We start from the raw sequence: 47,335 nt of genomic DNA on the forward strand, positions 1-47,335 counted from the left end.
GCGCGGTGCCACGCCCAAGGCCGCACAGAAGGTGTTCCGGCGCAGCCGGAGCGCCTGCGGGCGCGGGAGCTCACCGCCCGGATTTGCGGTGCGGGTTGCGGCAGATCCTGGGGGATTCTGTTCCCTCATCAACGGCACCGCAAAAGCTGCAGCGCCACCGTGCCTGAGCCCGCTCCTGACGCCACCGGCAATTGCGGGTCAGGTTCATGGCAAAGCGGCGCCACAGAAAGTAGCAGAAGACACCAATCGCGAGGACAAACAGCAGGACCATACGGCCTGTCTAATTCCGCGCGGTTCCTGTTTCAACAGGCCGCCCGGCAACGCTTCTTCGGATCATGCGGCCCGGTAATACGCGAACAACTCTTCCCGCTGCGTCATCAGCTGCAGGATTGCAGGCGGTTCCGGCTCAAAATAGGCAAAGGCCTGTTCCAGCGCCGCCAGCGCATCGCGGGCGGCTTTAGCCTTTTCATCCTGCCTGGGTTCCACGGGTTTCATCGGACTGCCTCCTGACTTCTGGCAATGCCCTCCCTTGCAGGCAGAGTAGTGCTGCGCCTGCTCCGCTGCACCGCATGAGTTTGCAGCCCCGCCATGCGGTGCCCGCAATCCGCCGCTCAGTACCGGTGTCAGCCTGTCAGAAGGTCGCCGGCCAGCCCCAGCGCAAAGCCCGCCACCGCGCCCAGCGCGGGCACGCTGCTGCGGCTGGAATGCGCCTTTGGTGCGATGTCCTGGAACAGCAGATAGAGGATCCCGCCCGCGGCAAAGATCATGATTGCCCCAAGCACCCCGCGGGCCTCTGCCAGCCAGAACAGCCCGGCCAGAGCGCACAGCGGCCCAAGAGCAGCCAGCCCGAGGAACGCCAGCAGCACATGCCAGGCAGGGCTGCTCCCGCGCCAGATCTCGCGGAAGGCGGCAAAGCCTTCCGGCAAGTTCTGCAGGAAGATCATCAGCGCCAGCAGCCGCGCCGTGGCGGCATCCGCCACCAGCATCGCCCCGAGTGCCATCGCTTCGGGCAGGAAATCGAGCAGCATCGCCAGCAGCAGGGCACCGCTGCCGCCGCGCTGTTGCAGCAGCAGATCGGCCAGAAAGAACACGCCGCCGCCTGCTGCAAACAGAAAGACAGCCAGCAAAGGCGGCAGGGCTTCTGCCGCCTCCGGCACCAGCACCAGCGCCACTGCCGAGGCCAGCGCACCGCCGCCAAAGGCCGCAACCGCATGCAGCACCTCATCCCGGAGCATCGGGTTGCGGATATGCTCGCACCAGGCAAGGACACCGCCCAGAGGCATGGCAAGGCCCGCAAGCCCTGCTAGAAGAATGGCAAATTCATGCGGTTGCATCCAGCCAGACTAGGACTGGCGCCGCCATAGCTCAACGGGTTTCACATCAGGCGTTGATACAGGAGGTTGCCTGGCTGGCTTGCGCCTCCGTCACGTTTGGTCCGGGCTGCACCGTCCGCAGAACCGTCGCCCCGGCGCCGTGGCCCAGGAATTCGGTGCTCACCCGGTACTGCCCGGAAATGCCCGCCGCCTCGATGCAGCTGGGAATGCGCGCGTCGGTGGCAGCCAGCTGCGCACCCAGCCTGTCATTGTCTGCTGCCGTCATACAGCCGGCCAAAGCAGCCAGCGCCGCAAGGGCCAGTGAAACACGTGCCATGAAAACTCCTGTGCCTGCTCCAGGAAAACAATACCCCCGGTTTCGCAGGAAACCGGGGGCAGTGCAATTTCAGCAGCCGCAGAGCGGCGGATCCTTGCGGATCAGGCGCGTCCTCAGACCGCGCGCTCGACCATCATCTTCTTGATATGCGCGATCGCCTTGGCCGGGTTCAGGCCCTTGGGGCAGGTCTTGGCGCAGTTCATGATGGTATGGCAGCGGTACAGCTTGAACGGGTCTTCCAGGTTGTCCAGACGCTCACCCGTCGCCTCATCCCGGCTGTCGATGATCCAGCGGTAGGCGTGCAGAAGCGCAGCCGGGCCAAGGTAGCGGTCGCCGTTCCACCAGTAGGAGGGGCAAGAAGTCGAGCAGGACGCGCACATCACGCATTCATACAGCCCGTCCAGCTTCTTGCGGTCCTCAATGGACTGCTTCCACTCTTTCGCCGGGCGGTTGGTCTTGGTCTCCAGCCACGGCATGATCGAGGCATGCTGCGCATAGAAATGCGTCAGGTCCGGGATCAGGTCCTTGACCACCGGCATATGCGGCAGCGGGTAGATCGCCACATCGCCCTTGATCTCATCCATGCCGTAGATGCAGGCCAACGTGTTGATGCCGTCGATATTCATCGCACACGACCCGCAGATCCCCTCGCGGCAGGAGCGGCGGAAGGTCAGCGTCGGGTCGATCTCGTTCTTGATCTTGATCAGCGCGTCCAGAACCATCGGGCCGCAGCTGTCCATATCGACGAAATAGGTGTCGACCTGCGGGTTCTTTCCGTCATCCGGGTTCCAGCGGTAGATCTTGAACTTGCGCACATTGCTGGCGCCTTCCGGCTTGGGCCAGGTCTTGCCGGTGGTGATCTTGGAGTTCTTGGGGAGGCTGAATTGAACCATGGTCTGTCTCCTTAGAACGTCCGCGCCTTGGGCGCGATTTTCTTGAGGCTGATGCCGCCTTCATCCTCGGTGGTCAGCGGATCCTGGATCACCGGGCGGTAGGACAGCTCAACCTTGTTCCCTTCCACGCGGGAGACGGTGTGGACCCGCCAGTTCTCGTCGTCGCGCGTGGTGAAGTCCTCATGCGCATGGGCGCCGCGGCTTTCCTTGCGCGCCTCGGCGCCAACGATGGTGGCCAGCGCGTTCGGCATCAGGTTGGTGAGCTCCAGCGTCTCCATCAGGTCGGAGTTCCAGACCAGCGAGCGGTCGGTGACAGCCAGATCGTCCATCTTGGCCGCAATTGCAGTCATCTTCCCGACGCCCTCGGCCATGGTCTCGGCGGTGCGGAACACCGCCGCGTCGGCCTGCATGCATTTCTGCATCTCCAGGCGCAGGTCCGCGGTCGGGATGCCGCCTTGGGCATTGCGCAGGGTGTCAAAGCGGTCAAACGCCTTGTCGACAGAAGCCTGGTTCAGCACCGGGTTCGCCGCATCTGCGTCCACAACCTTGCCCGCGCGGATGGCGGAGGCACGGCCAAAGACCACAAGGTCAATCAGCGAGTTGGAACCCAGACGGTTGGCGCCATGCACCGAGGCGCAGCCTGCTTCGCCCACGGCCATCAGGCCCGGCACAACGGCGGTCGGATCATCCGCGGTCGGATTCAGCACCTCCCCCCAATAGTTGGTCGGGATACCGCCCATATTGTAATGCACGGTCGGCAGAACCGGGATCGGCTCTTTGGTCACATCCACGCCGGCAAAGATCTTGGCGCTTTCCGAAATACCCGGCAGCCGTTCCGCCAGCGCCTCGGCCGGCAGGTGGCTGAGGTTCAGGTGGATATGGTCGCCCTCGGCGCCGACGCCGCGGCCTTCGCGGATTTCCATCGTCATGGAGCGGGAGACATAGTCGCGCGGCGCCAGGTCTTTGTACTGGGGCGCATAGCGCTCCATGAAGCGTTCGCCTTCGGAGTTGGTCAGATAGCCGCCCTCGCCCCGCGCGCCTTCGGTGATCAGGCAGCCGGAGCCATAGATGCCGGTCGGGTGGAACTGCACAAATTCCATGTCCTGCAGCGCCAGCCCGGCGCGGGCCACCATGCCGCCGCCGTCGCCGGTGCAGGTATGCGCCGAGGTAGCGGAGAAGTACGCACGGCCGTAGCCGCCGGTTGCCAGCACCACCATCTTGGCGTTGAAGACATGCATGGTGCCGTCATCCAGCTTCCAGCAGACAACGCCCTGGCACTGCCCGTCCTCGGACATGATCAGGTCGATGGCGAAATACTCGATGTAGAATTCCGCGTTGTTCTTCAGGCTCTGGCCATAGAGCGTATGCAGAATCGCATGGCCGGTCCGGTCAGCGGCGGCACAGGTGCGCTGCACCGCAGGGCCTTCGCCGAACTCGGTGGTGTGGCCGCCGAAGGGGCGCTGGTAGATCTTGCCTTCCTCGGTGCGCGAGAACGGCACGCCGTAATGCTCCAGCTCGTAGACCGCCTTGGGCGCCTCCCGGGCCAGATATTCCATTGCATCGGTGTCGCCCAGCCAGTCGGAGCCCTTGACGGTGTCATACATATGCCACTGCCAGCTGTCCGGCCCCATGTTGCCCAGGGATGCGGCGATGCCGCCCTGCGCCGCAACAGTGTGGGAGCGGGTCGGGAACACTTTGGTCACGCAAGCGGTGCGCAGGCCCTGTTCCGCCATGCCAAGGGTCGCGCGCAAACCCGCGCCGCCTGCACCAACAACCACGACATCATACTCGTGGGTTTCATATTCATACGCTGCTGTCATGTTATCTGTTCCTTACCGCGTATTTCAGAGGGCGAGCTTAACAAGCGCAAAAAGGCCCGCAGCGATCAGCGTGTAGGCAAAGGCCGACACCGCGACGAGCGCGAGTTTGCCAGCAGCGCCATGCACGTAATCCTCAATCGCTTCATGCGCCTCGCGCATGACATGCAGTGTGATCACGATCAGGCTCAGCCCCGTGGCAATCGCCGGGAACGGACGGCTGAAATAAGCCTGCACCTCTTCGTAAGAGCCGCCCAGGCCATTGCCGAAAATGATGATGAACAGCGGCACCAGCGGCACCAGCAGGATCGAGCTGACAAGCATTTGCCAATGGTGGTGTGTCCCGGTGCCGCCTGCACCCAGCCCCTGCGCCCGTTTACGGTCTGTCAGAAATCGCATGAGATCGCTCCTTACACCACGAGCACTGTGAGAATGGTCAGGACAGTGGCGCCGATGAACATGCCCTTGCCCAGTTTTTCAGAGACCGGGACATCCAGGCAGTAGCCGAAGTCCCAGATCACGTGCCGCAAACGGCCCAGCATATGATACCAAAGCGCCCAGGCGGCGCCGAACAGAACCAGATCGCCCAGCCAGCTGCGCAGCAGCCCGTCGATAAAGGCAAAGGCGGTCTCCGAAGTGGCGGCGGCCAGCAGCCACCAAACCACCAGCAGGGTCAGAACCAGCGTCGCAATTCCCGTAATGCGGACCATGATCGATGAGATGGAGGTCATCTGCGGACGGTAGTACGGCCCGATCATGAATGGCGAAAGCGGGCGGTTGCCCCGATTGACATCGGCCATGTTGGCTCCTTTCCGTTGGCTGACGACGTTTTAGCCGATTTTTACGTCGTGTCACCCGAAGGAAGGGTTAAAAACCATGTGAATTTGCTCTGTTGGCGCTAAAAGGTCACGCCTTGTGATCACACCAAATATTTAGTGATCACAAATTCGAAGTTTGGAAATTTTTTGCAGAATCATGAAGGCTTCTGCAAATCACTGCAAAGCTGCCGCCCTCCGGCCCGCGCCATGCTGCACTGCGGCAGTCTGCCGGGCAACCTCGCGCACCAGCTTCCTGCGGATCCGGGACGGATAGTCGGCAAAACTCGCCGCTGTGACCACAAAGGCGCCCTCGCCGCGGATCACATTCTCGAAAAAATAGGCCGTCAGATCCGGCTCGCTCTGCTCGATGGCAATCGCGTTCACTGTGACCCCCAGGGCAGACAGTGCACCATGCGCCTCGCGCGGCTCGACGCCCTCGTTGGAAAAGCCGTCGCCGGAAATGTCGATCACTTTGCGCTTGCACTGCGTCACAGCCGCAAACTGCTCCAGCGCCAGAAACAGCGCCTCGCCGACGGCGGTGGAATAATTACGCCAGGGCCGCGGTGCCTGTTCGATCCGCCGTGCCAGCGCCTCGACATCGGCAAAACTGCGCACTGAAGCCCAGGGCAGCGTCACCTCCTGCCGGGTCTCACCGGACCATTGCATCAGCATCACCTGTGCCCGTCCCTTGACGAGCGCTTCAGACACCACCCCATCGCGCAGCCCCGCGGCCAGCCCATCCATCTGGATCCGGTATTCGCTGGCATCCACAGAGCCGGAGACATCCACTGCCAGCACCAGCGCCAGATCGCAGGCCGCTGCCCGAAGCGGCCACAGGAAAAACAATGAAAAAACCATAAGCTGCATGACACGCATGGTTTCAGCCTAGGACGGAAATCCCGCTGCGGCTATCACATTTGCGCCATCCCGGACGCCGGCGGCTGAGAACAGCACTCCCGGGTGCTGTCAGTTCAGGAGCCTGATGCCATCCGGGCCGCGCTGACCTCCGCTGGTGTACAAGTTGCAGATACAGTTCAGCCCTTGCTGATCCAGCGGCTTGCAGAGGTACGCCTTGACCACTTCGAACTGCTCGGCCAGCGCAATGTCCCGGGGATTCAGAGACGAGCTCAGCATCACCACCAGCACCTTGACAAACCCCTCCCCCAGCTGTCCGGTTGCCGCTTCCAGAAACTCAAATCCGTTCATCCGCGGCATGTTGATGTCAAGCAGGATCAAATCCACCCGCGGGCACTCCCCAGCCGTCAAATAGTCCAACGCATCACTGGCATAGTCGAACATCACCAGCTCCCCGACCAATCCGGAGCGCTGAATGATCCGCCGGTAGAACAACTGGTCTGCACGATCGTCATCTATCAGCAGGACTCGGTCTATGATGGGATCAATGTCAGAGTGCAGCATCACAGGCTCCTCACCGGCAGTTTTGCGATGAACGTGGCGCCCCCGCCAGAGGTCGGCACGGTCCATATGCGGCCGCCGTGGTTAAAGACAATCCGGCGGCACAGGGACAAACCCAGCCCCGAGCCCGGGTATTCGTCATAGACATGCAGCCGCTTGAACATGCCGAAAATATTCTCTGCCTCGCCCTCTGGAATGCCGATACCGTTGTCGGCCACCTGCAGCAGGTTCCAGCCATCGGTGTCAGCCGGCGGCGCGCTGATCCGCACCTGCGGAAGCCGCCCGCTGGCCCGGTACTTGATCGCATTGCCCAGCAGATTCTGAACCAGCATCCGGATCTGCAGCGGATTGCCTGCAATTACCGGCAGGCTGTCAACGGTCACCTGTGCCCCGGCCGCTGCGATATCGGCCTGCATGTCGCCGCACACTTCCTGCACCAGCACGTTCATATCCAGCTCGCTCAACTGAACCCCGTCCTCTACCGCCTCGGTGAATCTCAGCAGCGAGTCCACCAGCACCCGCATCCGGGTAACCGTTTCCAGTCCAGCATCCAGCAACTGGCGGATTTCCCCGCCGGCCTGGCCACCCATACTTTCCGACAATTCCGTCAACAGCATCAGCACTGTATTGGCCGGCGCCTTCAGCTCATGCGAAAGCGCATAGGAAAAAGCCCGCAGCTCGTCATTGGCCCGCTCTGCCTCCGCCTTTCCGGCCCTTGCCGCCTCCTCGGCCTGCTTGACCGCGGTGAGATCGTTATGCGCCCCCAGCATGCGCCGCGGCCTGCCATCGGCATCTCGGATCGCCAAGCCCCGGCAGCGCACCCAGACGGTTGATCCGTCCGCATGGCGGTAGCGCACGATCTGGTCATAGGGGTGATCCGGATCAGCACAATGCGCCTGGAAGTTTTCCAGCGCCACCTGCAGGTCGTCCGGATGAATCAGGTCCTGCCATTCTGCCGGGTCATGCTGCTTGGTGGCCGGGTCCACCCCGAACAGGCGCCACATTTCCGGGCTCATCCATTCCTGGTCCGGGTGCTCCAGGTCCCAGTACCAGATCCCGTCCAGCGAGCTTTCCTGAACAAACTGCCAGATCGCCGGATCCGTTTGGATCAGCTGCGCCAGCTCTTCCTTCAGATAATGCGCTTGCGGCATGGCCCGCCTCATGGAAACCCAATTCCCGTATAGGCAGAAACAATCGCAATGACACGTTAAAGTTGTATGAACAAGCAATTAACGCTGCAAAAAACGAAGCGGGCGCCCCCTTTGCTATGGCAGCAGCCCGCTTCTTTCAGGTTCGGAGTACTCTAGGGGGCAGCGCCCCCTCCTCTTCACTTCGGCATCAAAGCCCAGTAGTCGAGATCCAGCAGCACATCGGGCAGGTACTTGCCGTCTTCGCCCTTCAGTTCAAACGGCGCACCGCCCTTGGTAGCCACCAGCCGCAGCCGGATCGCACCGACGCCCGGCGCATCTGTATCCGCCTTGTCCAGAACCTCGGACCAGGCCCGCACGGTCAGCCCCGACAGGCAGGGGTTGGCGTGGGCGCCGCCGTTCAGGCCGACGATCATCTGCGCGTTTGCCAACCCGTTGAACGACAGCGTCCGCGCCATTGAGATCACGTGGCCGCCATAGATCAGACGGGTTCCATCCGGGCGCGCCGTATTGTCGAAATGCACCTTGGCGGTGTTCTGCCACAGGCGGGTCGCCATCATGTGCTCGGCTTCCTCGATGGTGACGCCATCCACATGGTCGATGGTCTCGCCAACCTCGTAGTCGCCCCAGCGGTGCGGCTCGCCGGCCAGGGTGAAATCGTAATTGCTGAAATCCAGCCCGGCCGGGATTACCAGCTGCTCCGCCGGGATCACCTTGTTCAGTTCGGGGATCACGGTTTCGGGTGCCGGGGCCGAGATATCGCGTTTGCGCACCATCACCCAGCGCACGTATTCCATCACGCATTCATCGCGCTGGTTCAGGCCGCGGGTGCGGACATAGACCACGCCGGATTTGCCGTTGGAGTTCTGCTTGAGGCCGATCACCTCGGACTCCGAGCGCAGCGTGTCGCCGGGATAGACCGGCAGCAGCCAGCGCCCCTCGGCATAGCCAAGGTTCGCCAGCGCATTCAGCGAGATGTCCGGCACCGTCTTGCCGAACACCACGTGGAAGGCCGCCAGATCATCCAGCGGCGCCGAAGGCAGACCAGAGGCCCGGGCAAATTCATCCGAAGAATAGAGCGCATGGCGCGCCGGGTAGAGCGCATGATAGAGCGCCCGCTCGCCGCCCGATACCGTGCGCGGCACCGCATGGCGGATCACCTCGCCAACGGTGTAGTCTTCAAAAAAGCGGCCCGGATTGGTCTTGGCCATCAGTGTTCTCCCAGTTTGGTCTCAGGCGTGTAGGTTCCGTCCACCTCCTTCACCACCGCCTGGCCGCAGCGCATCACGCCGCGGGCCGCGTCAAAGGCGTAGACAGGCTCGCCCTGCAGCTCCCAGCCCTTGTTCAGCGCAGCCGTTACCTTGTGGCAAAAGGCGGAGGTGTCGTCTTCGGACAAAAATCGGTAGAGTTTCATGGCTTCCTATCCTGCTGAGGGCCTATCCCGGAAACGGCGACGGCCCGACCATGGAATGGACGTAGCCGATCACCCCCATCAGGACAATCGAAGCGGCAAAGAACATGCCATCCTTGGCAATCGAGCCCTTCGGCCCCGGCTGCCATTCCGGCTCGGAGCGGTTGATCACGATGACCTCAGCTACCGCCCAGGCCAAAAGCCCGCCGAACAGAATGATCGAAGCCAGATCGCCATTCACCAAAAGATGCGCCGTGGCCCAGAGCTTGAACCCCGCCAGCATCGGATGCCGCATGCCGCTCAGCAGCGCGCCTTTCTTCGGTGCCGGGCTCATCATGTAGATGGCAATCAGCACCAGCAGATTGTTGATATGCACCATGAAGGACGGCGGCGCCCAGACATGGATAAACTCCGTGCTGCGGTAACCCAGCACCATCAGCACAACACCCGCAACCAGCACCAGCGCCGCAACGCCGCGGCCGCCGTTGCCCATGGCGGCACGGCGCTCCGGCGCCAGCCGTTTGAACAGGTGGCCGCCCCACCACAACAGGATGCCTATGAGCAGAAGCGTCATCTCAGTCTCCCAAAGCTGTTAATCGCGTCAACAGCTAGGCCGAAAGCGCGGCAATTGCATCCGCTTTTGCCAGGATCTCACGCGCCGTCACCACATGCAGGTTCTCAACTATCCGGCCGTCGACCACGGCAACACCCTGCCCTGCGGCCTGCGCCTCCTCAAATGCGGCGATCTGGCGGCGCGAGGTGTCGATCTCGCGCTCGGTCGGTGCAAAGGCGCCATTGGCCACTTCCACCTGCGCCGGATGGATCAGCGTCTTGCCGTCAAAGCCCATGTCTCTGCCTTGCGCGCATTCCGCGGCCAGGCCTTCGACATCCTTGAAGGCATTGTAGACGCCGTCGACAATCACCAGCCCCTCGGCCTTGGCCGCCAGCAGGCACAGCCCCAGCCCGGTCATCATCGGCAGCCGGTCGGGGCGGAAGCGGGTTTGCAGCTCCTTGGCCAGGTCATTGGTGCCCATCACCATGCCCTGCAGCTTGGGATGCGCGGCAATCGCGGCTGCGTTCAGCATGCCGCGCGGGGTTTCCATCATCGCCCACAGCGGAATGTCTCCGGTGATCTCTGCCAGTGCGTCCAGATCCTCCGGCGCGTTCACCTTGGGCAGGAGAATCGCATCGCAGTCCATCTTTGCTGCCGCCATGGCATCCTCGCGGCCCCACTCGGTATCCAGCCCGTTGATCCGCACGATCTTCATCCGCGCACCAAAGCCGCCCGCCTCCAGCGCTTGCGCCAAGGTCGCACGGGCATTGGGTTTTTCGTCCACGGACACCGCATCTTCGAGGTCGAAGATCACCGCGTCCACCGGCAGGGTTTTGGCCTTCTCCAGCGCGCGGGGCTTGGAGCCGGGGATGTACAAAACCGAACGGTAAGGGCGGGCACGCGGGTCCATGCAGTGTCTCCACAAGTTATTTTGTTGCGCAAATCGGTATAGATTCGATTGTATACTTTCAAGTACAATTCCGCTGCAGCGCAGCAAAAACCTGACGGCACTTGCAGCAAGATATTGATATTACGTGTGCTTTCATGGTGCGCGGTCGATTAACCACTTATCAGCACCTGATCGGCACACTGAAGGATATCAAGGCACAGGGTCCCTGCCGCCGCACCGGCCGCACCTGACGCCCGCAGGCATGAGGCCTGCACCTAGTAATAAGTCACACACCGGCCCGCTCAGGGACACCGGGGGCTGCCGTCAGGCACCCTGCTCTGTCCGGCCGTTCCGGAAAGGGTAAAACGAGATGAAACAGACACTTTTCGCACTGCCGGTTGCCCTGGCTGCGCTGGTCCTGGCCGCTGCTCCGGCCGCCGCTCAAAACCGCAACTGCGCGCCGCGCGACATGGTAATCAAGCGCCTGGCCGAGAAATACGGCGAAAGCCGCCAAAGCATCGGCATGGGCCAGCAGGGCATGGTGATGGAAACCTTTGCCTCCGGCGAAACGGGCTCCTGGACCATCACGGTGACCACTCCCAACGGCATGACCTGCCTGGTGGCGTCCGGCCAGTCCTATGAAGTGCTCGCAGAGGCACTGCCGGAAACCGACAGCGACGCCTGAAAAGTTATTGAGGCGGGTTTCCAGGCTGCAGGTTAAGCGGCCGGGGACGCCGCGCGGGCTGGCTCTTGCGAGCAGTTGTCAGGTCAGCCCGTCCCAGATCAGCTTGGCGCCGGTCACCGTCAGCAGCACATAGGTGAGCGCAAAAAACCAGCGCTCCGGAATGCTGTGGTGCAGACGCACCCCCAGCCAGGCACCCAGCAGCGCAAATGGTGCCAGCACCAGGTCAAGCAGCAGCGTGTCCCAGGTGAACAGCCCCAGCCAGGCATAAGGCACCGCCTTGGCGATATTGACCGCCCAGAAGATCAGCACTGTGCTGGCCTGATACTCTGTCTTCCGCAACTTCAGGCTGAGAAGATAGACCGCGGCAGGCGGTCCGCCCGCATGGCTGACAAAACTGGTAAAGCCAACGGCCACTCCGGCAAACAGCCCCGCCCGGTCTGAAAGGCGCCCTGCAGCACCGGCTGAAAACCCCAGCTGCCCCCGCATTTGCCACAGCACAAACCCGACCGAGACCGCGCCGATCAGCACCCGCATCGCATCATCATTGACGGCTGAGTAAAGCCAGGCGCCCAGCGCCACTCCGGGCAGCCCGCCGCCAATCAGCAGCAGCGACGCGCGCAAATTCCAGCGCCCCCAATAGGGCTTCAGCGTCGCCAGATCGATCAGCATCAGCAAGGGCAGCATCAGTGCCAGCGCCATTCCCGGCTCCAGCACAAGCGCCAGAATCGAGGCCGAGGCAAACGCCGCGCCGGAACCGAAACCGCCCTTGGACACGCCCGCGAAAACGACCGCAGGGATGGCAAAAACGAAAAACATAGCATCAAATGCCATCATGGCCTGCCTTCGAAAGCCCTAAATTCCTTGCGCTTTAGCGGTATCACCACGGCATACGCAAGTATACAGAGCTCTTTGCCGCAGCGCAGAACCCTTGCACGGGGGGCCGTTACGCCGTAGGCATCAGGAAATTTCAACCGGACCGGAGACATTTCCCAATGGCACGACCCAAAATCGCCCTCATCGGCGCAGGTCAGATCGGCGGCACCCTCGCACACCTCGCAGCGCTCAAAGAACTCGGCGACGTTGTCCTCTTCGACATCGCCGAAGGCACCCCCGAAGGCAAGGCGCTGGACATCGCGGAATCCGGCCCCTCCGAAGGCTTCGACGCCTCCCTCAAGGGCACCCAGTCCTATGAGGACATCGCAGGCGCCGACGTCTGCATCGTGACCGCCGGCGTGCCGCGCAAGCCGGGCATGAGCCGCGACGACCTGCTGGGCATCAACCTGAAGGTGATGAAATCCGTCGGCGAAGGCATCCGCGACCACGCGCCGGACGCATTCGTGATCTGCATCACCAATCCGCTGGACGCGATGGTCTGGGCGCTGCGCGAGTTCTCGGGCCTGCCCCACGCCAAGGTCTGCGGCATGGCCGGCGTTCTGGACTCCGCCCGTTTCCGCCACTTCCTGGCCGAGGAATTCAACGTCTCCATGAAAGACGTCACTGCCTTTGTGCTGGGCGGCCACGGCGACACCATGGTGCCCTCCGTCCGTTACTCCACCGTCGCCGGCATCCCGCTGCCCGACCTGGTCAAGATGGGCTGGACCACCCAGGAGAAACTGGACGCCATCGTGCAGCGCACCCGTGACGGCGGCGCCGAGATCGTTGGCCTGCTGAAAACCGGCTCCGCCTTCTATGCGCCCGCCACCTCGGCGATCGAAATGGCCGAAGCCTATCTGAAAGACCAGAAGCGCGTGCTGCCCTGCGCTGCTTACTGCACCGGTGAAATCGGCGTCAAAGACATGTATGTGGGCGTGCCCACCGTGATCGGCGCCAGCGGCATCGAGCGGATCGTCGACATCCAGCTGACCGAAGAAGAGCAGACCATGTTCGACAGCTCGGTCAACGCCGTGAAAGGCCTGGTTGACGCCTGCAAGGGCATCGACAGCTCGCTGGCCTAAAGCCCGCAGCCTCAGTGACAGTCAAGGGCCTGCCGCCGGCGGGCCCTTTTCTTTTGCGCGCTCCGCAACGGAATGACGTTTATAACTTGCAATGCGGCGCTTGCGGCCTACGGCTGCCTTTCGAATCAACGCCGTTAAGCTTTCGAAAAATTGTGATCACACCCCGGAAAAGCGTGATCACAAAACCCGAAAATCTTCATCATTTCCCGGCCTGCTGTCAAAAAAGCCTTTAACACTTGGCTTTAAGACGGCCTATTAAAGACAGATTATTGCAGCCAGACGGGACAGTTTCAGATGAACATCCACGAATATCAGGCCAAAGCCCTCCTTCGCAGCTACGGTGCCCCGGTGTCAGACGGCAAGGTGGTACTAAAGGCCGAAGATGCCAAAACCGCAGCAGGCGAGCTCGACGGCCCGCTTTGGGTGGTTAAAGCGCAGATTCATGCAGGCGGCCGCGGCAAGGGCTCCTTCAAGGAAGCAGACGCCGGCGAAAAAGGCGGCGTGCGCCTGACCAAATCCGTGGAAGAAGCGGCCGAGGAAGCCAAGAAGATGCTGGGCCGCACCCTGGTCACGCATCAGACCGGCCCGGCGGGCAAGCAGGTGAACCGCATCTATATCGAGGCCGGTTCGGGCATCAAAACCGAGCTGTACCTGGCGCTGCTGGTGGACCGCCAGACCTCGCGCATCTCCTTCGTCTGCTCGACCGAGGGCGGCATGGACATCGAGGAAGTGGCCGCCGCCACCCCGGAGAAGATCCTGTCCTTCTCTGTCGACCCGGCCACCGGCTACCAGGCCTACCACGGCCGCCGCATCGCGTTCTCATTGGGCCTCAAGGGCGCCCAGGTCAAGCAATGCGTCAAGCTGATGGGCCAGCTGTACCAGGCCTTCGTCGAGAAGGACATGGAGATGCTGGAGATCAACCCGCTGATCGTCGGCGACGACGACAGCCTCAAGGTGCTGGACGCCAAGGTCGGCTTTGACGGCAACGCGGTCTACCGCCATGCCGACGTGGCCGAGCTGCGCGACACCACCGAGGAAGACCCGAAAGAGCTGGAAGCCTCCAAGTACGACCTGAACTACATCGCGCTCGACGGCGAGATCGGCTGCATGGTGAACGGCGCAGGCCTGGCGATGGCCACCATGGACATCATCAAGCTTTATGGCGCTGAGCCTGCCAACTTCCTCGACGTCGGCGGCGGCGCCACCAAGGAGAAGGTCACCGAGGCGTTCAAGATCATCACCTCCGATCCCAACGTCAAAGGCATCCTGGTGAACATCTTCGGCGGCATCATGCGCTGCGACGTGATCGCCGAGGGCGTGGTTGCAGCCGTCAAGGAAGTCGGCCTGCAGGTGCCGCTGGTGGTCCGCCTTGAGGGCACCAACGTCGAGAAAGGCAAGGAGATCATCAACACCTCCGGCCTGGACGTGATCGCTGCGGATGACCTGAAAGACGGCGCCGAGAAGATCGTGAAGGCGGTCAAGGGCTGAGCGGAATGAGATTCGGTTCCATTTCGGCTGTCAGCTTCGCGCTGATGTGTGCGGCGTGTTCCAGCGGTTACACCGCTGGAGACGCCGAGCTGAACCTTGCTTCCGCAAGTAGTGAAGCCCCGGAACAAGGCGCTTATGTTGCAACCGCAGCGCCAGCTGCAGGCGGGCGATACGATCCTGCAACCGACGTCTTCGTTCCGGCACCCGGCACCTATGGCAGCCACGAGGTATTGAATTCCACCGCCGCACCCGCGGCTTCACAGACAACTGCGAATGCACCAGCAGCCTTTGCGAGCGCAACTGTGCCGGCAGCCCCGGTGCAAAACGTTGCGTTCTCCTCCTCCGCCAGCCCGGCAGGCGAGGTGCCTCTTTTGGTTCAAACCTGTGTTCAATCCGTTTCCGGAGCTTTCGGGAATGCTGATGGGCTCGCACAGAGGGGCTATAAGCTGCAGCGTGTCTCGGAGTCCCGCCGTAAGTTCCAACGGAAGTTTCCGGTCTCCACTTTTGCGGCTCTGAATGGCTCCCACCGGTCCTCAGGATTGGAACTGCGGGCAAATCCGCGGCGCTCCGAGAACTACTGCTCTGTCACAATCACAAGCAATGAAAGCCCTGGCAGCGTGACTGCGGCTTTGCGCAGCTCTCTTGCAAACGCAGGTTTTCGCGAAATCGGCGGTGACACTTGGAGCAATGGCAGCAGGCAATTCAAGGTGTCCCAATTCCTGTCCGGCTCCAGGGTCGCCTGGACCACCTCGGTCAACATTACTGAAGCCCGATAGCGCAATCTTGCGCCCCTTGGATCAGATCACTCTAGGAGCCTTTCAAATGCAACGACCAACTGGCGGAATCAAACGGACCATTGAGCAGCAGCAAGCTGCTTCAGTGACTGTTTCCCCAACAACGCAAGGTCAAGGCAAGTGAAAGCCGCCGCCTTCCTCACAAGCTTGCGGCAAACCGCTGCGCGCCTCTCAAAACAGGAACAAAACTGATGCCGCAGGCAACCTCAGATACCGGTCAGCATTCGTCTCCGGACGATGCACAGCCGCGCGCCTGCCCGGCCTGCGGCAGCAGCGGGTATCAGCGGCTTGACGAATACTCTCCTGACCATTGGGAAATGGCGGAATGCGCAGGTTGCGGCTTTGTCTTTCTGCGCAACCCGCCGGGCTATGAAGCGCTCAAAGAGGAGTTCGCCTGGGAGCGCACATTCGAGGCCAAGAAAGCTGCCTCCCGCGGGTCAACCCCATTCAGCCCTTTGGCCCGCAAGATCCGCGGCGCCCTGCGGATGGGCCGGGACAAGACCGCGTCCTACCGCAGGTGGTTCAATGATGGCCATGTGCTGGACATCGGCTGCGGCAGCGGCGGGCGCATCGCACCGCCGATGACTCCCTATGGGATCGAACTCTCCTCCGGCCTGCACAAGATTGCCGATGAGTTCATGCGCGCGCATGGCGGCTATTGCCTGCATGGCCCGGGCGCCAAGGCGATCTGGCAATTCCCCGAAGGGCTGTTCGACGGCATCCTCATGCACTCCTACCTGGAGCATGAAACCGAAGTCTCAGAAGTCCTGCAAGGCGCCCACCGCGCCCTGAAACCTGGCGGCGGCGTTTTTGTGCGCGTGCCCAATTACGCCTCGCTCAACCGCCGAGTAGTCGGCCCCAAATGGTGCGGTTTCCGCTACCCCGACCACGTCAATTACTTCACTCTCAGCAGCCTCACAGACGTCGCGGCCAAAGCCGGGTTCACCACCCGGCTGGTCAACCGTGTCACCCTGCACATTGACGACAATGTCTCGGTGCTGCTGCGCAAAAGCAACGCTTCCTAACGCAAGGATCAAAACGACATGGCAGTCCTCATCGACGAAAACACCAAAGTCATCTGTCAGGGCTTCACCGGCTCGCAGGGCACATTCCACTCCGAACAGGCCATCGCCTATGGCACCAAGATGGTTGGCGGCGTCACCCCGGGCAAAGGCGGCCAGACCCACCTGAACCTGCCGGTGTTCGACTCCGTGCACGAAGCCAAGCATGTGACCGAAGCCAACGCCTCGGTGATCTACGTGCCCCCGCCCTTTGCTGCGGACTCGATCCTTGAGGCCATCGACGCGGAAATGGACGTGATCGTCGCGATCACCGAGGGCATCCCGGTTCTCGACATGATGCGGGTGAAGCGCGCGCTGGAGAACTCCTCCTCGATCCTGATCGGCCCCAACTGCCCCGGTGTGATCACCCCGGACGCCTGCAAGATCGGCATCATGCCCGGCCACATCCACAAGCGCGGCAATGTGGGCGTTGTCTCCCGCTCCGGCACCCTGACCTATGAGGCTGTGAAGCAGACCTCAGACGTGGGCCTGGGCCAGTCGACCTGCGTCGGCATCGGCGGCGACCCGATCAAGGGCACCGAGCATATCGACGTGCTGGAATGGTTCCTGGCCGATGACGAGACCGAAAGCATCATCATGATCGGCGAAATCGGCGGCTCCGCCGAGGAAGAGGCCGCGCAATTCCTGGCCGATGAGGCCAAGAAGGGCCGCTCCAAGCCGGTAGCAGGCTTCATTGCAGGCCGCACCGCCCCTCCGGGCCGCCGCATGGGCCACGCGGGCGCCATTGTCGCCGGCGGCAAAGGCGGTGCTGACGACAAGATCGAAGCGATGAAATCCGCAGGCATCGTGGTCGCCGAAAGCCCGGCCGGCCTGGGTGAAGCGGTTCTGAAAGCGATCGGCAAGTAAATGCGGCGCTGCTTGGCATACGCTGCAAGAGCGGTGGAAAGCCTTGGGCGGGTACAGCGTACCCGCCCGCAGAAACATTCCCGTACGTTTGAGAAACGGTCAGGCAAAAAAAGTCAGGCAAGTTTGGAACTGCGTTTCAGCACTGTTCTGCTTACCGCGGCACTTTGCATGTCTCCAGGACTAGTTTCCGCAGGAAACCAAAAAAACAACGAAATTGATTACGCAGTCCAGCTTTGCCGCACTCTAGCCTACCGTCCCGCAGGTCAATGGCCGGAGTATCTTTCTGGTCAAGGATTTACCAAAATTCAAGAAGACCAGGTAGTAGAAACAATTCGCTCGGGAATTGAACTGCAACTAACTCACTTCCCTAGGTCTGATCTTCCAACACCCGAAGCCTTGGAGGCGTGGGTGCAACGTGAAGTTGGTTATCGGCTGAGATCCGGTCGATTTGTTAGTAAGGACCACGGGCCTATGGCTCCTTTTGCAGCCCCCGAAATTGGCACCTTATTTGTCGCGCCCTTGAAGAGAATCAAAAAACATCGCGGCGTTGCAAGAGCCGGCTTAATCAAGTGCGAAATGATATTCGACAAGTGGATCAGCAAACAGAATACCAATTCCGCAGTGAAACGTCTTCTTTCCGACCAGGAAAGTTATCTTGGGCCAGGAATTACTACGCCTGCTTACGCTCACGCCACACTCGGCTATTCACTTCCTAACCCTCCAGAAACGCTTATCGAAGTACTGTCCTATCGAAACAGCAAACGCACGCGCGGCCACACAATCGTAACGATCGAATTGACAGGCGTCCTTTCAAACTAGCTCCGGCTTTAAATCCCAGGTAAACCAATGACCGAACAAAGCCCAAACGACCTCTTCCACGCCTCCTCCTTCATGCAGGGGCACAATGCGGAGTATCTGGAGCAGCTTTATGCCCAATACGCCAATGACCCGAATGCGGTGGATGCCGCCTGGGGCGAGTTCTTCCGCCAGATGGGCGATGCCGAACTGGACGTGAAGGCCGAGGCCGCGGGCCCCTCCTGGGCGCGGGCTGACTGGCCGCCGGCGCTGGATGACGATCTGACCGGTGCGCTGACCGGTGAGTGGCCAGCCCCGGCTGAGGCCAAGGGCGCCGGCAAGAAGATCAAGGACAAAGCATCCGCAAAAGGCGTTGAAGTCACCGACGATCAGGTGCAGCGCGCGGTGCTGGACTCGATCCGGGCGCTGATGCTGATCCGTGCCTACCGGATCCGCGGCCATCTGTCGGCGGACCTGGATCCGCTGGGCATGCGCGCCGCCACTGCGCGGCCCGAGCTGGATCCCAAGACCTATGGCTTTACCGAGGGCGACATGGACCGCCCGATCTTCCTCGACAACGTGCTGGGGCTGCAGGTGGCCACCATGCGCCAGATTGTCGAGATCGTGAAGCGCACCTACTGCGGCACCTTTGCGCTGCAGTACATGCATATCTCCGATCCCGAGCAGTCCTCCTGGCTGAAAGAGCGGATCGAGGGCTACAACAAGGAAATCAAGTTCACCCGCGAAGGCCGCAAGGCGATCCTGAACAAGATGGTCGAGGCCGAGGGCTTCGAGAAGTTCCTGCACGTCAAATACACCGGCACCAAGCGGTTCGGCCTGGACGGCGGCGAAAGCCTCATTCCGGCGATGGAGCAGATCATCAAGCGCGGCGGCGCGCTGGGGGTGCAGGATATCGTGATCGGCATGCCGCACCGCGGCCGCCTGAACATCCTCGCCAATGTGATGCAGAAACCCTACCGGGCGATCTTCAACGAATTCCAGGGCGGCAGCTTCAAGCCCGAGGACGTCGATGGTTCCGGCGATGTGAAATACCACCTCGGCGCCTCCTCGGACCGCGAATTTGACGGCAACAACGTTCACCTCAGCCTCACCGCCAACCCCTCGCACCTTGAGGCGGTGAACCCGGTGGTTCTGGGCAAGGTCCGCGCCAAGCAGGACCAGCTGGGCGACAGCGACCGCAGCCGGGTGCTGCCGATCCTGCTGCACGGCGACGCGGCCTTTGCAGGCCAGGGCGTGGTGGCGGAATGCTTTGCGCTGTCGGGCCTGCGCGGCCACAAGGCCGGCGGCACTATGCATATCGTGGTGAACAACCAGATCGGCTTCACAACCGCGCCGCATTTCTCGCGCTCCTCCCCCTACCCCACCGACAATGCGCTGGTGGTCGAGGCGCCGATCTTCCACGTCAATGGCGACGATCCGGAGGCCGTGGTGCATGCCGCCAAGGTCGCAACCGAGTTCCGCCAGAAGTTCCACAAGGACGTGGTGCTGGACATCTTCTGCTACCGCCGCTTCGGGCATAACGAAGGCGACGAGCCGATGTTCACCAACCCGATCATGTACAAGAAGATCAAAGGCCATAAGACCACGCTCAGCCTTTATACCGACCGGCTGGTGCGCGACGGGCTGATCCCCGAGGGCGAGATCGAGGACATGAAGGCGGCCTTCCAGGCGCATCTGAACGAGGAATTCGAGGCCGGCAAGGACTACAAGCCCAACAAGGCCGACTGGCTGGACGGCCGCTGGTCGCATCTGGACAAGAAGGACGCTGACTATCAGCGCGGCCGGACCGCCATTTCGCCCGAGACCATGGCCGAGATCGGCACTGCGCTGAGCCGTGTGCCGGACGGCTTCCCGCTGCACCGCACCGTCGGCCGGGTTCTGGATGCCCGCGGCAAGATGTTCGAAAACGGCGAGGGCTTTGACTGGGCCACCGGCGAAGCAATGGCTTTCGGCTCGCTGATGCTGGAAGGCTACCCGGTGCGCCTGGCGGGCCAGGACGCCACCCGCGGCACCTTCTCGCAGCGCCACTCCGGTATCGTGAACCAGGAGACCGAGGAGCGGTATTACCCGCTGAACAACATCCGCTCGGGCCAGTCGCATTACGAGGTGATCGACTCGGCGCTCAGCGAATATGCGGTGCTGGGTTTCGAATACGGCTATTCGCTGGCGGAACCGAATGCGCTGACCCTGTGGGAAGCCCAGTTCGGCGATTTTGCCAACGGTGCCCAGATCATGTTCGATCAGTTCATCTCTTCGGGTGAAAGCAAATGGCTGCGGATGTCAGGCCTCGTCTGCCTGCTGCCGCACGGGTTCGAGGGCCAGGGGCCGGAGCACTCTTCCGCCCGTCTGGAGCGTTTCCTGCAGATGTGCGGCCAGGACAACTGGATCGTGGCCAACTGCACCACGCCTGCGAACTATTTCCACATCCTGCGCCGCCAGCTGCACCGCACCTTCCGCAAGCCGCTGATCCTGGTGACCCCGAAGTCGCTGCTGCGCCACAAGCTGGCGGTCAGCAAGGCCGAGGAATTCACCACCGGATCCAGCTTCCACCGGGTGCTGTGGGATGATGCCCAACATGGCAATTCGGACACCCAGCTGGTGCCGGATGATCAGATCAAGCGTGTCGTCATGTGCTCGGGCAAGGTCTATTACGACCTGCTGGAAGAGCGCGATGCCCGCGGCATCGACGACGTCTACCTGATGCGGATCGAGCAGTTCTACCCGTTCCCGGCGATCTCGATGGTAAAAGAGCTGGAACGCTTCAAACAGGCCGAAATGGTCTGGTGCCAGGAAGAGCCCAAGAACCAGGGCGCCTGGACCTTCATCGAACCCAACATCGAATGGGTGCTGACCCGCATCAAAGCCAAGCACACCCGGCCTGTCTATGCGGGCCGTGCCACCTCGGCCTCGCCTGCCACCGGCCTGGCCAGCCAGCATAAAGCCCAACAAGCAGCCCTCGTGAACGAAGCGCTGAGCATCTGAGGAAGAGAGACATGACCACCGAAGTCCGCGTACCCACCCTGGGCGAATCCGTGACCGAGGCCACCGTGGCCACCTGGTTCAAGAAACCCGGCGACTCTGTCAGCGCCGATGAAATGCTCTGCGAGCTGGAAACCGACAAGGTGACAGTCGAAGTGCCCTCGCCCGCAGCCGGCACTCTGGGCGAGATCGTCGCTGCAGAAGGCGACACTGTCGGCGTTGACGCGCTGCTGGCCACCCTGTCTGAGGCCAACGGCGCCGCTGCAGCCCCTGCCGCTCCTGCGGCAGCACCGGCTCCTGCTGCTGCGCCCGCAGGCGGCGATAGCGCCCCGGTGCCGGTCATGGTGCCCGCACTTGGCGAGTCGGTCTCCGAGGCAACTGTTTCGTCCTGGTTCAAAAAGGTCGGCGACAGCGTTGCCCAGGACGAGATGCTGTGCGAGCTGGAAACCGACAAGGTCTCCGTCGAAGTGCCGGCTCCGGCAGCTGGCGTGCTGACAGAAATCACCGCCGCTGAAGGCGCCACCGTGCAGGCAACCTCACAGCTGGGTGTAATCGCAGGCGGCGCTGCTGGTACTGCCCCGGCCCCGGCAGCTCCGGCTGCCGCGCAGTCCCCTGCCGCAGCGGTTGCCAAAGACGTCGCCAACGCGCCCTCCGCCGAAAAGGCGATGGCCGAGGCCGGTCTGAATGCCTCGCAGGTCACCGGAACCGGGCGCGACGGGCGCATCATGAAGGAAGACGTCTCGGCTGCCGTGGCTGCCGCCAAGGCCGCACCCGCCCCGGCCCCGGCACCCGCCCAGGTGCGCGGACCGGTGACGGCGGATGACGCGGCGCGCGAAGAGCGGATCAAGATGACCCGCCTGCGCCAGACCATCGCCAAGCGCCTGAAGGACAGCCAGAACACCGCCGCCATGCTGACCACCTATAACGAGGTGGACATGACCGAGGTGATGGCGCTGCGCAATGAGTACAAGGATCTGTTCCTGAAGAAGCACGGCGTGAAACTGGGCTTCATGTCCTTCTTCACCAAAGCCTGCTGCCACGCGCTGAAGGAAGTGCCGGAAGTCAACGCCGAGATCGACGGCACCGACATCGTCTACAAGAACTTCGTCCACATGGGCATCGCCGCAGGCACGCCCACGGGCCTGGTTGTGCCGGTGATCCGCGATGCGGATGCAATGTCCTTTGCCGCGATCGAAAAAGCCATCGCCGAAAAAGGCGCCCGCGCCCGCGACGGCAAACTGTCGATGGCCGAGATGCAGGGCGGCACCTTCACCATCTCCAACGGCGGCGTCTATGGCTCGCTGATGTCCTCGCCGATCCTGAACCCGCCGCAGTCCGGCATCCTCGGCATGCACAAGATCCAGGACCGCCCGATGGCGATCAACGGCCAGGTGGTGATCCGCCCGATGATGTATCTGGCGCTGAGTTACGACCACCGCATCGTCGACGGCAAAGGCGCCGTAACCTTCCTGGTCCGCGTCAAGGAAGCGCTGGAAGACCCGCGCCGCCTGCTGATGGATCTGTAAGAAGTTATGCCCCTAGCCGGGATACCTAGCCAATGGCCAAGGACGCTCAGCGTTCTTGGCCTAGGTTCTGTCTGCCTGCTAACTGCTTTGCAATTGAATAGCGGCGGCTCCTCGGAAACTTTTCTGACGTCGTTAATGCCGAACACTCTATCGGCAAATTCCTCAGTTTCAGGAGCAACTGAAAGCTTAGTATTCTTGTTCGTTTCCTACGTTGCAGGTGAGGCTTTAATGCTCATGGGCATGAAGGCGCAACATAAGAGTCCAGTTCACTTAATGCGTTTTGCAACAATCAAGTTCGTCCAAACTGAAGGCAACGAAGTGTGGCTTCAGCAGTTTTCGGAAGCCGAAAGAAAGTTCGAGCTGTTTAGCGGATTGGCAATAACGATCTTGCTGCTAGGAGGCAGCATCGGGTTAAACAGTTTTCTCAGTTTTGAATGGCTTTACGGAGTATTATTTTCAATTGGCGGCGTTGTTTTCGCATGCATGTCGTTCAGTTTCGCACAGGACGCTTACGATGGTTTCTCAGAGTTGATGAATGCAGTGGACGAGTTTCGATCACGTGACGCAGATAGAAAGATGCATGAAGCCGAGAGAAGTTATTCGGATGGCGGCAGAACAAACACGCAAGAAACCCTATGACCCTACAGATCCTTTTTTTCTCATACATTGACCTTTCTTTCACAGGTCATTGTCCCCTAAAGCGAGTATCCTCATGACGCTCTCGGATCTGAACCTTGCCTGCCTTTCGATTCCGACCCCAATCCGATTGTATTGCGGCAGCTTTTTCTTGAAGTTCCCAGTGTGCATTGTTTGGGCGGCAGGCGAGTGCGATACCTCGGGCGCCGATGCCTCCCAGCCGAAGACACGCCGCGCATGATGCTTCTTCTTTGCAGAAATACTCCGGGGGAGGCCCGCCAGGGCCGGGGGCAGCGCCCCCTTCCGGACACGGCCAACCGCACGACGGGATTCCTTGAGCGGAATCAAAGCGCTCCCCTGCCTTTCCGGGCCATCCTCTCCGCACTACGGAATAAGGAGAAGACCGATGGCAACTCATGTGCTCTGGCAGGCCGACGTAGCCGATTTCAGCGCCTGGCTCACCGTGTTCAGGCAGGACAAGCCCAGCCGCCAGGCCGCGGGCATCACCGATATGAATGTCTGGAGCGATCCGGACCGGAACAACCACGCCGTGGCGCTCTTTGCGATCACCGACCTGGAGAAGGCACGCGCCTTTTTCGGCTCCGAGGAGCTGGCCATGCATCTGGAACGCGACGGGGTCACCAATGTCTCGATCAAATTGCTGACCCCGGTCTGATCACCGAAGCCCCAAACAACAGCTCCGCGGACCGGAGCCGGGGCCAAGAAAGGAAAACAGCCCATGTCCCAATATGACGTCATCGTAATCGGCGCCGGCCCCGGCGGCTATGTCTGTGCCATCCGCTGCGCCCAGCTGGGGCTGAAGACAGCTGTGGTCGAGGGGCGCGAGACCCTTGGCGGCACCTGCCTGAACGTGGGCTGCATCCCCTCCAAGGCGCTCTTGCACTCGACCCATCTGCTGCACGAGGCCGAGCACAACTTTGCCCATATGGGCCTCAAGGGCAAAAGCCCCTCGGTCGACTGGGACCAGATGAAGGCCTACAAGGACGAGGTGATCGGCCAGAACACCGGCGGCATCGAGTTCCTGTTCAAGAAGAACAAGATCGACTGGATCAAGGGCTGGGCCTCGATCCCCGCGGCCGGCAAGGTGCAGGTGGGCGACGAGGTGCATGAGGCCAAGAACATCGTGATCGCTTCCGGCTCTGTGCCTGCCTCCATTCCGGGCGTGGAGATCGACGAGAAGATCGTGGTCTCCTCCACCGGCGCGCTGGAACTGCCGAAGATCCCGAAAAAACTGGCGGTGATCGGCGCAGGTGTCATCGGGCTGGAACTGGGTTCGGTTTACGCACGTTTGGGCTCGGAAGTGACCGTGGTCGAATACATGGACGCGGTCTGCCCCGGCATGGACAAGGATGTGCAGCGTTCCTTCAAGCGGATTCTGGAAAAGCAGGGCCTCAACATCATTCTGGGCGCCGCGGTGCAGGGTGTGGAGACCACCAAGACCAAAGCCAAGGTCAAGTATCAGCCCAAGAAGGGCGGCGAAGAAGTCACGCTGGACGCCGATGTGGTGCTGGTGGCCACGGGGCGCAAACCTTACAGCGAAGGCCTTGGCCTGGATGCGCTTGGCGTCACCATGACCGGGCGCGGCCAGATCGCCACCGACAACCACTGGCGCACCAATATCCCCGGCATCTACGCGATCGGTGATGTGATCGAAGGCCCGATGCTGGCCCACAAGGCCGAGGATGAAGGCATGGCGGTGGCCGACGTGATCGCAGGCAAGCATGGCCATGTGAATTACGGCGTCATTCCGGGTGTCGTCTACACCACCCCGGAAGTTGCCACTGTCGGCGCCACCGAGGACGCGCTGAAGGCCGAGGGCCGCAAGATCAAGGTGGGCAAGTTCATGTTCATGGGCAACGCCCGCGCCAAGGCCGTCGGACAGGCCGAGGGCGGCTTTGTCAAAATCATCGCCGACAAGGAAACCGACCGCATCCTGGGTGCCGCCATCATCGGCCCGGCCGCGGGCGACATGATCCACGAATTGTGCGTGGCAATGGAATTCGGCGCCTCGGCCGAGGATGTGGCGCTCACCTGCCACGCGCATCCGACCTATTCGGAAGCCGTGCGCGAGGCGGCACTGGCCTGCGGCGACGGGCCGATCCACAGCTGATTTGCAGCCGGACGGCAGGCATTGAAAGGGCAGCTTGACGCAGCTGCCCTTTTTCTGTTGGCGGCCCGGCAAAGGCCGGCTCTAGTGTTCCTGCAATGCAAACACAGGAGGCCCGCAAATGCCCGTTTCACTGCAAGTCATCTACCCTGTCAGCGAAGAAAGCCGCTTCGATCACGGCTACTATGCCTCAACCCACATGGAGCTGGTGGACGCACATATCGCCCCCCACACCCAAAGCATCGTTGTGACCAAAGGGCTGGCCGGCGGCCCGGATGTGCCCCCACCGTTTCATGCTGTCGCAACCATGGTGTTTACCGATCAGGCTGCATTGGATGCGGCGATGCAGGCCGCAGGCCCTGCATTGGCCGACATTCCGAATTTCACCAACGTGCAGCCGCAGATTCTGATTGGCGAGGTGGTCCGCTGAAGAAGCGCCGGGCTGGCAGAGGACATCCTGCCAGCCCAGCCCGGCACAGCGGCCGGCAGGTGAGTGGTGGCGCAAACGCCGGACGGGTGCGCTTGCTGAAGCTATCAACGCGCAGCACCCAGGTTTCCGTCGCAGGTTTCCAAGATTTTGCGCACAAAAGTTTTGCAAAAAACTTTTGCCAAGGAAATTTGAATTTCCTTGCACCGCCTGCCGCAGCTGCCGCCGCAGATCAGCTTTGCAGCGCGGGCTGGCCGGGGTCGAATCCCGCTTCGCGCATCAGGGCCGCCGAACGGCCTTCCACCGTCTCCTCCAGCGCCTTCATAAAGGCTTTCGGCTTCAGGCCGGGCTGCATCGGCTCGAGGAATTCCACCACCCCCAGGCCCGGATGGCGCATCAGCCCGTTGCGGGGCCAGAAGACGCCAACGTTGGTTGCTACCGGAACACAGGCCTGTTTCAGGCCTTCATACAGCACTGCTGTGCCAACCTTGTAAGGCTTCTCGGCACCAGGCATCACCCGCGTGCCCTGCGGGTAGATCACCAGCTGGCCGGGCTCGCGGTTTTGCGCCGCCACATCCTTGACCATCTTGGCAATCGCCGCGCCGCGCTTGCCGCGGTTCACCGGCACACAGCCCAGGCGGCGGGCATAGACGCCGATCACCGGTGTCCACAGTAATTCGCGCTTCATGATGAACCGGGCCGAGGGCAGCGCGTTGAAGATGATCAGGATGTCCAGGAAGCTCTGGTGCTTGGCGGCGATGATCACCTCGCCCTTAGGCACCGGGCCGCGCACTTCGGTGCGGATCCCGACCATCCAGCGTGCTGTCCACAGCACCCAGCGGCAATAGGTCTTGCAGGCCGCCCGGGCGCCCTTGCGCGACACCACGGCCCAAGGGGCAAAGATCACCCCCAAAACCAGCATGGAAGCGTAGACATGAATGTCGAACAGCACCGAGCGCAGCAGCTGGAAAAGTCGGCTCACGACAGTTCTCCCAATCGTTTGGTTGCGGCGCGGGTGGTGGCGGCAAAGGCCACCAGCGCGCCCAGCGGCGGGATCATCAGCGGCACCAGCCAGCCCCAGCCCTGGAAGCCGAGTCCGGTGAGGAAGCCGCCCTCGTCCGAGGCTTCCGGCATCAGCAGCACACCGATCATGCCCAGGGCAACGCCCGCGGCAGCACCGCTCAGTGCCCGCAGGGTAAAGCGGCGGATAAAGGCCTGGGCGATGTAGCTGTCCAAGGCCCCCACCAGACGCAGCACCTCGATCACCTGGGCATTGGCGGCCAGCGCAGCATTCGCAGCCAGGGTGATCATCGCCGCGGTGGCGCCGCCGATCAGCAGGATCGACACCCAGGCCAGGCGGCGCAGCGAGCGGGCCGCCTCCACCAGCGGTGCGCGCCAGCGGGTGTGGTCATCCAGCACCGCACCCGGCACCTCGGCCTGCAGCCGCAGCCGCAAACCCTGGGCATCATAGCCCTGATCGTCGCCGGTTACTTCGATCAGCTGCGGCAGCGGCAGGCTGCCCGCAGGCAGGCTGGAGCCGAACCAGGGCGCCAGAAGCGCCGCCTGCTCTTCGCCGGTCAAAGCACGGGCAGTAGCGACCCCGGGCGTCTGGCGCAGGATTTCCAGCGCCGCTTCGGTTTGCGCCACCCGCTGCTCGGCCGGGGCGTTGATGCGCAGGGTGGCGGCACGGGCCAGCTCCGAGGCCCAGCGGTCAGCCAGACGGCCCGACGCCATCGACAGCGCCAGCGCAAAAACCGCCAGGAACGCCATCGCGCCGGAGACAAACAAAGTCAGATGGGCGGTAAAGCCGCTCGGCGGCACCACCCGGTTGGCCTGGGTGTCTCCCAGGATCAGTCTGCGCAGCCTGCCTTCGCTCATAGGTCCGCTCCCGCAAGCTGCAGCTGCCGGTTCGAGATCCGCAGCACCCGCGCCTGCACCTGGTTCTTTGCCGCCCGGATCAGCGACAGGTCATGGGTGGCGACAAGGATGGTCTTGCCCATCCGGTTCAGCTCCACCAGGAGCTGCAGCAGCCGCTGCGACATTTCCCAGTCGACGTTGCCGGTCGGCTCATCCGCAATGATCACATCCGGCGACAGGATCACCGAGCGGGCCAATGCCGCCCGCTGCCGCTCGCCGCCCGAGAGTTCCGGCGGCAGCGCATGGGCGCGTTCGCTGAGGCCGACCCAGTTCAGCAGCTCGCGCAGGTTGGCTTCCTCGTGGTTCAGCTCGCGCCCCGAAACCAGGAGCGGCAGGGCGATGTTCTCGATCACCGGCAGATGGTCCAGGAACCGGCAGTCCTGATGCACCACCCCGACCCGGCGGCGCAGGAAAGCCATCTGGTCGCGGTCCAGCCCGTGCACATCCATGTTGAAGGCGCGCACCCGGCCGGAGGTCGGCGTCAGCGCGCCGTAGCAGAGTTTCAGCAGAGTGGTCTTGCCTGCCCCAGACGGGCCGGTCAGAAAGTGGAACGAGCCCGGCGCCAGCTGCACCGACACCGCATTCAGCAGCTCGCCGCCGCCGTAGTTGTAGCCCACATTTTCCAGCTCGATCACTGCTGCCCCCCGCTTGCGCCTTTTGAGTAGCGCCCGGGTGTTTTGCCCCAAGGGGCGGGCAGTTTCAATGGGGGCTCTGTTGCGCGGAAGCCGCCGCGGCCGGCGGGCTTGCGGGCGGGCGGCGATTGACACTTTCGCGTCCCCCCTGATCTGCATATAATCCATTGAAAAACAACCTGCCGCCTGCTGGCCGGCAGGATGGTGCCGAGGAGAGCATGATGCGCCTGACCTGCCCGAATTGTGCAGCCCAGTACGAAGTGCCCGAGGATGTGATCCCTGCCGAAGGGCGGGACGTGCAATGTTCCAACTGCGGCCAGACCTGGTTTCAGGCGGCTGCAGGCGCCCCAGCGGCAGAAACTCCGGCAGAAGATGCCGCAGCGGCTCCGGAAGCCGAAGCGGCCCCGGTTGCGGAAACCCCGCCGGAGAGCCATCCCGAGCCCGAGCCCGAACCGGAGCCCGCTGAAGAGAGCTTCGAGGAACCGGCGGAAGCCGCCGCTGAAGAAGACCCCGAGCCGGAGGAAGCCCCGCAGGCCGCCGCCGAAGAGGCCGAAGAGCCGGACGAACTGCCAGAGATGGAAGAGGAACCGGAAGCAGCGCCTGCGCAGCGCGGCCGCGGGCTGGATCCGGCGCTGTCCGACATCCTGCGCGAAGAGGCCGAACGCGAAGCCTCGCTGCGGGCCGCAGAAAGCGAGAGCTTGGAAACCCAGCCCGAACTGGGGCTGGACAGCGCTGCAGCCGAGGACGAAGCCGCCCGCCGCACCCGGCAGGCGCGCGACCGCATGGCCCGCATGCGCGGCGAAGACCCGCGCCAGCTGGCCGCTGCCGAAACCGGCTCGCGCAAGGAACTGCTGCCGGACATCGAGGAAATCAACTCCACCCTGCGGTCGGCCGGCAGTGCAGCGCCTGCGCCGCAGACGGCCAGTGAAGAGCCGCCGGTGCAGCGCAAAGGCGGCTTTGCCCGCGGCTTTGCACTGTCACTGATCGCAGCGCTGGCGCTAGTGATGGTCTATGACAATGCGGCGCTGATCTCCGAGAAAGTCCCGCAGGCGGATTCCGCGCTCAGCAGCTATGTCGGCTGGGTCGACCAGGCCCGGCTGTGGCTGGACGGGCAAGTGAAGTCACTGACCAGCCCGCAGTAAGCTCAGTCAGACAAGCAAACTAAAAGGCCGGGTCAGAGCCCGGCCTAATGCATTTTGCCACTCATGCTAATCGCGCGCCTTGTACCGCTTGGCTACAGGGCTTCAAAACCGGTCCAGCAGCCGCCGCAGGTAGCTGCGCTCCCGCTCGTCCCGGCCGAGTTCTCCAGCCCGGCGGCGAATATCCTCCAGCAGGTCCCAGGCGCGGCCATAGGGACTATTATTATTGATATTACCCAAACGGTTGGGGTCAAGCCCGCCACTTGGTCCGTCAGGACGTTCGCGGCCAAGCGGATCCCGGTTCGTGTCCACCATTTGCCCTTGCCCGTTCTGCTGGCCCGGCTGGCGCTGCTGCGCCAGGGCCTCGCCCAGGCTGCGCATGCCCTCGCGCAGGGCCTCCATGGCCTCTGACTGCCGGTCAATGGCCTCGGCATTGTCGCCGCCGCGCAGCGCTTCTTCAGCGCCCTCCATGGCACGGCCTGCCCGGTCCAGCGCCTCGCGCGCGGCCTCGCCGGCCTCACCGTCCAGATAGGGCAGCCCCTCGCGCTGCTGCTGCAGCTGCTGGCGCAGCGCCTGCTGGCGGTCGGCCAATGAGCCGCCCTGCCCGGGCTGTTCACGGCCGCCAGACCCGTTGCCGCCGGGCGTGCTGTCCTGCGCGCCCTGATTGCCTTCACCGCCCTGGCCGCCCTGACCGCCGCCCTGGTGGCTCTGGCCGCGGCCCAAGCCGCCATCGCGGCCTTCATTGCCCTGGCTTTCGCCGCTGCGGGCGCCGGGGTTGAATTGCTCCTGCAGATCCCGGAAGGCCTGATCCGACAGACCCTGCTGTTCACGCAGGGTTTCGCCCAGCCCTTCCATCGCTTCGCGGCCCTGATCGCCGCCCTGGCCCTGCTGCGAGCGGGTCATCTGCATGTTTTCCATCATCTCCTGGAACTCGCGCAGCGCCTGCTCGGCCTCGGCCATGCGGCCCTGCTCCATCAGCTCCTGGATGCGGTCCATCATTGCCTGCAGGTCATCCTGGCTGAGGGTCATCATGTCCTCCGGCATTTCACCCGGTTCCAAGGTCTCGCCATTGGCCTCGGCCTGGCGGCTGAGCTGGCGCATGTAGTCCTGGGTCGCTTCGCGCAGCTCCTGCATCAGCCGGGCGATCTCCTGCTCCGAGGCGCCGTCGCGCATGGCCTGGCTCAGCCGCTCCTGCGCCCGGCGCATCCGCTCCAGCGCATCGCCGACATCGCCATCTTCCAGCTGGACTGCCAGATCCCACAGCGCGGCGGTGATTTCCTCTTGCCGCGGCTCGGGAATGCTGCCCTGCATTGTATAGGCCTCCAGCCGCCGCAGAATGGTGCGCAGCCGCAGATAATCGCCGTAATTGCGGAACAGGCCCGCCGGACGGTGCGACAAGGTCCGCAGCACCTGCGCGACCCGCGGCGCATTGGCGCGCGCCCACAGCAGGTCGCGCCGCTGTTCGATCACGGCTGCCGCCAGCGGATCAAAGAAACGCCGGGTGGTCAGCTGGGTCCCGAACCCCGCAGCCGCTGCAGATTGCCCGGCCTCATCCACAGCCGAGAAGGTGAAGACCACCGGCAGGTTGGCCCAGGGATGCTGCGCGAAATCCTCGATCAGCTTTTCGGTGAAATCCTTGCGCGACCCAGACAAAGGCAGCGGCAAATCCAGCACGATGGCCTCCCGCGCGTCAGGGTCGGCGGCAAGGCCGTGGCGGCGCTCGACGGCCGCCAGATCCAGCGCGATCCGCACCTGACCGGCAGCCACCCCGTAGTCATCCCCTGCCGAAAAGGCCAGCGTGGTAAAGCCGTCATTCTCCAGCTCCGGCTGTCCGGCCACTGCCACCCGGGGAGGTTCATCCGGGATCACGTCAACCCGCCAGCTGCGCCCGCCGGCACCTTCGATGGCAAAGGAGCCGCTGCGCGCGACCGTGAACTCCTGCGCATCTTCTGCAGACGGCGGCGTTTCTCCGTTGGGATCAGAAACGTCCTGCGACAGGCTCAGCGCCCCGACCTCGCCGTAAAACCGCAGGGTGACGCGGCTGCCCTCGGGCAGTTTCAGCGCGCCTTCCGCCTGATCGTTCAGGTACAGCACCGGCAAGCGGGTATAGGCTGGCGGCTCGGCCCAGCCTTCCCAGGCCGGCCCGCTAAGCGCCGCAGGGCCACCCGCGCCCAAATCCTTGATCGCTGCCACCTGCCAGATTGAGCCGAACAGCAGTGCCACCGCCAGGAACAGCCCCGCAACATAGCGCAGAGCATACGGGTCTGCCGCATTTACGTTCAGATCCGGTGCCGGAGCCCGGGCCTGCGCTGCAGATGCAGCCATCCGCCGCTTGTGGGCGTTCCAAAGCGCGATTGACGCCGCATCTTCTGCGCCGATCGCCTGGGTGTCCAGCAGCGCGGTGACAGGCCGTCCCGGCAAGGTTTCATCGAGCCGCTCCAGCGCCTCGCCGCGGCTGGGCCAGCGGAACCGCCAGGCGCCCCAGCCAAAGGCAGCGGTGGCGGCCAGCACCGCCGCCATGGCGCCGGTCCAAACAGCCGTTTCCGGCAGCAGCAGCTGCAGACCCAGCATCAGTGCGGCCAGCACCGCCATCAGCACCGAAGCCAGCGGCCAGAAGGCGCGCATGGCCCGTTCCGCAACGAGTCCGGCCTGCGTCAGCCGCAAGGGCCAGCGCAGGCGTTTCAGGACCGGATCGGCACGTCTGTCAAAGGGCATTCGGGCCTCATGCTGTGATGGCCCGCGCCGGATCATGTCCCGGATCGCGTCAAAGCCACTCGGGGATGGTATCGCGGTTTATCATTTCGTCAAAGGCCGGACGTTGCCGGATAACCGCGAATTGATCCCCATGCACCAGCACTTCCGGGATCAGGGGGCGCGAGTTGTATTCGCTGGCCATCACCGCGCCATAGGCGCCGGCGCTGCGGAAGGCGATCAGATCGCCAGCGGCCAGAGGGGCCATGCTGCGCTGCTTGGCAAAGGTATCTCCGGTCTCGCACACCGGGCCAACGATGTCATAGGGCTGGCTCTCGGTGCCCGGGGCGGGCTCGTTTACCGGCACGATATCGTGGTGCGCTTCATACATCGCCGGGCGGATCAGGTCGTTCATGGCACCGTCGACGATCAGGAAGTCGCGGCCCTCGCCGGATTTCACATAGATCACCTTGGAGATCATCAGACCTGCGTTGCCCGCGATCAGCCGGCCCGGCTCGATCTCGATCTCGCAGCCCAGATGGCCCAGCGTGTCCTTGATCAGCTGGCCGTATTCCACCGGCAAGGGCGGCGCCTCGTTGGAGCGCTCGTAAGGAATGCCCAGGCCCCCGCCCAGGTCCAGGCGGCGGATGTTGTGGCCTTCGGCGCGCAGGGTTTCCGTGAGCTCTGCCACCTTCTCATAAGCCAGCCGGAACGGTTCCAGATCGGTCAGCTGCGAGCCGATATGGCAGTCGATGCCGACCACCTCCAGCCCCGGCAGGGAGGCGGCAAGAGCATAGACCTCCTTGGCACGGGAGATCGGGATACCGAATTTGTTCTCGGATTTGCCGGTGGCGATCTTGGCATGGGTCTTGGCATCCACATCCGGGTTCACCCGGATGGTGATTGGAGCGACCATGCCCAGCTCCAGCGCCACCGCGTTGATCACCTCCATCTCCGGCTCGGATTCCACGTTGAACTGGCGGATGCCGCCGGTCAAAGCCACGCGGATTTCCTCAGCCGTCTTGCCAACGCCGGAGAACACGATCTTTTCCCCCGGCACCCCCGCCGCCTTGGCCCGCAGGTATTCGCCCTGGCTCACCACATCCATGCCCGCCCCGGCCTGCGCCAAGGTCTTCAGGATCGCCTGGTTGGAGGCTGCCTTCATCGCGTAGCAGACCAGGTGATCGGTGCCTTCCAGCGCCTCATCGAACAGCTTGAAATGCCGCAGCAGGGTGGCGGTGGAATAGACATAAAACGGGGTGCCCACCGCCGCGGCGATCTCGGAGATGGGAACGTCTTCGGCGTAGAGCGCGCCGTCGCGGTAGAGAAAATGGTCCATGGTCCCGGCTTTAGGGCAAAAGGGGCATATGGATCAAATGATTCCGCCGCTCCCGGCGCCGCACCCGGCTGCCGCAGAAGCTCTCCCGCCCGTCGCCAGACGCATCAAAGATGCGCCCGCTCCCGTTGGGCGTGGCGCCGCGCAGCGGCGGTGCCCAGCACCCTTCTCCCTTGACGCGCAGGCCTTCTCACTATGGCAATCGCGCCTGAGGGCTGGCCTGTCCTAAGGCGCATCTCAGTACAGTCTTCTTCTGCGCTGCGTCAGCAGCGCCAGGCCCAAGGCTGTAATAGGCGCCCTCAGGGCGCATTTTCAGGCGCGGGAGTACCCCCGTCTCTCTCAGTCTGCGTGTTGCGGCCCAAGCGCACGCCCTTCTCACTGCATCTTAAGCCGGCGCTGCCATGCTCCTGAGGGATCTCGATCTCCGCCGGGGCTGACACGCCCGGCACTCAGGAACAGGGCCCTGTGGCAAGGGCACGCAGAGACAACGTTCAGCGTGCGGGCGGATACGCCCGTCCCGCCTCCGCCCATTTGGCGGCGCCGCCACTTTTGCAGACGATCTGAAGACCGCCGGCGGTCAGGCCTGCCGGGCAGCAGGAAATCACTCGAAGCACCGCCCGAAGCTGCCTTCGGAGCGGTCTAGAACGTATGGGAAACCCCAACCCGGGCATAGCCGGAGACCGACACACCGGTCTCCGCAGGCGCGTGCTTCTGCGGCGGATTGGCCGTCGGCCCCGGTGCCTCACAGGCTGCCAGCGCCAGCAAAGACAACAGCACAGCTGCAAATTTCATCTGAGTATCCTCAATCGCAAAGAGAAACGCCCGGGCACCAGGCCCAGGCGTTATCTATTTGGTGTTTCAGAGCCTTAGCTTCAAGCAGCTGCCAGACTAGAAGCCGAGAAAAACGCTGATGGGGCCCTTATGCAGCCCAACCGCGCCGCCGGCATGGACACCGCTGTCGCCGACGCCGATCCCGGCGTTCAAGGTCGGCTGCACCGGCTCGCCGTCGACGCCGCAAGCCGCCAGCACCGCCAGTGCAAACAAAGCAAAAACCGTCTTCCGCATTCTTCAGCCTCCTTGCCTCCGCGGCGGCTGCCGCCTCAGCCCGCCAGGAATTCCTGCCAGCGGACGATTTGCGCGCGCACCTGCGCCGGCGCGGTGCCGCCATAAGACATGCGCGAGTTTACCGAGTTTTCGACGCCTAGCACAGTGAAGATGTCCTCGGTGATGCCTTCATGCACGCCCTGCATATCCGCCAGCGAAAGATCCGGCAAATCGCAGCCGCGGCTTTCCGCCATCGCCACCAGGGTTCCGGTCACGTGATGGGCATCGCGGAACGGCACCTTCAGCACCCGCACCAGCCAGTCGGCCAGGTCGGTCGCGGTGGAGAAGCCGGAACCGGCAGCGGCGGCCAGGCTCTCGCGGTTGCCGGTCATGTCTTTCACCATGCCTTCCATCGCCGCCAGCGCCAGCATCCAGTTGTCGGCGGCGTCAAACACCTGTTCCTTGTCTTCCTGCATGTCCTTGGAATAGGCCAGCGGCAGCCCCTTCATCACCATCATCAGCGCGGTGTTGGCGCCAAAGATCCGGCCCACCTTGGCGCGGATCAGCTCCGCCGCGTCCGGATTCTTCTTCTGCGGCATGATCGACGAGCCGGTCGAGAACCGGTCGCTGAGGGTCACGAAACGGAACTGGGCCGAGGACCAGATCACCAGCTCTTCGGCAAAGCGGCTGAGGTGCACGGCGCTGATCGACGCCACCGACAGGAACTCCAGCGCGAAATCACGGTCGCTGACCGCATCCAGAGAGTTGGCCGCCGGGCGGTCGAAACCCAGGGCCTTTGCCGTCATCTCCCGGTCGATCGGGAAAGAGGTGCCTGCCAGCGCCGCAGCCCCCAGAGGCGATTCGTTCATCCGGGCACGGGCATCGCGCACCCGGGACAGGTCGCGGCCGAACATTTCCACATAGGCCATCATGTGGTGGCCCCAGGTCACCGGCTGCGCCGTCTGCAGATGGGTAAAGCCCGGCATCACCCAATCGGCACCCGCTTCGGCCTGGCTCAGCAGCGCCTTGATCAGCGCCAGCAGGCCGCTTTCAGCCGCATCCAGCTGGTCCCGCACCCAGAGTTTGAAATCGGTCGCGACCTGGTCATTGCGCGACCGGCCGGTGTGCAGACGGCCCGCAGGCTCGCCGATGATTTCCTTCAGGCGGGCCTCCACATTCATGTGGATGTCTTCCAAGGCAGTGGAAAACTGGAAAGTTCCGCCCTCGATTTCTGACAAAACGGTGAGCAGCCCTTCCCGAATGGCTTCGGCATCATTATCCGTAATGACGCCTGTTGCGGCCAACATCGCCGCATGGGCCCTGGAGCCTGCGATGTCCTGTGCTGCCATCCGCTTGTCGAACCCGATCGAGGCGTTGATCGCCTCCATGATCGCGTCGGGACCTGCGGCAAAGCGGCCGCCCCACATCTGGTTCGAGGATTGATCTGTCATGGTGTGGAACCCCGGAGATAAAATGCGTCTGTTTCGTCAGCTTTCCCTTTATATGGCCCTCGCCTTGGGTGCAAATGCCGCGGCTGCGGCAGATCAGGCGCAGCTGGAAGCGCTGCGCGAGGACAGCCTCAAGCGGCTGGTCGTGCATTCCGAGCCGCGCGACACATCTGCCACCGCGTTCCAGCTGGCCGATGGCGCCGGCACTGCCAGCCTGGAGGATTACCAGGGCAAGGTGGTCCTGCTGAACTTCTGGGCCACCTGGTGCGCGCCCTGCCGCAAAGAAATGCCGCAGCTGTCAGAGCTGCAGGAGGAATTTGGCGGTGAGGATTTCGAAGTCCTGACCATCGCCACCGGCCGTAACGCACCTGCGGGCATCCAGAAGTTCTTTGACGAGGTTGGCATCACCAACCTGCCCCGCCACCAGGACCCGAAACAGGCGCTGGCCCGCGAGATGGCAGTGATCGGCCTGCCGATCACGGTGCTGCTGGACCGCGATGGCAAGGAAGTCGCGCGGCTGCTGGGCGATGCCGAGTGGAACTCGGACAGCGCTAAGGCGATTATCAGCGCAATGATCGAGACCGAGGCTGAAGGTTAAATTTGCTGTGCGTCTGCGGAAGCCTAGAAACCCTGGGTTCCGCAGACAGGCTGGGAAGTACCAACAACGGCCTTAAGTCTAAAGTGGGCAGCGCTTCCAATTTCCTACTTCAACCGGATTACGGCTCTTTGTCGCCAGCTTTGCCTAGTCTTCCTCGGGGAAAGTCACAGAATGCGCGTATTGGTCTCCAAATATCATTGAGGTTTTGCGTTTCTTTGACCTCCCCCTAGCTTCTGCGTCGCCACTGAACAAAATATGAACCCAGCTCGTTTTCATTGTTGAAAAACTTGTCCATTCAGCAACATCTTCGCCGAGTTTACAGCTGACCTTGTCAACGGACCATCCCTCAGAATCAGCGGGAACAGCCAGTGTTGCGGGCGTCTGAAAGCGAACCCGGAACTCTTTCCCTGTGATAGTGCACGTTGCTGCGACTGGCTTGTGCGGACCGGCAGTCATTTCTGCAGCCCGGAAAACTACTTGCTGCATTGGCGTTCCTCTGGGTGCCGGCTTGTCTGCATATACAAACGGAGCGGGCTCCAGCGGGACAGGTTCGGGCAGCGGAGTACAGGCAATCAATACCGCGGAAGTCAAAGCGCAAGCAGCTTTAGCTGCCCATTTCGAACCAACGAAAGGTGTTTTCAATAATCTGTCCTTCAACTCTGATTTGAATTTCAAGCACCACATATCCAACAGCTTCGAAAGTCCACCGAAAAGCTCATGCAGCCGTTTCGGATGACCGTTGGCCCTTGCCTTGGCGCTGCAGTTGTTCCCAGCGTGATCCCGGCAAAATTTGCACTACCTCATACATGAGGGACGTCTCGATAAGGGCGCCCAACTGTAGGGTGGAGAGTGAAATGAAACCTGTTGTGTTACTGATCGGCAAGCTGCCGCATGTGATTGGCAATGTGGCGGAGCAGCTGGATCATCTGCCGATTCAATGGCTGGGCGCGCATGACCAGCCCGAAGTGGTGCGCCAGCTGGAAACCGAGCCGCGCATCGAATGCGTGATCATGGGCGCCGGGCTGGACGACCAGACCCGCGGTGACCTCATTGGCATCATCGCCTCGCTCCGGCCGGATGTCTGCATTCATCTGAAAGACCGCAGCTCCGGCCCCGAAGGGCTGGTGCCTTTTGTCGAGCAGGTAGTGCAGATGCGGGTGCTGCCGCAGCCGCAGCGCGCGCCCGCAATAGCCTAAGGCCCGCATCCTGCGAGCACGTGCCCCGGGGCAGCACCAAAGCCGCCGGCCAGGCCAGGCGCTTGTCTGGCCAGACGGGAATTGCCTCAAATGCAATCTTTAATCCCGCCTCAACCCTTTTGCGTGATGCTGCACGGCAAAGCATACTGTGTCACATCTTTGCCGGAACGGGGCCCTGCAGCACATGAACAGACGAAACGCCAAGGCAGATCTTCCCGAAGGCTCCGAAAGCCCGCTGAATGCAGCTGTGGCGAGCCGCGACAAATCAACGCTCGAAATGGTTGCCGATGCAGTGCAGCACAACCAGACTGTGCTGGCCTACCAGCCCATCATGCAGGCGATGGCGCCGCATGGCGTCGCCTTCTACGAGGGTTACATCCGGGTGCTGGATCCAACCGGCCGGGTGATTCCGGCACGTGAATTCATGCATGTGGTCGAGGACAAGGAAATCGGCCGCGAGATGGACTGCCTGGCGCTGCAGCACGGGCTGCGGGCCCTGGATAAATTTCCCAACATCCGGCTTTCGGTGAACATGTCGGCCCGCTCCATCGGCTATCAGCGCTGGACCCAGGTGCTGGAGCGTTTCATCAAACGCGACGCCAACCTTGGTGAACGGCTGGTGCTGGAAATCACCGAAACTTCAGCCATGGCCGCGCCCGAGCTTGTGACCGATTTCATGGGCCGGATGCAGCAGCACGGCATCGCCTTTGCGCTGGACAATTTCGGTGCGGGCACCACCTCGATCGGCAGTTTCCGCCAGTTCTTTTTTGACGCCGTCAAAATCGACGGCCAGTTCGTGCGCGGTGTTCATGCCAACTTCGACAATCAGTCCGTGGTGCGCGCGCTGATCGGTATTGCCAAGCAATTCGACATGTTTGTCGTGGCGGAATCGGTCGAAAGCCAGGATGACGCCGAATTCCTGGTCGCCAATGGCGTCGACTGCCTGCAGGGGTACCTGTTCGGCGCCCCTTCCGTGTCGCCGCCCTGGATTGAAGATCTGAAACAGCGCACTCAGACCGGCTGACTCGCGGCGCAGACGGCCTGCGGCGGTTCAGACCGCCCGTGTGTCGTACTCAAACGCGATCAAGACAGCCGCCCGGCACGAGAAGCACACCGGTTCCGGCAACGGCGCCCGGCGTTCCGCCAGCGCGCCTGCAGGGTGCAACAACTCTCTTGACAGATTCTTCCCGATTTGCCTAAGTCCGGCCATTCTGGTCCGGCTGGGAGACCACCCGGGTAAAAGGGAACACGGTGAGGTGTAGCCAACAGGCGCCAAATCCGTGACTGCCCCCGCAACTGTGAGCGGAGAGCAATGCTGCGATATGCCACTGCCCCAAGGGGCGGGAAGGCGCGGCAAAGCCTCGACCCGCGAGTCAGGAGACCTGCCAGGATGATCACCCTGTCCGGGTGCGGGGCGCGCTGAGGACAACGGACTTCCGTAGTGGTGGCAGTTTCACCGTCTGCGGAGGCAATGCCTTCCAAAGACCAAAATCTGACCATGCTGCCCGCTCCGGGCAGCCGCTTGGCCTGCGTCTGTTCGCGCGGGCCGGGAGGAATTGACTATGCGCAAGGCAAGCTTGCCCCCTATCACTGCGATGGCCGCGGCCCTCGCCGCCGCCCCCGCAATCGCAACCGCCCAGGACACAGAGGTCACCGACCTGGGCGAAATCATCGTCTCCGGCGGTTTCACTCCGGTCGGCGCGCAGCAATACGGCCGTGCGGCCACGGTGGTGACCAGCGAGGAAATCGAAAAACGCGGCATCAGCACCGTCCAGGACGCATTGCGCTCAGTACCCGGCCTGATGGTGAACGGTTCCGGCGACAGCTTTACCCAGGTCCGCATCCGCGGTGCTGAGGCCAACCATACGCTGATCCTGATCGACGGCGTCGAAGCCTCAGGCGGCGACAGCGAATACATTCTGTCCGGCTTGGACACTGCCAATATCGAACGCATCGAGGTTCTGCGCGGCCCTCAATCGGTGTTCTACGGCTCCAACGCCTCGGCCGGGGTGATCAACATCATTACCAAGAGCGGCGGCACCGGCACTGAATTCGGCGGCAGCGCCGAGACCGGTTCGGACGGTTACCGGGCTTCGGCACGGGTGTCTCACCGGAGCGAACGCGGCGGCATTGCCTTCAGCCTCGCCCATGACAACGACGACGGCTACGACATCTCCGGCGACGGCGGCGAAGAGGACGGTATTCGCCGCAGCACCGCCCAGCTAAAAGGCGACTACCTGGTGACCGGCCAGTTGAAGCTCGGCTTCAATTTCCGCACCTCCGATGAGCGCTACAGCAACGACACCAACTCGTTTTCCGCGGCCGATGCCGCGGGCTATGTCGTGGATGATCCAACTGCATTCAGCGACCGGGACGAGCAGCTGGCCCAGGTCTACGCCGAGCTTGATACATTGGGCGGCCGGCTGAAGCACCGCCTTTCCCTGGAACGCACCGATTTCGACCAGTCCTTCAGCGGCGGCACGCCAGCCGAGACCACGACAGAAGCCGCAAAATACCTGCTGAGCCTTGGCCTGGACGGGCGCCCCGCGGATCAGGCGGTCCACTTGCTGAACGCAATGCTGGAATGGGAAGAGGACTCCAGCAGCACCAACTCGGCCTTCCGGCGCAAAACCAACTCGATCGCACTCGAATACCGCGGCAGCCTGGCCAACGGTTTGGATTTTCAGCTTGGCGCCCGTTATGACGACAACAGCGTTTTCCAGAACGGCTTCAGCTGGACCGCCAGCGGATCTTATCTGATCCCCGGCAGCGAAATCCGCCTGCATGCCTCCGCAGGCACCGCTGTCGTCAATCCGACTTACTTCGAGCTGTTTGCAAACTCCTTCGGAACCATCGGCAACCCCGATTTGCAGCCCGAGGAGAACCGCGGATTTGACATCGGTGCCGAGTTTACCGTTCTGCAGGGGCGCGGCACCTTTGATATCACTTACTTCAACGAGACCCTGACCAACGAAATTACATGGGGCGTGCCGGTTACTGGCGGCACCACTTATGAAAATCAGGCAGGAGACAGCGACCGGCAGGGCGTCGAACTGTCGGCAAGCCTGGATGCAACCGGCAGCCTCTATCTAAACCTGGCCTACACCTATCTGGACGCCAGCAACCCTGACGGCTCGGTCGAGGTTCGCCGCCCGGAGCACGAGCTGCTGCTCAGCGCCACCCTGCAGACTTTCAACGGCCGCGGCTCGGTTTCAACCGATATCCGCCATGTCGCTGGCAACTGGGACAGCCAATTCTTCGGCTCCTTCGGCACCGCTGAACTGCCGGATTACACCACAGTCAACGTCTCGGCCCAGTATGACCTGACAGACAACCTGGTGCTGACCGGCCGCGTCACCAACCTGTTCGACGAGGAATACTCGGACGTGTGGGGCTACGCCAAGCGCGGCCGTGCGGTCTATGCCGGCGTAAGGGCGTCGTTCTGATCGATGCGCAGGCTGCCCGGCATAGCCCTGGCCCTTCTGTGGGCCGCCACCGGCGCTTTGGCCGGGCCGTCGCGCGTGGTGTCGATGAACCTGTGCACCGACCAGCTGGCGATGCTGCTGGCAGCACCCGGCCAGCTGGCCTCGGTCTCCTATATCGCGCGGGACAGCCGCGCCTCGGCCATGGCTGATGAGGCCATGGCCTACCCCGTCAATCACGGCCAGGCAGAGGAGATTTATCTGTTGAAGCCGGATCTGGTGATTGCCGGGGCGTTTTCGACCCCGGCGACCACCAGCATGCTGCAGCGGCTTGGCGTGCCGGTGGTGGTGTTCCAGCCCGCCGACTCGCTGGAAGACGTGCGGCAGCGGATCCTGGAGATGGGCCGTGTCCTAGGCCGGGAACAGGCCGCGCACGAACTGCTGGCCGGCTACGACAAGCAGCTGGCCTTGCTGCAGCCCGCTGACGGCCCCCGCCCGCGGGCTGCGCTTTATGCGGCCAACAATTACACCGCCGGGCCGAAGTCTCTGGCGGGACAGATTCTTGAGGCTTCGGGACTCGAGAACATCGCCGCCGGGATGGGGTACGCCCGCTCCGGCAAAATGCCGCTGGAAGTGCTGGCAATGGCAGAGCCGGACCTGCTGGTGGGCACCTCGCCCTACCCCCGCGCCTCGCGCAGCGAGGACAATCTGGCCCATCCCGTGGTGCAGCAGCTGGCCGCCCAAAGCGGCGCCGGGCAGATGCGCGATGCGGATTGGGTCTGCGGCACCCCGCATGTGCTGCGCGCGGTGCAAAATCTGTCCGAGGAGCGCCGCCTGTTCTTGCAAAAGGAGCACGGGGAATGACCCGTCTGATGCTGGTACTGTCAGTTGCCGTCGTAGTGCTGTTCCTGATCTCGCTTACCGTGGGACCTGCCGATGTTGACATGGGCGACAGCCTCGCGGCGCTGTTTGACGACAGCTACGGCCCCTTGACGCTGGTGATGCAGGAAATCCGCCTGCCGCGCGCCATTCTGGCCATTGTCATCGGCGGCGGGCTGGGGCTGGCAGGGGCTGCAATGCAGGGGTATTTGCGCAACCCGCTGGCCGAGCCGGGGCTGATCGGGGTGTCCTCTTCGGCCGCATTGGGCGCGGTGCTGGCGATCAACACCGGTCTGGCCGCTGCCCTGACACTGGGCCTGCCGCTGGCGGCGCTGGCAGGCGCTTTGGCGGGGGTATTCCTGGTGATGGCCCTTGCCGGGCCGCAGGGCGGCTCGCTGTCGCTGATCCTGGCAGGGATCGCGATTTCGGCGATGGCCGGGGCGCTCACCTCGCTGGTGCTGAACCTGTCGCCCAACCCCTTTGCCGCCAATGAGATCGTGTTCTGGATGATGGGTTCGCTTGCCGACCGCTCGATGGTGCATGTCTGGCTGGTGCTGCCCTTTGCACTGACCGGTGCCGCAATTCTGCTGACGCTGGCGCGGGGGCTGGATACGCTCACCCTGGGCGAGGATGCAGCCCGGACCATGGGGATGAACCTGAACCGGCTGCGGCTGCTGCTGGTGCTGGGCACTGCCAGCATTGTCGGCAGCGCTACGGCGGTGGCCGGAGCTATCGGCTTCATCGGTCTGGTGGTGCCGCATATCCTGCGCCCCTTTGTGGCGGGCCAGCCCTCGCGGCTGTTGTGGGCCTCGGGTTTGGGGGGCGCGATCATGCTGCAACTTGCGGATATCGCGGTGCGGATCATCCTGCCCTCGCGCGACCTGAAGCTTGGGGTGGTCACCGCCCTGGTCGGGGCGCCCTTGTTCCTGCATCTGATTTACAAGACACGGAAGGGGCTGGCATGAGCGTGCTGTCGGTCGAAAACCTTTCGGTCACCCTGCGGGGCCGCCCGGTGATCCGGGATGTATCGCTTGAGATCCAGGCGGGCGAGTTCGTCGGCCTCCTGGGCCCGAACGGCACCGGCAAAACCAGCCTGATGCGCGCGGCGCTGGGGCTAATCGCCTCCTGCGGGCGCAGCTCGCTGGCTGAAATGAGCGCGGCAGAGCGCGCCCGCGCCGTAGCCTGGATGCCGCAATCGCGCGAGATTGCCTGGCCGGTCCCGGTGGAGCGGCTGGTGGCGCTAGGCCGCCTGCCGCATCTGCCGCAAGGGTTGCGGCTACCGCCCGCGGACCAGGCACTGGTTGATCAGGCCATCACCCGCATGGGGTTGGACCCCTACCGCCAGCGCGCAGCCTCGCGCCTGTCGGGCGGCGAGCAGGCGCGCGCGCTGATTGCCCGGGCCCTCGCGCAAGACACGCCGCTGCTGATGGCCGATGAACCCGCCGCCGGGCTGGACCCGGCGCATCAGATCTCCACCATGGAGGTCTTTGCAGCGCTGGCTGCCGAGGGCCGCTCAGCGCTGGTATCATTGCACGACCTGGGGTTGGCGGCGCGCCATTGCACCCGGCTGATCCTGCTGGCTGAGGGCGGCATTCTGGCTGACGGTGCGCCCGCCGATGTGCTGACACCGGATCTGATGGCCCGCGCCTTTGGCATCTCAATCTGGCATCAGACCACGGCTCAAGGCCCCGTGTTCCAACCCTTGGAAGTACTGTGATGCCTACTGTCACCCTGGACCGCCCCTGGCTCGAGTTTGATCTGGGCGCAGATATGCAGGTGCTGAGCTGGGCAGTGAACCGCCCCGGCCTGGTCACCGCCCGCCGCATCCTGTGGCGCGAGGTCCGCAACAGCGACCTGCCGCGCGATCTGGATGTGACCGAGTGGTTTTCGGATGAGCTGTCCGCGCGCAACAGCAGCGATGCGGTGGCCTTTTTGACCTCGCGCGATGTGCGCCGCCATTGCCAAGCCTCGGCGGAGGTAGAGGGCATTCAAGCCCACGCGGTGGCGACCGTGGGCCTGTCGAACGCCGAACGGGTCGGCAGCCGGATGGATTACGCCAGCCGCAATTGGGGCACCATCAATGTTGCCCTGCACGTGTCCCAGGGGCTGACCCAGGCCGGGCTCATCGAAGCAATGAGCATTGCCGTCCAGGCCCGCACCGCAGCGGTGATGGAAGCGGGCGTCGCCTTGCCAGGCGGAACCGCGACCGGCACCGGAACCGATTGCGTCGCGGTGGCGGCCCCGGCCGGGGCTACCCCTTATGCCGGGCTGCACACCGCCACCGGCGAAGCCATCGGCAAAGCCATTTACCAGGCGGTCCACGCGGGCGCCCTGGAATGGAAAACAACCAACAGGAGGGCAGCAGATGCCTGAGCTTCAACAGGTGCTGAAAGCGGCGCTGATGCAGGAAGACTGCGGCTGGAACATGGGCTCTTTCGGCGCCATCGGCGAGTTCCACCATGTCTATGGCGACCCGGCGCCGCAGCAGCACGCCGGGCTGAAACAGGTGACCAGCCGCGGCGGCGTCCGCATCGACAGCCTCGAAGGTGTGCGCCCGGTGGCATATGAGACCCTCAGCCCCAAGCCGCACCGCTGGACCCAGGCAGTCTCTCTGTGCCTGCCGCACGCCGATGCCGCGATGAGCCGGCGCGATGTGCTGACCGCGCTTGGCCCCGACGAAGACGCTTTACGCGATGAAGACCGCGGTGCCTTTCTGTTCGACATGGGGCTGGGCCAGTACCAGGCGGATTTCTGCATCCGCACTGCCGATCCGGAGCTGCTGGAGGTGCTGAACGAAAACGCCGGCCGCTCGCTGTTTGAGCACGGCAACCCGGCGATGGGCGCGATCCTGAAACACCATCCCCACCGGGTGCTGCTGACCCGCCTGGGCCGGGTCGAGGTTTACCAGATGATCGGCGGCCCCGACACCGGCGGCAAATCCCCGGAAGGCCCGCACACCCATGTGCTGCCCAAGCTGCTGAAGGCCGGGCGCACCCATTCCGCCAACACGCCGATCCCCGAGGGCTGGGTGCCCTGCTGCGGCGTCCATCCCGAGAACCCGGTGATCGGCCGGCTGGGCGAGGACAAGGTGTTCAACCGCGCAGCCTTTGACGCCTTTCAGGAGCTGCTGGGCGCCTGGGGCGCCGAAGCCTACCGCCAGGGCAAGCAGGCGGTCTGGGAGCTGCTGCAGGCTGGCACCCCGGCAGAGGATGCCGCGGAGCCGGAGACCCGGGAAGGCCGGGCCGGCTGGCGCAATGGCATCCGGCAATGGCGGGTGCTGCACGGGCCGAGCCGGCTGACCGAGGCCTATGCCGGGCGCTTTGACCGCGGGGCCGGGGAAACCGACCCGGAAAACCCGGGCCACTGACGGAGGCTGCGATGTCCCTTGCTCCACTCTTTGACTTCATGGCCCGCGGCGGGCCGGCGCTGTGGGTGATAGCGGCCTTGTCGGTGCTGACCCTGGCGTTGTTCCTGTGGCGGGCGGTTGCGCTTGCCCAAGGCGGCGCCTGGCGCAAGACGCAGACCGAGGCCTGGATTGCAGAGTGGCACGAGGGCGGCACCCCGCCTGCCGCGCCGGGGCAAACCCCGCTGGACCGGTTTGCCGGGGCGGCCATGCGGGCGCTGCTGGCGCCAGGCTTCAGCACTGAGGCTGCGGAACGGGAAACCACCCGTGTCGCCAAGGCGGAGCTGGCAGAGCTGCGGCGGGGGCTACGGCCCTTGGAGCTGATTGCTGCGATTGCGCCGCTGATCGGGCTTTTGGGGACCGTTCTGGGCATGATCGGCGCCTTCCAGGCCCTGCAGGAAAGCGGCAGCGGTGCAGACCCTTCGGTGCTGGCCGGCGGTATCTGGGAGGCGCTGCTGACCACGGCAGCGGGCATGGCGGTGGCGATCCCGGCTTCGGCGCTGGCCTCCTGGATCGAAGGGCTGGCCGAGCGTGAACAGACCCGGATGGAGGATGCCGCCACCCGCGTATTCAACGGCGCCTCTGCCCGCCCAGCGCTGCGGCACGCTGCGGAATGACGCTAGCATTCGGGACACAGCGCGTGAGAAAGCGCCTGAGCCTCGCGCCGATGATTGACGTGGTGTTCCTGCTGCTGGTGTTCTTCATGCTGGCCTCGCAATTCGGCCGCGACCGGGTGGTGCCATTGGCCACGGGCGGCGCGGGCGCGGCGTACCAAGGGCCGCCGCGGCTGGTTCTGGTGACCGCCGAAGGGCTGCGGCTGAACGGGGTGCCGGTGGAGGCCGAAGCCCTGGCTGAGCAGCTGGCCCAACTGACCCGCGAGACATCGGATGCGATTGTCCTGCAGCCGGACGCCAGCGCCTCGCTGCAGCAGCTGATGGACGCCGCCGGGCTGCTGGCCGGGGCCGGCTTCACCGGGCTGGCGGTGATGGAGTGAGCGGCATGGATTTCTCGTCTCCTAAGAAGCGGCAGGCGGGCGAGCCGGTCCTGCCGATGATCAACGTTGTGTTTCTGCTGCTGATTTTCTTCCTGCTGTCCTCGCAGATCGCGCCCGGTGCCCCCTTTGCGGTGACACCGCCGGAACTGGAAAACGGCGAGCCCTCCGTTCCCGAGGCCGTGCTGTTCATGTCAGCCGATGGCCGCTTGCATTTCTCCGGCGCCGAAGGCGGCGACGCCATGGCCGCCGTCATGGCGCAGGCATCCGAGATCGACCCTCTGACCCTGCGGGCCGATGCCGAAGTGCCGGCCCGCGCAGTTGCCGCGCTGATCACCCGGCTGCGCGATGCCGGGATCAAGACTGTCACTCTGACAGGTACCGGTTCGTGACCCGGCGTGCGCTGTTCCCCCTTTGCCTGGCTGCCGCCGCCGGGCTGCATGCGGTCCCGTTCCTGGCGATGCAGGACGGCGGCACCAGGGCCGCAGGCACCGGCAGCAGCGGCAGCGGGCAAGTGACCCTGACGGCCGCCTCGGCAGCTCTGGCGCAGCAGGTTGCGGACTGGAACCGCCCGCCTGAGATTCACGCGTCGGCGTCAGCCGGAACGCCACCTGAGGCTCCGCAGCCGCCCGCTGCAACGGCGGCCCCGGCGGCACCATCCGCCCCGCCTGCCCCAGCAGCA

At 63.4% G+C, this 47,335-nt stretch carries 50 protein-coding genes and 1 riboswitch; of the genes, 26 read left to right on the forward strand and 24 right to left on the reverse strand.

The features are described from left to right. Positions 1–333 precede the first annotated feature (333 nt). The 14 genes from RA20_RS25805 to RA20_RS16390 all read right to left on the reverse strand — a co-directional run bounded on the left by RA20_RS25805 (position 334) and on the right by RA20_RS16390 (position 10,616). Entirely contained in the window at positions 334–495 is a 162-nt protein-coding gene (locus tag RA20_RS25805) for a hypothetical protein (protein WP_193748857.1), read from the reverse strand. Between the two features lie 128 nt (positions 496–623). Beyond that, on the reverse strand, positions 624–1,283 hold the full coding sequence (locus RA20_RS16330; protein ID WP_241482270.1) for a ZIP family metal transporter: 660 nt from the start codon (positions 1,281–1,283) through the stop codon (positions 624–626). A gap of 97 nt (positions 1,284–1,380) precedes the next feature. Next, the gene (locus tag RA20_RS16335) at positions 1,381–1,650 is read right to left on the reverse strand and encodes a hypothetical protein (protein ID WP_039131045.1); all 270 of its coding nucleotides are present in this window, start codon (positions 1,648–1,650) and stop codon (positions 1,381–1,383) included. A 113-nt stretch (positions 1,651–1,763) separates the two neighbouring features. Next, positions 1,764–2,543 (reverse strand): succinate dehydrogenase iron-sulfur subunit, encoded by a 780-nt coding sequence (locus RA20_RS16340; protein ID WP_039131046.1) that lies wholly within the window; start codon positions 2,541–2,543, stop codon positions 1,764–1,766. Between the two features lie 11 nt (positions 2,544–2,554). Then, complete coding sequence (gene sdhA, locus RA20_RS16345; RefSeq protein ID WP_039131049.1) at positions 2,555–4,363, reverse strand: succinate dehydrogenase flavoprotein subunit; 1,809 nt, start codon at positions 4,361–4,363, stop codon at positions 2,555–2,557. 24 nt (positions 4,364–4,387) lie between these two features. After that, the gene (gene sdhD / locus RA20_RS16350; RefSeq protein ID WP_039131052.1) at positions 4,388–4,759 is read right to left on the reverse strand and encodes a succinate dehydrogenase, hydrophobic membrane anchor protein; all 372 of its coding nucleotides are present in this window, start codon (positions 4,757–4,759) and stop codon (positions 4,388–4,390) included. 11 nt (positions 4,760–4,770) lie between these two features. Then, positions 4,771–5,160, reverse strand: coding sequence for a succinate dehydrogenase, cytochrome b556 subunit (gene sdhC / locus RA20_RS16355; RefSeq protein ID WP_039131054.1), 390 nt, complete (start codon positions 5,158–5,160; stop codon positions 4,771–4,773). Positions 5,161–5,352: 192 nt separating this feature from the next. Further along, complete coding sequence (locus RA20_RS16360; protein WP_039131056.1) at positions 5,353–6,054, reverse strand: DUF1194 domain-containing protein; 702 nt, start codon at positions 6,052–6,054, stop codon at positions 5,353–5,355. A gap of 90 nt (positions 6,055–6,144) precedes the next feature. Next, positions 6,145–6,597, reverse strand: a complete 453-nt coding sequence (locus tag RA20_RS16365) for a response regulator (protein WP_052249033.1) — start codon at positions 6,595–6,597, stop codon at positions 6,145–6,147. Further along, positions 6,597–7,745 carry a sensor histidine kinase gene (locus tag RA20_RS24725; protein ID WP_052249034.1) on the reverse strand — a complete coding sequence of 383 codons (1,149 nt, stop codon included), beginning with the start codon at positions 7,743–7,745 and terminating at the stop codon, positions 6,597–6,599. Before RA20_RS24725 ends, RA20_RS16365 begins: the two co-directional genes overlap by 1 nt. A 176-nt stretch (positions 7,746–7,921) precedes the next feature. Next, entirely contained in the window at positions 7,922–8,953 is a 1,032-nt protein-coding gene (locus RA20_RS16375; protein ID WP_039131058.1) for a MaoC family dehydratase, read from the reverse strand. Continuing rightward, positions 8,953–9,156, reverse strand: coding sequence for a DUF1737 domain-containing protein (locus RA20_RS16380; protein WP_039131061.1), 204 nt, complete (start codon positions 9,154–9,156; stop codon positions 8,953–8,955). The genes RA20_RS16375 and RA20_RS16380 overlap by 1 nt, the downstream gene beginning before the upstream one ends. Positions 9,157–9,178: 22 nt before the next feature. Then, entirely contained in the window at positions 9,179–9,727 is a 549-nt protein-coding gene (locus RA20_RS16385; protein ID WP_039131064.1) for an NnrU family protein, read from the reverse strand. Between the two features lie 34 nt (positions 9,728–9,761). Further along, positions 9,762–10,616, reverse strand: coding sequence for an HpcH/HpaI aldolase/citrate lyase family protein (locus RA20_RS16390; protein WP_039131066.1), 855 nt, complete (start codon positions 10,614–10,616; stop codon positions 9,762–9,764). Positions 10,617–10,965: 349 nt separating this feature from the next. Here RA20_RS16390 and RA20_RS16395 point away from each other — a divergent pair, with 349 nt between their 5' ends. After that, complete coding sequence (locus RA20_RS16395; RefSeq protein WP_039131068.1) at positions 10,966–11,280, forward strand: hypothetical protein; 315 nt, start codon at positions 10,966–10,968, stop codon at positions 11,278–11,280. A 78-nt stretch (positions 11,281–11,358) separates the two neighbouring features. On the opposite strand, the gene RA20_RS16400 is transcribed toward RA20_RS16395, so the two are convergent. After that, positions 11,359–12,114, reverse strand: coding sequence for a sulfite exporter TauE/SafE family protein (locus RA20_RS16400; RefSeq protein WP_039131070.1), 756 nt, complete (start codon positions 12,112–12,114; stop codon positions 11,359–11,361). A 158-nt stretch (positions 12,115–12,272) separates the two neighbouring features. Here RA20_RS16400 and mdh point away from each other — a divergent pair, with 158 nt between their 5' ends. The 11 genes from mdh to RA20_RS16460 all read left to right on the forward strand — a co-directional run bounded on the left by mdh (position 12,273) and on the right by RA20_RS16460 (position 25,960). After that, complete coding sequence (gene mdh / locus RA20_RS16405; RefSeq protein WP_039131072.1) at positions 12,273–13,235, forward strand: malate dehydrogenase; 963 nt, start codon at positions 12,273–12,275, stop codon at positions 13,233–13,235. 294 nt (positions 13,236–13,529) lie between these two features. Then, positions 13,530–14,723 carry an ADP-forming succinate--CoA ligase subunit beta gene (sucC, locus tag RA20_RS16410; RefSeq protein ID WP_039131074.1) on the forward strand — a complete coding sequence of 398 codons (1,194 nt, stop codon included), beginning with the start codon at positions 13,530–13,532 and terminating at the stop codon, positions 14,721–14,723. A 985-nt stretch (positions 14,724–15,708) separates the two neighbouring features. Beyond that, positions 15,709–16,542, forward strand: coding sequence for a class I SAM-dependent methyltransferase (locus tag RA20_RS16420; RefSeq protein ID WP_039131079.1), 834 nt, complete (start codon positions 15,709–15,711; stop codon positions 16,540–16,542). A gap of 18 nt (positions 16,543–16,560) precedes the next feature. Then, the gene (gene sucD, locus RA20_RS16425) at positions 16,561–17,445 is read left to right on the forward strand and encodes a succinate--CoA ligase subunit alpha (protein ID WP_039131082.1); all 885 of its coding nucleotides are present in this window, start codon (positions 16,561–16,563) and stop codon (positions 17,443–17,445) included. Between the two features lie 12 nt (positions 17,446–17,457). Next, the gene (locus RA20_RS25430; protein ID WP_152618527.1) at positions 17,458–18,264 is read left to right on the forward strand and encodes a hypothetical protein; all 807 of its coding nucleotides are present in this window, start codon (positions 17,458–17,460) and stop codon (positions 18,262–18,264) included. 27 nt (positions 18,265–18,291) lie between these two features. After that, a complete protein-coding gene (locus tag RA20_RS16430) occupies positions 18,292–21,243 on the forward strand; it encodes a 2-oxoglutarate dehydrogenase E1 component (RefSeq protein WP_039131086.1) in 2,952 nt (983 codons plus the stop codon). Between the two features lie 11 nt (positions 21,244–21,254). Further along, entirely contained in the window at positions 21,255–22,766 is a 1,512-nt protein-coding gene (gene odhB, locus RA20_RS16435; protein WP_039131088.1) for a 2-oxoglutarate dehydrogenase complex dihydrolipoyllysine-residue succinyltransferase, read from the forward strand. A 135-nt stretch (positions 22,767–22,901) separates the two neighbouring features. Next, positions 22,902–23,405: a hypothetical protein gene (locus tag RA20_RS16440; protein WP_152618528.1), complete on the forward strand. Its 504-nt coding sequence runs from the start codon at positions 22,902–22,904 to the stop codon at positions 23,403–23,405. Between the two features lie 403 nt (positions 23,406–23,808). Beyond that, positions 23,809–24,078, forward strand: a complete 270-nt coding sequence (locus RA20_RS16450; RefSeq protein WP_039131096.1) for a hypothetical protein — start codon at positions 23,809–23,811, stop codon at positions 24,076–24,078. A gap of 63 nt (positions 24,079–24,141) precedes the next feature. Continuing rightward, positions 24,142–25,533 (forward strand): dihydrolipoyl dehydrogenase, encoded by a 1,392-nt coding sequence (gene lpdA, locus RA20_RS16455; RefSeq protein WP_039131098.1) that lies wholly within the window; start codon positions 24,142–24,144, stop codon positions 25,531–25,533. A 118-nt stretch (positions 25,534–25,651) separates the two neighbouring features. Continuing rightward, positions 25,652–25,960, forward strand: coding sequence for an EthD family reductase (locus RA20_RS16460; RefSeq protein WP_039131101.1), 309 nt, complete (start codon positions 25,652–25,654; stop codon positions 25,958–25,960). Positions 25,961–26,189: 229 nt separating this feature from the next. Here RA20_RS16460 and RA20_RS16465 read toward each other — a convergent pair whose 3' ends face one another. Genes RA20_RS16465 through RA20_RS16475 form a run of 3 tightly spaced genes read right to left on the reverse strand, consistent with a single transcriptional unit; the run spans position 26,190 to position 28,509 of the window. After that, positions 26,190–26,939 (reverse strand): lysophospholipid acyltransferase family protein, encoded by a 750-nt coding sequence (locus RA20_RS16465; RefSeq protein ID WP_039131103.1) that lies wholly within the window; start codon positions 26,937–26,939, stop codon positions 26,190–26,192. Next, positions 26,936–27,835 carry a cell division protein FtsX gene (locus RA20_RS16470; RefSeq protein ID WP_039131105.1) on the reverse strand — a complete coding sequence of 300 codons (900 nt, stop codon included), beginning with the start codon at positions 27,833–27,835 and terminating at the stop codon, positions 26,936–26,938. The genes RA20_RS16465 and RA20_RS16470 overlap by 4 nt, the downstream gene beginning before the upstream one ends. Beyond that, positions 27,832–28,509, reverse strand: coding sequence for a cell division ATP-binding protein FtsE (locus RA20_RS16475; protein ID WP_039131169.1), 678 nt, complete (start codon positions 28,507–28,509; stop codon positions 27,832–27,834). Before RA20_RS16475 ends, RA20_RS16470 begins: the two co-directional genes overlap by 4 nt. 218 nt (positions 28,510–28,727) lie before the next feature. Between RA20_RS16475 and RA20_RS16480 the strand changes: the two genes are divergently transcribed. Beyond that, a complete protein-coding gene (locus RA20_RS16480; RefSeq protein ID WP_039131172.1) occupies positions 28,728–29,648 on the forward strand; it encodes a zinc-ribbon domain-containing protein in 921 nt (306 codons plus the stop codon). Positions 29,649–29,750: 102 nt separating this feature from the next. Here RA20_RS16480 and RA20_RS16485 read toward each other — a convergent pair whose 3' ends face one another. From RA20_RS16485 to argH, 5 genes are all read right to left on the reverse strand, one after another. Continuing rightward, a complete protein-coding gene (locus tag RA20_RS16485; RefSeq protein WP_039131107.1) occupies positions 29,751–32,360 on the reverse strand; it encodes a TIGR02302 family protein in 2,610 nt (869 codons plus the stop codon). 49 nt (positions 32,361–32,409) lie between these two features. Then, positions 32,410–33,675, reverse strand: coding sequence for a diaminopimelate decarboxylase (gene lysA / locus RA20_RS16490; protein WP_039131110.1), 1,266 nt, complete (start codon positions 33,673–33,675; stop codon positions 32,410–32,412). 636 nt (positions 33,676–34,311) lie between these two features. Further along, on the reverse strand, positions 34,312–34,464 hold the full coding sequence (locus tag RA20_RS25810; RefSeq protein WP_193748859.1) for a hypothetical protein: 153 nt from the start codon (positions 34,462–34,464) through the stop codon (positions 34,312–34,314). A 96-nt stretch (positions 34,465–34,560) separates the two neighbouring features. After that, positions 34,561–34,737, reverse strand: a complete 177-nt coding sequence (locus tag RA20_RS25815; RefSeq protein WP_193748860.1) for a lipoprotein — start codon at positions 34,735–34,737, stop codon at positions 34,561–34,563. Between the two features lie 35 nt (positions 34,738–34,772). After that, positions 34,773–36,167: an argininosuccinate lyase gene (gene argH / locus RA20_RS16495; RefSeq protein WP_193748861.1), complete on the reverse strand. Its 1,395-nt coding sequence runs from the start codon at positions 36,165–36,167 to the stop codon at positions 34,773–34,775. Positions 36,168–36,189: 22 nt separating this feature from the next. Between argH and RA20_RS16500 the strand changes: the two genes are divergently transcribed. After that, positions 36,190–36,762: a TlpA disulfide reductase family protein gene (locus tag RA20_RS16500; protein ID WP_193748862.1), complete on the forward strand. Its 573-nt coding sequence runs from the start codon at positions 36,190–36,192 to the stop codon at positions 36,760–36,762. 144 nt (positions 36,763–36,906) lie between these two features. Here the strand turns inward: RA20_RS16500 and RA20_RS25435 are convergent, their stop codons facing one another. After that, positions 36,907–37,437, reverse strand: coding sequence for a hypothetical protein (locus tag RA20_RS25435; RefSeq protein WP_152618529.1), 531 nt, complete (start codon positions 37,435–37,437; stop codon positions 36,907–36,909). 179 nt (positions 37,438–37,616) lie between these two features. On the opposite strand from RA20_RS25435, the gene RA20_RS16505 reads away from it, so the two are divergent. From RA20_RS16505 to RA20_RS25970, 12 genes are all read left to right on the forward strand, one after another. Continuing rightward, positions 37,617–37,958, forward strand: a complete 342-nt coding sequence (locus RA20_RS16505) for a hypothetical protein (RefSeq protein ID WP_039131116.1) — start codon at positions 37,617–37,619, stop codon at positions 37,956–37,958. 184 nt (positions 37,959–38,142) lie between these two features. After that, positions 38,143–38,982, forward strand: a complete 840-nt coding sequence (locus RA20_RS16510; RefSeq protein ID WP_039131118.1) for an EAL domain-containing protein — start codon at positions 38,143–38,145, stop codon at positions 38,980–38,982. 171 nt (positions 38,983–39,153) lie between these two features. After that, positions 39,154–39,362: riboswitch (cobalamin riboswitch) on the forward strand. Positions 39,363–39,520: 158 nt separating this feature from the next. After that, complete coding sequence (locus RA20_RS16515; RefSeq protein ID WP_039131120.1) at positions 39,521–41,404, forward strand: TonB-dependent receptor plug domain-containing protein; 1,884 nt, start codon at positions 39,521–39,523, stop codon at positions 41,402–41,404. A gap of 3 nt (positions 41,405–41,407) precedes the next feature. Next, the gene (locus RA20_RS16520; RefSeq protein WP_039131122.1) at positions 41,408–42,244 is read left to right on the forward strand and encodes an ABC transporter substrate-binding protein; all 837 of its coding nucleotides are present in this window, start codon (positions 41,408–41,410) and stop codon (positions 42,242–42,244) included. Next, positions 42,241–43,224, forward strand: coding sequence for a FecCD family ABC transporter permease (locus RA20_RS16525; protein WP_039131124.1), 984 nt, complete (start codon positions 42,241–42,243; stop codon positions 43,222–43,224). The genes RA20_RS16520 and RA20_RS16525 overlap by 4 nt, the downstream gene beginning before the upstream one ends. Further along, positions 43,221–43,976 carry an ABC transporter ATP-binding protein gene (locus RA20_RS16530; RefSeq protein WP_039131127.1) on the forward strand — a complete coding sequence of 252 codons (756 nt, stop codon included), beginning with the start codon at positions 43,221–43,223 and terminating at the stop codon, positions 43,974–43,976. The genes RA20_RS16525 and RA20_RS16530 overlap by 4 nt, the downstream gene beginning before the upstream one ends. Continuing rightward, entirely contained in the window at positions 43,976–44,632 is a 657-nt protein-coding gene (locus tag RA20_RS16535; protein WP_039131129.1) for an adenosylcobinamide amidohydrolase, read from the forward strand. The genes RA20_RS16530 and RA20_RS16535 overlap by 1 nt, the downstream gene beginning before the upstream one ends. After that, a complete protein-coding gene (locus tag RA20_RS16540) occupies positions 44,625–45,626 on the forward strand; it encodes a DUF6925 family protein (RefSeq protein WP_039131131.1) in 1,002 nt (333 codons plus the stop codon). The genes RA20_RS16535 and RA20_RS16540 overlap by 8 nt, the downstream gene beginning before the upstream one ends. 11 nt (positions 45,627–45,637) lie before the next feature. After that, entirely contained in the window at positions 45,638–46,279 is a 642-nt protein-coding gene (locus tag RA20_RS16545; protein ID WP_052249035.1) for a MotA/TolQ/ExbB proton channel family protein, read from the forward strand. Between the two features lie 23 nt (positions 46,280–46,302). Continuing rightward, on the forward strand, positions 46,303–46,656 hold the full coding sequence (locus tag RA20_RS16550) for an ExbD/TolR family protein (protein ID WP_241482271.1): 354 nt from the start codon (positions 46,303–46,305) through the stop codon (positions 46,654–46,656). Between the two features lie 5 nt (positions 46,657–46,661). Beyond that, on the forward strand, positions 46,662–47,045 hold the full coding sequence (locus tag RA20_RS16555) for an ExbD/TolR family protein (protein ID WP_039131137.1): 384 nt from the start codon (positions 46,662–46,664) through the stop codon (positions 47,043–47,045). Further along, the coding region (locus tag RA20_RS25970) for a hypothetical protein (RefSeq protein ID WP_039131139.1) at positions 47,042–47,335 on the forward strand (294 nt) is incomplete at its 3' end. The genes RA20_RS16555 and RA20_RS25970, both read left to right, overlap by 4 nt.

Source organism: Leisingera sp. ANG-Vp (genome assembly GCF_000813725.1).
Classification (GTDB): Bacteria; Pseudomonadota; Alphaproteobacteria; order Rhodobacterales; family Rhodobacteraceae; genus Leisingera.

Bases quoted from the DNA above. Each gene is read 5' to 3' on its own strand.
- RA20_RS25805 (WP_193748857.1), bottom strand. From the start codon at position 495: ATGAAACCCGTGGAACCCAGGCAGGATGAAAAGGCTAAAGCCGCCCGC.
- RA20_RS16330 (WP_241482270.1), bottom strand. From the start codon at position 1,283: ATGCCTCTGGGCGGTGTCCTTGCCTGGTGCGAGCATATCCGCAACCCG.
- RA20_RS16335 (WP_039131045.1), bottom strand. From the start codon at position 1,650: ATGGCACGTGTTTCACTGGCCCTTGCGGCGCTGGCTGCTTTGGCCGGC.
- RA20_RS16340 (WP_039131046.1), bottom strand. From the start codon at position 2,543: ATGGTTCAATTCAGCCTCCCCAAGAACTCCAAGATCACCACCGGCAAG.
- sdhA (WP_039131049.1), bottom strand. From the start codon at position 4,363: ATGACAGCAGCGTATGAATATGAAACCCACGAGTATGATGTCGTGGTT.
- sdhD (WP_039131052.1), bottom strand. From the start codon at position 4,759: ATGCGATTTCTGACAGACCGTAAACGGGCGCAGGGGCTGGGTGCAGGC.
- sdhC (WP_039131054.1), bottom strand. From the start codon at position 5,160: ATGGCCGATGTCAATCGGGGCAACCGCCCGCTTTCGCCATTCATGATC.
- RA20_RS16360 (WP_039131056.1), bottom strand. From the start codon at position 6,054: ATGCGTGTCATGCAGCTTATGGTTTTTTCATTGTTTTTCCTGTGGCCG.
- RA20_RS16365 (WP_052249033.1), bottom strand. From the start codon at position 6,597: ATGCTGCACTCTGACATTGATCCCATCATAGACCGAGTCCTGCTGATA.
- RA20_RS24725 (WP_052249034.1), bottom strand. From the start codon at position 7,745: ATGCCGCAAGCGCATTATCTGAAGGAAGAGCTGGCGCAGCTGATCCAA.
- RA20_RS16375 (WP_039131058.1), bottom strand. From the start codon at position 8,953: ATGGCCAAGACCAATCCGGGCCGCTTTTTTGAAGACTACACCGTTGGC.
- RA20_RS16380 (WP_039131061.1), bottom strand. From the start codon at position 9,156: ATGAAACTCTACCGATTTTTGTCCGAAGACGACACCTCCGCCTTTTGC.
- RA20_RS16385 (WP_039131064.1), bottom strand. From the start codon at position 9,727: ATGACGCTTCTGCTCATAGGCATCCTGTTGTGGTGGGGCGGCCACCTG.
- RA20_RS16390 (WP_039131066.1), bottom strand. From the start codon at position 10,616: ATGGACCCGCGTGCCCGCCCTTACCGTTCGGTTTTGTACATCCCCGGC.
- RA20_RS16395 (WP_039131068.1), top strand. From the start codon at position 10,966: ATGAAACAGACACTTTTCGCACTGCCGGTTGCCCTGGCTGCGCTGGTC.
- RA20_RS16400 (WP_039131070.1), bottom strand. From the start codon at position 12,114: ATGATGGCATTTGATGCTATGTTTTTCGTTTTTGCCATCCCTGCGGTC.
- mdh (WP_039131072.1), top strand. From the start codon at position 12,273: ATGGCACGACCCAAAATCGCCCTCATCGGCGCAGGTCAGATCGGCGGC.
- sucC (WP_039131074.1), top strand. From the start codon at position 13,530: ATGAACATCCACGAATATCAGGCCAAAGCCCTCCTTCGCAGCTACGGT.
- RA20_RS16420 (WP_039131079.1), top strand. From the start codon at position 15,709: ATGCCGCAGGCAACCTCAGATACCGGTCAGCATTCGTCTCCGGACGAT.
- sucD (WP_039131082.1), top strand. From the start codon at position 16,561: ATGGCAGTCCTCATCGACGAAAACACCAAAGTCATCTGTCAGGGCTTC.
- RA20_RS16430 (WP_039131086.1), top strand. From the start codon at position 18,292: ATGACCGAACAAAGCCCAAACGACCTCTTCCACGCCTCCTCCTTCATG.
- odhB (WP_039131088.1), top strand. From the start codon at position 21,255: ATGACCACCGAAGTCCGCGTACCCACCCTGGGCGAATCCGTGACCGAG.
- RA20_RS16440 (WP_152618528.1), top strand. From the start codon at position 22,902: ATGCCGAACACTCTATCGGCAAATTCCTCAGTTTCAGGAGCAACTGAA.
- RA20_RS16450 (WP_039131096.1), top strand. From the start codon at position 23,809: ATGGCAACTCATGTGCTCTGGCAGGCCGACGTAGCCGATTTCAGCGCC.
- lpdA (WP_039131098.1), top strand. From the start codon at position 24,142: ATGTCCCAATATGACGTCATCGTAATCGGCGCCGGCCCCGGCGGCTAT.
- RA20_RS16460 (WP_039131101.1), top strand. From the start codon at position 25,652: ATGCCCGTTTCACTGCAAGTCATCTACCCTGTCAGCGAAGAAAGCCGC.
- RA20_RS16470 (WP_039131105.1), bottom strand. From the start codon at position 27,835: ATGAGCGAAGGCAGGCTGCGCAGACTGATCCTGGGAGACACCCAGGCC.
- RA20_RS16480 (WP_039131172.1), top strand. From the start codon at position 28,728: ATGCGCCTGACCTGCCCGAATTGTGCAGCCCAGTACGAAGTGCCCGAG.
- RA20_RS16485 (WP_039131107.1), bottom strand. From the start codon at position 32,360: ATGCCCTTTGACAGACGTGCCGATCCGGTCCTGAAACGCCTGCGCTGG.
- lysA (WP_039131110.1), bottom strand. From the start codon at position 33,675: ATGGACCATTTTCTCTACCGCGACGGCGCGCTCTACGCCGAAGACGTT.
- RA20_RS25810 (WP_193748859.1), bottom strand. From the start codon at position 34,464: ATGAAATTTGCAGCTGTGCTGTTGTCTTTGCTGGCGCTGGCAGCCTGT.
- RA20_RS25815 (WP_193748860.1), bottom strand. From the start codon at position 34,737: ATGCGGAAGACGGTTTTTGCTTTGTTTGCACTGGCGGTGCTGGCGGCT.
- argH (WP_193748861.1), bottom strand. From the start codon at position 36,167: ATGACAGATCAATCCTCGAACCAGATGTGGGGCGGCCGCTTTGCCGCA.
- RA20_RS16500 (WP_193748862.1), top strand. From the start codon at position 36,190: ATGCGTCTGTTTCGTCAGCTTTCCCTTTATATGGCCCTCGCCTTGGGT.
- RA20_RS16505 (WP_039131116.1), top strand. From the start codon at position 37,617: ATGAAACCTGTTGTGTTACTGATCGGCAAGCTGCCGCATGTGATTGGC.
- RA20_RS16510 (WP_039131118.1), top strand. From the start codon at position 38,143: ATGAACAGACGAAACGCCAAGGCAGATCTTCCCGAAGGCTCCGAAAGC.
- RA20_RS16515 (WP_039131120.1), top strand. From the start codon at position 39,521: ATGCGCAAGGCAAGCTTGCCCCCTATCACTGCGATGGCCGCGGCCCTC.
- RA20_RS16520 (WP_039131122.1), top strand. From the start codon at position 41,408: ATGCGCAGGCTGCCCGGCATAGCCCTGGCCCTTCTGTGGGCCGCCACC.
- RA20_RS16525 (WP_039131124.1), top strand. From the start codon at position 42,241: ATGACCCGTCTGATGCTGGTACTGTCAGTTGCCGTCGTAGTGCTGTTC.
- RA20_RS16530 (WP_039131127.1), top strand. From the start codon at position 43,221: ATGAGCGTGCTGTCGGTCGAAAACCTTTCGGTCACCCTGCGGGGCCGC.
- RA20_RS16535 (WP_039131129.1), top strand. From the start codon at position 43,976: ATGCCTACTGTCACCCTGGACCGCCCCTGGCTCGAGTTTGATCTGGGC.
- RA20_RS16540 (WP_039131131.1), top strand. From the start codon at position 44,625: ATGCCTGAGCTTCAACAGGTGCTGAAAGCGGCGCTGATGCAGGAAGAC.
- RA20_RS16545 (WP_052249035.1), top strand. From the start codon at position 45,638: ATGTCCCTTGCTCCACTCTTTGACTTCATGGCCCGCGGCGGGCCGGCG.
- RA20_RS16555 (WP_039131137.1), top strand. From the start codon at position 46,662: ATGGATTTCTCGTCTCCTAAGAAGCGGCAGGCGGGCGAGCCGGTCCTG.